The 56,012-nt window shown below is 71.0% G+C and carries 54 protein-coding genes and 1 pseudogene (2 of these 55 running past the window's edge); 31 read left to right on the forward strand and 24 right to left on the reverse strand.

Features of this window, described 5'->3' with window-relative positions; translation table 11 throughout:
- Window positions 1-1,492: the 5' portion of a PAS domain S-box protein gene (locus B9H04_RS01060; RefSeq protein WP_085682371.1), read on the reverse strand. The gene continues 1,100 nt to the left of window position 1, outside the view; only the first 1,492 of its 2,592 coding nucleotides appear in the window; it begins with the start codon at window positions 1,490-1,492; its stop codon lies beyond the left edge, outside the window.
- 218 nt (window positions 1,493-1,710) lie between these two features.
- Complete coding sequence (locus B9H04_RS01065) at window positions 1,711-2,376, reverse strand: O-methyltransferase (RefSeq protein ID WP_049929621.1); 666 nt, start codon at window positions 2,374-2,376, stop codon at window positions 1,711-1,713.
- A gap of 131 nt (window positions 2,377-2,507) precedes the next feature.
- On the opposite strand from B9H04_RS01065, the gene B9H04_RS01070 reads away from it, so the two are divergent.
- Entirely contained in the window at window positions 2,508-4,181 is a 1,674-nt protein-coding gene (locus B9H04_RS01070; RefSeq protein WP_049929622.1) for an acyl-CoA mutase large subunit family protein, read from the forward strand.
- Window positions 4,182-4,220: 39 nt separating this feature from the next.
- Here the strand turns inward: B9H04_RS01070 and B9H04_RS01075 are convergent, their stop codons facing one another.
- Window positions 4,221-5,024, reverse strand: coding sequence for a formate/nitrite transporter family protein (locus B9H04_RS01075; protein ID WP_049929623.1), 804 nt, complete (start codon window positions 5,022-5,024; stop codon window positions 4,221-4,223).
- Between the two features lie 112 nt (window positions 5,025-5,136).
- On the opposite strand from B9H04_RS01075, the gene mce reads away from it, so the two are divergent.
- Window positions 5,137-5,523, forward strand: coding sequence for a methylmalonyl-CoA epimerase (gene mce, locus B9H04_RS01080; protein ID WP_049929624.1), 387 nt, complete (start codon window positions 5,137-5,139; stop codon window positions 5,521-5,523).
- A gap of 31 nt (window positions 5,524-5,554) precedes the next feature.
- Here mce and B9H04_RS01085 read toward each other — a convergent pair whose 3' ends face one another.
- The gene (locus B9H04_RS01085) at window positions 5,555-7,705 is read right to left on the reverse strand and encodes a S9 family peptidase (protein WP_085682372.1); all 2,151 of its coding nucleotides are present in this window, start codon (window positions 7,703-7,705) and stop codon (window positions 5,555-5,557) included.
- 132 nt (window positions 7,706-7,837) lie between these two features.
- On the opposite strand from B9H04_RS01085, the gene B9H04_RS01090 reads away from it, so the two are divergent.
- The 9 genes from B9H04_RS01090 (at window position 7,838) to B9H04_RS01130 (ending at window position 15,562) form a co-directional block, all read left to right on the forward strand.
- The gene (locus B9H04_RS01090) at window positions 7,838-8,515 is read left to right on the forward strand and encodes a cyclase family protein (RefSeq protein ID WP_080508532.1); all 678 of its coding nucleotides are present in this window, start codon (window positions 7,838-7,840) and stop codon (window positions 8,513-8,515) included.
- A 101-nt stretch (window positions 8,516-8,616) separates the two neighbouring features.
- On the forward strand, window positions 8,617-8,898 hold the full coding sequence (locus B9H04_RS01095; protein WP_004595867.1) for a 50S ribosomal protein L44e: 282 nt from the start codon (window positions 8,617-8,619) through the stop codon (window positions 8,896-8,898).
- Window positions 8,899-8,900: 2 nt separating this feature from the next.
- Window positions 8,901-9,074, forward strand: coding sequence for a 30S ribosomal protein S27e (locus B9H04_RS01100; protein WP_004595868.1), 174 nt, complete (start codon window positions 8,901-8,903; stop codon window positions 9,072-9,074).
- A gap of 18 nt (window positions 9,075-9,092) precedes the next feature.
- Window positions 9,093-9,893, forward strand: coding sequence for a translation initiation factor IF-2 subunit alpha (locus B9H04_RS01105; protein ID WP_049929626.1), 801 nt, complete (start codon window positions 9,093-9,095; stop codon window positions 9,891-9,893).
- Window positions 9,894-9,945: 52 nt separating this feature from the next.
- Window positions 9,946-10,125: an RNA-protein complex protein Nop10 gene (locus B9H04_RS01110; RefSeq protein WP_049929627.1), complete on the forward strand. Its 180-nt coding sequence runs from the start codon at window positions 9,946-9,948 to the stop codon at window positions 10,123-10,125.
- 77 nt (window positions 10,126-10,202) lie between these two features.
- Window positions 10,203-10,955: a proteasome assembly chaperone family protein gene (locus tag B9H04_RS01115; RefSeq protein WP_049929628.1), complete on the forward strand. Its 753-nt coding sequence runs from the start codon at window positions 10,203-10,205 to the stop codon at window positions 10,953-10,955.
- 127 nt (window positions 10,956-11,082) lie between these two features.
- Window positions 11,083-12,249, forward strand: coding sequence for a thiolase domain-containing protein (locus B9H04_RS01120; protein ID WP_049929629.1), 1,167 nt, complete (start codon window positions 11,083-11,085; stop codon window positions 12,247-12,249).
- Window positions 12,246-12,710: a Zn-ribbon domain-containing OB-fold protein gene (locus B9H04_RS01125; RefSeq protein WP_049929630.1), complete on the forward strand. Its 465-nt coding sequence runs from the start codon at window positions 12,246-12,248 to the stop codon at window positions 12,708-12,710. Before B9H04_RS01120 ends, B9H04_RS01125 begins: the two co-directional genes overlap by 4 nt.
- Window positions 12,711-12,850: 140 nt before the next feature.
- Window positions 12,851-15,562, forward strand: a complete 2,712-nt coding sequence (locus tag B9H04_RS01130) for a hybrid sensor histidine kinase/response regulator (protein ID WP_049929631.1) — start codon at window positions 12,851-12,853, stop codon at window positions 15,560-15,562.
- A 41-nt stretch (window positions 15,563-15,603) separates the two neighbouring features.
- On the opposite strand, the gene B9H04_RS01135 is transcribed toward B9H04_RS01130, so the two are convergent.
- Complete coding sequence (locus tag B9H04_RS01135; RefSeq protein ID WP_049929632.1) at window positions 15,604-16,371, reverse strand: VOC family protein; 768 nt, start codon at window positions 16,369-16,371, stop codon at window positions 15,604-15,606.
- Window positions 16,372-16,820: 449 nt separating this feature from the next.
- Between B9H04_RS01135 and B9H04_RS01140 the strand changes: the two genes are divergently transcribed.
- The 3 genes from B9H04_RS01140 to B9H04_RS01150 all read left to right on the forward strand — a co-directional run bounded on the left by B9H04_RS01140 (window position 16,821) and on the right by B9H04_RS01150 (window position 20,704).
- Complete coding sequence (locus B9H04_RS01140) at window positions 16,821-18,599, forward strand: histidine kinase N-terminal 7TM domain-containing protein (protein ID WP_085682373.1); 1,779 nt, start codon at window positions 16,821-16,823, stop codon at window positions 18,597-18,599.
- A gap of 30 nt (window positions 18,600-18,629) precedes the next feature.
- Complete coding sequence (locus B9H04_RS01145) at window positions 18,630-19,070, forward strand: EamA family transporter (RefSeq protein WP_049929634.1); 441 nt, start codon at window positions 18,630-18,632, stop codon at window positions 19,068-19,070.
- Window positions 19,071-19,168: 98 nt separating this feature from the next.
- Complete coding sequence (locus B9H04_RS01150; protein WP_049929635.1) at window positions 19,169-20,704, forward strand: MATE family efflux transporter; 1,536 nt, start codon at window positions 19,169-19,171, stop codon at window positions 20,702-20,704.
- A gap of 49 nt (window positions 20,705-20,753) precedes the next feature.
- Here B9H04_RS01150 and B9H04_RS01155 read toward each other — a convergent pair whose 3' ends face one another.
- Entirely contained in the window at window positions 20,754-21,161 is a 408-nt protein-coding gene (locus B9H04_RS01155) for a DUF6069 family protein (RefSeq protein ID WP_139835019.1), read from the reverse strand.
- 295 nt (window positions 21,162-21,456) lie between these two features.
- Between B9H04_RS01155 and B9H04_RS01160 the strand changes: the two genes are divergently transcribed.
- Window positions 21,457-21,750, forward strand: coding sequence for a hypothetical protein (locus B9H04_RS01160; RefSeq protein WP_049929637.1), 294 nt, complete (start codon window positions 21,457-21,459; stop codon window positions 21,748-21,750).
- 140 nt (window positions 21,751-21,890) lie between these two features.
- Here the strand turns inward: B9H04_RS01160 and arcS are convergent, their stop codons facing one another.
- On the reverse strand, window positions 21,891-23,723 hold the full coding sequence (gene arcS / locus B9H04_RS01165; RefSeq protein ID WP_049929638.1) for an archaeosine synthase subunit alpha: 1,833 nt from the start codon (window positions 23,721-23,723) through the stop codon (window positions 21,891-21,893).
- Window positions 23,724-23,853: 130 nt separating this feature from the next.
- Here arcS and B9H04_RS01170 point away from each other — a divergent pair, with 130 nt between their 5' ends.
- The gene (locus B9H04_RS01170; RefSeq protein ID WP_049929639.1) at window positions 23,854-24,357 is read left to right on the forward strand and encodes a hypothetical protein; all 504 of its coding nucleotides are present in this window, start codon (window positions 23,854-23,856) and stop codon (window positions 24,355-24,357) included.
- A gap of 82 nt (window positions 24,358-24,439) precedes the next feature.
- The gene (locus B9H04_RS01175) at window positions 24,440-25,720 is read left to right on the forward strand and encodes an amidohydrolase (RefSeq protein ID WP_085682375.1); all 1,281 of its coding nucleotides are present in this window, start codon (window positions 24,440-24,442) and stop codon (window positions 25,718-25,720) included.
- A gap of 30 nt (window positions 25,721-25,750) precedes the next feature.
- Here B9H04_RS01175 and B9H04_RS01180 read toward each other — a convergent pair whose 3' ends face one another.
- Window positions 25,751-26,200 (reverse strand): Rieske (2Fe-2S) protein, encoded by a 450-nt coding sequence (locus tag B9H04_RS01180; RefSeq protein WP_049929641.1) that lies wholly within the window; start codon window positions 26,198-26,200, stop codon window positions 25,751-25,753.
- A 4-nt stretch (window positions 26,201-26,204) separates the two neighbouring features.
- Complete coding sequence (locus tag B9H04_RS01185; RefSeq protein WP_085682376.1) at window positions 26,205-27,575, reverse strand: geranylgeranyl reductase family protein; 1,371 nt, start codon at window positions 27,573-27,575, stop codon at window positions 26,205-26,207.
- A 146-nt stretch (window positions 27,576-27,721) separates the two neighbouring features.
- On the opposite strand from B9H04_RS01185, the gene fer reads away from it, so the two are divergent.
- Window positions 27,722-28,522, forward strand: a complete 801-nt coding sequence (gene fer / locus B9H04_RS19380) for a ferredoxin Fer (RefSeq protein ID WP_049929643.1) — start codon at window positions 27,722-27,724, stop codon at window positions 28,520-28,522.
- A 35-nt stretch (window positions 28,523-28,557) separates the two neighbouring features.
- Here fer and B9H04_RS01195 read toward each other — a convergent pair whose 3' ends face one another.
- From B9H04_RS01195 to B9H04_RS01215, 5 genes are all read right to left on the reverse strand, one after another.
- The gene (locus tag B9H04_RS01195; protein WP_085682377.1) at window positions 28,558-29,604 is read right to left on the reverse strand and encodes an ABC transporter permease; all 1,047 of its coding nucleotides are present in this window, start codon (window positions 29,602-29,604) and stop codon (window positions 28,558-28,560) included.
- Complete coding sequence (locus tag B9H04_RS01200) at window positions 29,597-30,913, reverse strand: ABC transporter permease (protein ID WP_049929645.1); 1,317 nt, start codon at window positions 30,911-30,913, stop codon at window positions 29,597-29,599. Before B9H04_RS01200 ends, B9H04_RS01195 begins: the two co-directional genes overlap by 8 nt.
- Window positions 30,910-32,520: an ABC transporter ATP-binding protein gene (locus tag B9H04_RS01205; RefSeq protein ID WP_049929646.1), complete on the reverse strand. Its 1,611-nt coding sequence runs from the start codon at window positions 32,518-32,520 to the stop codon at window positions 30,910-30,912. The genes B9H04_RS01200 and B9H04_RS01205 overlap by 4 nt, the downstream gene beginning before the upstream one ends.
- Window positions 32,521-32,680: 160 nt before the next feature.
- On the reverse strand, window positions 32,681-33,766 hold the full coding sequence (locus B9H04_RS01210) for a BMP family lipoprotein (protein ID WP_049929647.1): 1,086 nt from the start codon (window positions 33,764-33,766) through the stop codon (window positions 32,681-32,683).
- A 301-nt stretch (window positions 33,767-34,067) separates the two neighbouring features.
- On the reverse strand, window positions 34,068-35,606 hold the full coding sequence (locus tag B9H04_RS01215; protein WP_049929648.1) for a phosphohexomutase domain-containing protein: 1,539 nt from the start codon (window positions 35,604-35,606) through the stop codon (window positions 34,068-34,070).
- A gap of 115 nt (window positions 35,607-35,721) precedes the next feature.
- On the opposite strand from B9H04_RS01215, the gene B9H04_RS01220 reads away from it, so the two are divergent.
- Window positions 35,722-36,000, forward strand: a complete 279-nt coding sequence (locus B9H04_RS01220) for an acylphosphatase (RefSeq protein ID WP_049929649.1) — start codon at window positions 35,722-35,724, stop codon at window positions 35,998-36,000.
- 26 nt (window positions 36,001-36,026) lie between these two features.
- On the opposite strand, the gene B9H04_RS01225 is transcribed toward B9H04_RS01220, so the two are convergent.
- Complete coding sequence (locus B9H04_RS01225; RefSeq protein WP_049929650.1) at window positions 36,027-36,500, reverse strand: hypothetical protein; 474 nt, start codon at window positions 36,498-36,500, stop codon at window positions 36,027-36,029.
- 128 nt (window positions 36,501-36,628) lie between these two features.
- Between B9H04_RS01225 and B9H04_RS01230 the strand changes: the two genes are divergently transcribed.
- Window positions 36,629-37,531 carry a hypothetical protein gene (locus B9H04_RS01230; protein WP_085682378.1) on the forward strand — a complete coding sequence of 301 codons (903 nt, stop codon included), beginning with the start codon at window positions 36,629-36,631 and terminating at the stop codon, window positions 37,529-37,531.
- 424 nt (window positions 37,532-37,955) lie between these two features.
- On the opposite strand, the gene B9H04_RS01235 is transcribed toward B9H04_RS01230, so the two are convergent.
- Window positions 37,956-38,348 (reverse strand): winged helix-turn-helix transcriptional regulator, encoded by a 393-nt coding sequence (locus tag B9H04_RS01235; RefSeq protein WP_049929652.1) that lies wholly within the window; start codon window positions 38,346-38,348, stop codon window positions 37,956-37,958.
- A gap of 69 nt (window positions 38,349-38,417) precedes the next feature.
- On the opposite strand from B9H04_RS01235, the gene B9H04_RS01240 reads away from it, so the two are divergent.
- Window positions 38,418-38,867 (forward strand): DoxX family protein, encoded by a 450-nt coding sequence (locus B9H04_RS01240; protein ID WP_049929653.1) that lies wholly within the window; start codon window positions 38,418-38,420, stop codon window positions 38,865-38,867.
- Window positions 38,868-38,986: 119 nt separating this feature from the next.
- On the forward strand, window positions 38,987-39,469 hold the full coding sequence (locus tag B9H04_RS01245) for a VOC family protein (protein WP_049929654.1): 483 nt from the start codon (window positions 38,987-38,989) through the stop codon (window positions 39,467-39,469).
- Window positions 39,470-39,488: 19 nt separating this feature from the next.
- Here the strand turns inward: B9H04_RS01245 and B9H04_RS01250 are convergent, their stop codons facing one another.
- On the reverse strand, window positions 39,489-39,947 hold the full coding sequence (locus B9H04_RS01250) for an SRPBCC family protein (RefSeq protein WP_049929655.1): 459 nt from the start codon (window positions 39,945-39,947) through the stop codon (window positions 39,489-39,491).
- 345 nt (window positions 39,948-40,292) lie between these two features.
- Between B9H04_RS01250 and B9H04_RS19715 the strand changes: the two are divergent.
- The 4 genes and pseudogenes from B9H04_RS19715 to B9H04_RS01265 form a co-directional block, all read left to right on the forward strand.
- A pseudogene (locus tag B9H04_RS19715) lies at window positions 40,293-40,424 on the forward strand (CNNM domain-containing protein); the annotation flags it as partial.
- A gap of 162 nt (window positions 40,425-40,586) precedes the next feature.
- Window positions 40,587-41,618: an ABC transporter ATP-binding protein gene (locus tag B9H04_RS01255; RefSeq protein WP_085682379.1), complete on the forward strand. Its 1,032-nt coding sequence runs from the start codon at window positions 40,587-40,589 to the stop codon at window positions 41,616-41,618.
- The gene (locus B9H04_RS01260; RefSeq protein WP_049929657.1) at window positions 41,615-43,750 is read left to right on the forward strand and encodes an ABC transporter permease; all 2,136 of its coding nucleotides are present in this window, start codon (window positions 41,615-41,617) and stop codon (window positions 43,748-43,750) included. Before B9H04_RS01255 ends, B9H04_RS01260 begins: the two co-directional genes overlap by 4 nt.
- Window positions 43,743-44,789 (forward strand): ABC transporter permease, encoded by a 1,047-nt coding sequence (locus tag B9H04_RS01265; protein ID WP_049929658.1) that lies wholly within the window; start codon window positions 43,743-43,745, stop codon window positions 44,787-44,789. Before B9H04_RS01260 ends, B9H04_RS01265 begins: the two co-directional genes overlap by 8 nt.
- A gap of 53 nt (window positions 44,790-44,842) precedes the next feature.
- Here the strand turns inward: B9H04_RS01265 and B9H04_RS01270 are convergent, their stop codons facing one another.
- Both B9H04_RS01270 and B9H04_RS01275 read right to left on the reverse strand, forming a co-directional pair.
- Entirely contained in the window at window positions 44,843-45,502 is a 660-nt protein-coding gene (locus B9H04_RS01270; protein ID WP_049929659.1) for a trimeric intracellular cation channel family protein, read from the reverse strand.
- Window positions 45,499-46,320, reverse strand: coding sequence for a DUF2797 domain-containing protein (locus B9H04_RS01275; RefSeq protein WP_211216850.1), 822 nt, complete (start codon window positions 46,318-46,320; stop codon window positions 45,499-45,501). Before B9H04_RS01275 ends, B9H04_RS01270 begins: the two co-directional genes overlap by 4 nt.
- Before the next feature lie 97 nt (window positions 46,321-46,417).
- Between B9H04_RS01275 and B9H04_RS01280 the strand changes: the two genes are divergently transcribed.
- On the forward strand, window positions 46,418-46,867 hold the full coding sequence (locus B9H04_RS01280) for a hypothetical protein (RefSeq protein ID WP_049929660.1): 450 nt from the start codon (window positions 46,418-46,420) through the stop codon (window positions 46,865-46,867).
- A gap of 2 nt (window positions 46,868-46,869) precedes the next feature.
- Here the strand turns inward: B9H04_RS01280 and menD are convergent, their stop codons facing one another.
- Window positions 46,870-48,807 (reverse strand): 2-succinyl-5-enolpyruvyl-6-hydroxy-3-cyclohexene-1-carboxylic-acid synthase, encoded by a 1,938-nt coding sequence (gene menD / locus B9H04_RS01285; RefSeq protein WP_085682380.1) that lies wholly within the window; start codon window positions 48,805-48,807, stop codon window positions 46,870-46,872.
- Window positions 48,808-48,919: 112 nt separating this feature from the next.
- A complete protein-coding gene (locus B9H04_RS01290) occupies window positions 48,920-49,318 on the reverse strand; it encodes a DUF5830 family protein (protein WP_049929662.1) in 399 nt (132 codons plus the stop codon).
- A gap of 121 nt (window positions 49,319-49,439) precedes the next feature.
- On the opposite strand from B9H04_RS01290, the gene B9H04_RS01295 reads away from it, so the two are divergent.
- Both B9H04_RS01295 and B9H04_RS19385 read left to right on the forward strand, forming a co-directional pair.
- Window positions 49,440-49,805 carry a hypothetical protein gene (locus tag B9H04_RS01295; protein ID WP_049929663.1) on the forward strand — a complete coding sequence of 122 codons (366 nt, stop codon included), beginning with the start codon at window positions 49,440-49,442 and terminating at the stop codon, window positions 49,803-49,805.
- Window positions 49,806-49,859: 54 nt separating this feature from the next.
- A complete protein-coding gene (locus B9H04_RS19385) occupies window positions 49,860-49,991 on the forward strand; it encodes a hypothetical protein (protein WP_255509788.1) in 132 nt (43 codons plus the stop codon).
- A gap of 198 nt (window positions 49,992-50,189) precedes the next feature.
- Here B9H04_RS19385 and B9H04_RS01305 read toward each other — a convergent pair whose 3' ends face one another.
- On the reverse strand, window positions 50,190-50,873 hold the full coding sequence (locus B9H04_RS01305; protein WP_394296309.1) for a helix-turn-helix domain-containing protein: 684 nt from the start codon (window positions 50,871-50,873) through the stop codon (window positions 50,190-50,192).
- A 173-nt stretch (window positions 50,874-51,046) separates the two neighbouring features.
- On the opposite strand from B9H04_RS01305, the gene B9H04_RS01310 reads away from it, so the two are divergent.
- Entirely contained in the window at window positions 51,047-51,307 is a 261-nt protein-coding gene (locus B9H04_RS01310) for a hypothetical protein (protein ID WP_233127215.1), read from the forward strand.
- 594 nt (window positions 51,308-51,901) lie between these two features.
- Window positions 51,902-53,005, forward strand: coding sequence for a radical SAM protein (locus B9H04_RS01315; protein WP_085682381.1), 1,104 nt, complete (start codon window positions 51,902-51,904; stop codon window positions 53,003-53,005).
- A gap of 19 nt (window positions 53,006-53,024) precedes the next feature.
- On the opposite strand, the gene B9H04_RS01320 is transcribed toward B9H04_RS01315, so the two are convergent.
- Both B9H04_RS01320 and B9H04_RS01325 read right to left on the reverse strand, forming a co-directional pair.
- Entirely contained in the window at window positions 53,025-55,106 is a 2,082-nt protein-coding gene (locus B9H04_RS01320) for a S9 family peptidase (protein ID WP_049929666.1), read from the reverse strand.
- A gap of 167 nt (window positions 55,107-55,273) precedes the next feature.
- Window positions 55,274-56,012: the 3' portion of an MFS transporter gene (locus B9H04_RS01325; RefSeq protein WP_049929667.1), read on the reverse strand. 629 nt of this gene lie beyond the right edge of the window; only the last 739 of its 1,368 coding nucleotides appear in the window; its start codon lies beyond the right edge, outside the window — the gene reads right to left on this strand; it ends in the stop codon at window positions 55,274-55,276.

Here is a 56,012-nt window from a genome sequence, read left to right on the forward strand (position 1 = left end):
CCCGAGAGATGCCGAGGACGCCGTCGAGCTCGCCGTCGATGACCAGCCGGCTGAAGTCGTAGTCGACGATGGCGTCCGACTTCGTCGGCAAGTCGACTTCCGTCGTCCCGGTCAGCGAGTCGCGGTCACCCTCGACGAGCGCCCGCCACGGGTCCCCGTCGCTCGCCGCTCGAACACGCTCGACGAGGCGACTCGACTCGCCGGCGAGCCCCTCCGGAGCGGCGTCGTACACCTCGGCGAGGTGGTCGTTGACGAGGGCGAACCGGCCGTTCGCGTCGTATGTACAGACGGACTCGGGCAGCTCGTCGACGATCCGCCGGTACCGTTCGAGGTCGCGTTCGCGCTCCTTCTCGTCGGTGACGTCGATGTGGATCCCGACGGCCCGCCGGGGCTCGCCGTCGTCGGTCCACTCGACGACACGACCGCGGTCGCGGATCCACTTCCAGTCGCCGGACTCCGTCCGCATCCGGTAGTCCGACTGGTAGAGGTCCGACTCGCCGGCGAAGTGAGCCTCGATGGCGCTCCACGCGGCGTCGATGTCGTCGGGGTGAACCCGCTCTTCCCAAGTGCCGAGCTCGAACGCCAACTCGTCGCGCTCGTGCCCCAGTATCGCCGCCCACCGCTCGTCGAACCGGACCTCGTCCGTCCGGACGTTCCAGTCCCAGACGCCAATGTCGGCGCCTTCCACGGCCAGCTGAAGGCGCTCGGAGAGCTCGCGGAGCTCTCGCTCCCGCTCTCGCCGCTCGGTCACGTCGCGGAAGTACAGCGCCCGCCCGCCGGGGGCCGGGTACGCGTTCACCACGAGGTCCGCGCCGAGCCGGTCGACGTGGTATTCGAACCGCTTCCCCTCGCCGGTCTCGGCGACCTCGCGCAGCGCCGTCTCGGCGTCGGTGCCGACGATCTCCGGGAACAGGTCCCAGATCCCCTCGCCGAGCACCTCATCCGGGTCGCGCTCGATGAACTCGGCCGCCCGCCCGTTGAGGTACGTCAGCCTCCACTCGGCGTCGAGTTCGCAGAAGGCGTCGCTGGTGTGCTCCAAGTGCGTGGCGAGCCGACGGTCGTCCCGCGTCTCCGAGACGAGTTCGGTCACCGCGCCCGCGAGCCGCGCGTACTGGTCGGCGGGCTCGCTCCGCCTGACGTACTCGTCGACCCCGGCGGAGATCGCCTCACTGGCGACCGCTTCGGACCCCGATCCGGTGAACAGGACGAAGGGCACGTCGCCGTGTCTGTCACGGACCGTTTCGAGCAGGTCGACCCCGTCGGTCTCCGCCAGTTCGTAGCCGGACACCACGCAGTCGAACGTCGCCGCGGACAGTGCGTCGAGCGCCGCGTCGGCGTCGACCGCCGTTCGCACCTCGATCCGGTCGTCGCGCGACTCGAGCCGCGAGGCGGCCGCCTCTGCGAATCCCAGTCCCCCGTCGACGACGAGCACGCGGACCGGCGACGCCGCTTTCGCTCCGGCCGTCCCGTCGGCTCTGTTCGCTCCGCTCATCCGGACTGGTGTTTTCTATTCGACATGATAACCGTTTCGTTCGGTTTCACCGAATAACCGCCGAAACGGAGATACCGGGGCCAGCGGGGGGCAGCGCCGGCGCCGACGAGTACGCGAACCGGTGACGGCGCGTTCGCCCCGCCGTCCCGTCGGTCCCGTACGGTCCGCACACCCGGAGTAATATATGTAACTCGATATGATGACCGTTCCGTTCGATCTCATCGAACGACCGTCGAAACGGCGATTCCGGAGCCGACGGGGAGGATCGCCGTCTCCACCGCGTCGTCGGAGCGGACGGTCCCCACGTACTCGCCGATGCCGCGCGTCGCTCCGTCGACGGCGTCGTCCGGCAGCGGCTCGCCCGCCTCGAAGTGTGCGACGAGGGTCTCGAAGTCGATGGGCCCCCGGGCGATGTTGTCGGCGACGATCACGCCCCCGGACCGGACTTTCGGCAGGACGGTCCGGTAGGCGTCGGCGTACCGGCCCTTCTGGTGGTCGATGAGGACCACGTCGAAGGGCCCGTCGTAGCGGTCGACCGTCTCCATCGCGTCGCCGACCTCGAAGGTGACGCCGTCGGCGTAGCCGTGGTCGGCGGCGAACGCGACGCCGCGCTCGGCCTCGTCGGCGTCGAACTCGGTACAGACCACGCTCTCGGCGCCGCCGCGGAGGAACCACGTTGCCGAGTAGCCGAAGCCGGAGCCGAACTCGAAGACGCGGTCGGCGTCCGTCAGCCGCGCGAGCAGCCGGAGGACCGCCCCCGCCTCGGGACCGATGATCGGGAACCCCCACTCGTCGGCGAGGTCGGCCATCTCCGCTTGGACCGCGGTGTGGTCCGGCGCGGTCGCGGCGAGGAAGCGGCGCGCGGGGTCCGTGAGTACGTCCATGCGGCCGTGTCGAACGCGGGATACTTAAATCGCCCCCGCGAGGAGGGGGTGCCGTGGCGCTGCCGGTCGCGCGGCCCGCGCCCGCCCGTCCCTGAAAACTGTTAAGTCCCGTTCGGTCAACCGATTTAGTAATGTACGACCCTGAGGAACTCGCCGAGATCCGGGAGGGCAAGGAGTCGTGGGAGGCGGGCACCTACGGCGAGACGGTCGACCGGTTCGGCGAGCGCGAGGAGACGTTCACCACCGACACCGGCGGGCAGGAGGTCGATCCGCTGTACACGCCGGCGGACGTCGACCTGGACTACCGCGAGGACCTCGGTTACCCCGGAGAGGAGCCGTACACCCGCGGCGTCTACTCGACGATGCACCGCGGGCGGCTCTGGACGATGCGCCAGTACGCCGGGATGGGCACCGCGGCGGAGACGAACGAGCGGTTCCGCTACCTCATCGACGAGGGCTCGTCGGGGCTGTCGATGGCGTTCGACCTCCCGACGCAGATGGGGTACGACTCCGACGCCGCGATGGCCGAGGGGGAGGTCGGGCGCTCCGGCGTCGCCATCGACACCCTCGACGACTTCGAGACCGTCTTCGACTCGATCCCCCTCGACGAGGTGTCCACGTCGATGACGATCAACGCGCCCGCCGCGGTGCTGCTCGCGATGTACGTCGCGATGGGGGACAAGCAGGGCGTCCCGCGCGAGCAGCTCCGCGGGACGATCCAGAACGACATCATGAAGGAGTACATCGCGCGGAACCTCTACATCTACCCGCCGAAGGAGTCGATGCGGCTGATCACGGACATCTTCGAGTTCTGCGCGGCGGAGACCCCGAAGTTCAACACGATATCCATCTCGGGGTACCACATCCGCGAGGCGGGGTCGACCGCGGCCCAAGAGATCGCCTTCACCCTCGGCGACGGGATCGAGTACGTCGAGGCGGCCCTCGACGCCGGGCTCGACGTCGACGAGTTCGCCCCGCAGCTCTCCTTCTTCTTCAACGCCCACAACAACATCTTCGAGGAGGCCGCGAAGTTCCGCGCCGCCCGCCGGATGTGGGCGAAGATCATGGACGAGCGGTTCGGCGCGGAGAACCCCAAGTCGAAGCAGCTGAAGTTCCACACCCAGACCGGCGGCTCGACGCTCACCGCCCAGCAGATCGAGAACAACGTCGTCCGCGTCTCCTATCAGGCGCTGGCCGCGGTCCTCGGCGGCACCCAGAGCCTCCACACGAACGGGAAGGACGAGGCGCTCGCGCTGCCGACGGAGAAGTCCGTCCGCACCGCGCTCCGCACCCAGCAGATCCTCGCGCACGAGTCGGGCGCCGCCGACACGATCGACCCGCTCGCCGGCTCGTACTACGTCGAGGACCTCACCGACGGGATCGAGGAGGAGGCGTTCGAGATCCTCGAGGAGGTCGACCGACGCGGCGGCATGCTGGAGGCCGTCGAGAGCGGCTGGGTCCAGCGCCAGATCCAAGACGTGGCCTTCGAGCGCCAGCAGGAGATCGAGGAGGGCGAACGGATCATCGTCGGCGTCAACGAGTTCGAGGTCGACGAGGAGCCCGAGATGGACTTAGAAGAGGTCGACCCCGATCAGGAGCAGAACCAGCGGGACCGCCTGAAGGGGGTCAAGGACGAGCGCGACGACGACGCGGTCGACGAGGCGCTCGCCGGACTGCGCGAGGCCGCACAGGGGACGGAGAACGTGATGCCGCACGTCGTCGACGCCGTGAAGGCGTACGCGACGGTCCAGGAGATATCGGACGTGCTCCGCGACGAGTTCGGGGAGTACAAGCCGGGGCGGTGAGGTCGGGGACGATCCGCGGTCGCCCCTGTCCGGGCGTTTTCAGTCCGCGCCGCGGACGACGTGACCGTACTTCAGCAGCGCGACGAACACCGCGCCGCCGACGGCGTTCCCGACCGTCGCCAGCGCGAGGAACGCGACGTAGTCCATCGGGGTGATCGCCGAGGAGACGATCAGCCCGAACAGTACCTCGACGTTGCCCGCGATCGAGTGCGGGAGGTGGAGCAGACCGATCGTTCCGGTGACTATCAACACGAGGAGGATCCGAGCGGTCGTGTCCTGCGCCGCCGCGACGAGCCACGCCAGCAGCCCCATGAGCCACCCGGCGAAGACGCCGCCGACGAACAGCCACGGGAGGTCGTGGTCGACCAGCTTCAACGCGATCGTCTCGAAGGAAGTCGGGTCGACGACGCCGAGTTCCGGCATTAGCAGCGTCACGAGCAGCGTGAACAGCAGCCCGCCGACGATGTTCCCCGCGTACACCAGTCCCCAGAGCCGGCCGAGCTGGCGGACCGAGGCCTGCCGATCGATCACCGGGATGACCGCCAGCGTCGTGTGTTCGGTGAAGAGCTCCGAGCGCCCCAGTATCACGAACATGAAGCCGACGGAGTAGACTGACGCCAACAGGAGCTCCGTCGTCAGATCGCCGAAGGTCCCCGGAGAAAGCGTCAACACGACTGCCATCATCAGCGGTCCGAACCCGATGTCGAGCCCGGCGGACAGTCCCGAGAGGAGGAGCCCGGACCGTTCGCGGTTCATCTCGTGGAGCCCGCTTTTGAGCAGCGACCCGAGGATGTTCCGCGAGGTCATCTGCTCCGTCGAGCCGCCTGTCTCTGAGTCGCTCACGGCTGGGTGATGATACGGGGTACGGCAGGGACGCACCCAAACCTTGGGATAGGGGCAGGGCGACCGGGAACCGCGCGGTCATTATAAGTCGACGCCGCCGGAACTGAACCGTATGCGCTTCGACCACGTCGGCGTCGCGACCCGCGACGCGACCGACTTAGCCGACCTGTTCGGCGGCCTGCTCGACGCCCCGGTCGCCCACGAGGAGACGTTCGACGACATGCGGATCGTCTTTCTCGAACTCGACGGTGGTGGGTACTTCGAGCTGCTCGAACCGGACGCTGGCGGGACGATCGCGGAGTATCTCGACCGCGAGGGACCGGGAGTTCACCACGTCGCGCTCGCGGTCGACGACCTGCCGGCGGCGCTCGACCACGCGCGCGACCTCGGTATCGACCTCGTCGACGAGGAACCGCGCCCGGGGGCGTGGGGCCACGAGGTCGCGTTCTGCCACCCGCGGTCCACCGGCGGCGTCCTCGTCGAGTTCGTCGAACACTGAGAGCGGTTCCGCCGGAGGGAGCCGCCGCGATTCAGTCCGCCGCCTCGATCGCCGGGTCGTGCGTCTCGTACCAGCCGAGAATCTTCTCTAGCCGGTGGATCGCGCGGTCCGGGTCACCGATGTTGTGGTGCTCGTCGGGGTAGACGACCAGCTCCGCGTCGACCCCCTGCTTGCGGGCGGCGACGTACAGCTGCTCCGACTGGGAGGGCGGACACCGCCAGTCCTCGCCGCCGGCCATCACGAGCAGCGGGGTCTCGATGTTCCCGGCGTCCAACATTGCCGTCGACGACGCGTACGCCTCGGGGTCCTCCCACGGGAGCCCGAACTCCGCCTCCAGCCAGACGTGGGTGTCGTCCGTGCCGAACGCCGAACGGAGGTCGTAGATGCCGTGCTCCGGCGCCGCGGCGGTGAACAGGTCCGGCTCCTGCGTGACGAGGAACCCCTGCGCGATGCCGCCGTACGAGAAGCCGTGGCCGAACACGCGGTCCGGGTCGACCCACCCGCGGTCCGCGAGCGACTCGACGCCCGCCGCGATGTCGTCGACCTCTGCGGTGCCCCACTTTCCGCTCAGTTCCGCGGTGAACTCCCGGCCGCGGGAGGTACCGCCGCGGTAGTTCGGCCGGAACACGAGGTACCCTCGGCTCGTCAGGGCGGCGTGGCCGAAGCTGAACACCGGCTCGTCGTACGACATCGGGCCGCCGTGGATCGCCACCACCAGCGGGTGGTCGCCGTCGTCCGGATCCACGTCGGGGCCGTGGTAGAGCACGCCGTCGAGCGTCCAGCCGTCAGACTCCCACTCGACGCGGCGGGCCTCCGGCATCGGGAACTCGTCGGTCAGCGACTCGTTGACGCTCGTGCGGCGGCGAAGGGAGTCGGGTTCGGCGGCCGCGTCGAGGTCGGTGACGTCGACCGCGTACAGGTCGGTCCCGGACTCCGGCTCAGAAAGGACCGTCACCGCGGTCGCCCCGTAGTCGGCGACGTCGAACCCGACCATGGCCCGGTCGCGGCCCTGCGCCTCGAAGACGCGCTCCGCGCTGCCGTCGGTCTCGACACGGACCAACCGGGTGTGGCTCTCGTCGGCGATCCGGGTGTAGATCGACCCGTCGACCCACTCGACCCCGCCGCCGCGGGCGATCGTCCGGTCGAGAGCGGCAGTGACCGAGGTCGGGGCGTCGCGGTCGTCGGCATCCGGGTCGTCGCCCTCCCCCTCGGCGGCGTCAACGAGGTACACCTCCGCCGGCGCGGGCGGGTCGTCCGGGTCGCTCGCGGTCGTCGCGATCCGGTCGCCGTCCGGGTGCCACGCGGGCGCGCCGTGGGCGAGGTCGCCGCCCGTGAGCCGCTCCGCGTCGCCCCCGTCGGCCGACACCGCGTAGAGATCGCGGACGGTGGTGTCGTCGGGGCGGTCGAGCCGACAGGAGGTGAACGCGATCCGGTCGCCCGGCCCCCACGTCGGGTCCATGCCGGCGACGTCCTCGAACGCGCCGCCGCCGTACGCGTCGTCGAGCCGCCGGGGGTCAGTCTCGGGGTCGTCGAGGTCGACGACGAAGAGGTACCGCGTCACGTCGTCGGTCCACCCGGCGCCGTTCACCTTGTGCTGAAGGCGGGTCGTCTCGATCGGGCCGCCCTCCTCGCGGACCTGGTCGAGGTACTCGGACTCCTCGTCGGTCGGGTCGCGCGACTCGATCACCAGTCGGTCGCCGTCGGGCGACCAGTCGAACCCGGCGACGCCCTCGTCGCGCTCGGTCACCTGTCGCGCGTCGCCGCCGAGGGCGAGGTCGAAGATCCACACCTGCGGCTTGGGCCCGTCGTCGCCGCCGAGGTGGTCCTCGCCCTCACCGCCGGCCGATTCGTCGTCCGCGTCGTCCCCGCTCGCGTCGCCCGCGTCCTCATCGTCGCGGTCCCGCCAGCCGACCCGCTTCTCGGCGTCGCGATCGCGGGCGGCCACGAACGCGAGGCGGTCGCCGTCGGGTCCCCACGTCGGCGAGGCGGCGCCCGACGCGCTCGTCAGGCGGTGGGGCTCGCGGGAGCCGTCGGTCGGGACGACGAACAGCGAGGAGACCGCCTCGTCGGCGGCCTGGTCGTACTCGGTCGCGGTGAAGGCGACGCGGTCGCCCGCCGGTGAGACGGCGACCTCGCCGATCTGGGTCAGGTCGTAGTAGGCGTCGAGCGGCAGTTCCGACATGGAACCACCCAGCGGCGGGCGCAGGAAATACGTTCGGGCCGCGGAACCCCGCGGACGACGGCGGGCCGACCCCGTCGTGTCGGGGGCACTGACGGCGACCGACTTAACCGCGCCGCGGTCCGACCGCCGACCGTGTTCCGCGACCTCTCGCGACCGACCGAGACGGGGATGCCGACGTACCCGGGCGACCCCGACGTGACGCTCGCGCCCGACGCGACCCACGAGGCCGACGGGTACGCGACGAGCGAACTCCGGACCGGCACCCACGCGGGAACCCACGTCGACGCGCCTCGCCACACGCTCCCCGAGGGGGAGGCGATCGACGACCAGCCGGTCGGTCGGTTCGCCTTCGACGCGCGCCTCGTCGACCTTCGACCGCTGCAACCGCGAGCGGCGATTCCGCCCGAGGTGCTGCCCGAGCCGAGCGACCTCGACCCCGGCGTCGACCTCCTCGTCCTCCGCACCGGCTGGGCGTCTCACTGGGGGAGCGACCGGTACCGCGACCACCCGTACCTCACCGCGGCGGCCGTCGAGCGCTGTCGGGCCGCGGGCGTCGGGGTCGGCCTCGACACCTTCGGACCGGATCCGACGCCGGCGGCGAGCGGCGCGGCCGACGCGCGGTCGTCCGAACGGAACGAGCCGGACGGGACCCCCGCTCACGACGCGCTCTTGGGCGACTCGCTCCCGATCGTCGAGAACCTCCGCGCGCTCGACGGCCTCCCGTCGCGGTTTCGGCTGTACGCCTTCCCGCTCCGCCTTCGCGGCGCCGACGGGTCGCCGGTGCGCGCGGTGGCAGAGTGGGCGGACTGAGCGGCGCATCGAACGCTCGGTCAGGGGCGGCGCCTCGCCGGCGCCCCAGACCAAACCCGTTTTAAGCGTCGGCGACGAACCGCGTTTCAAGGTCGATATCCATGGAAATGCCACGCCGCTTCAACACGTACTGCCCCCACTGTGACTCCCACCACGAGCACGAGGTGGAGAAGGTTCGATCGGGTCGCGCGACCGGAATGAAACGCGACGCTCGGCAGCGACGCCGCGCGCTCGCGACCATCGGCAACGCCGGCGGGTACTCGAAGGTGCCCGGTGGCGACAAGCCGACGAAGAAGACCCACCTGAAGTACCGCTGCGGCGACTGCGGGAAGGCTCACATGCGCGAGGGATGGCGCGCCGGCCGTCTCACGTTCCAGGAGTAAGCATGGCGGGAGACTTCCACCGCGTCGCCTGCGGCGACTGCGAGAACGAACAGGTCGTCTTCGGCAAGGCCTCCTCCACGGTGTCGTGTGCGGTCTGCGGCACGACCCTCGCGACCCCGACCGGCGGTGAGGCCGAGCTTCACGGCGAGATCGTCGAAACCGTTGAGGCGCGGTAACCGCCTCGCATCTCCGTCATGAAGTACAGCGGCTGGCCCGAACCCGGCGAACTAGTGGTTGGCGAAGTCGACGAGATAGCCGACTTCGGCGTGTTCGTCGACCTCGACGAGTACGAGGACAAGCGCGGCCTCTGCCACATCAGCGAGGTCGCCTCCGGCTGGATCAAGAACGTCCGCGACCACGTCCGCGAGGGACAGACGGTCGTGGCGAAGGTGTTGGAGATCGACGAGTCGTCGAACCAGATCGACCTCTCGATCAAAGACGTCAACGAACACCAGCGCAAGGAGACGATCCAAGACTGGAAGAACGCCCAGAAGGCCGACAACTGGATGCTGATCGCGCTCGGCGAGGACGTCGACGACGACCGCTACACGACGGTCGCGAACGCCCTCCTCGCGGAGTACGAGAGCCTCTACGACGCCTTCGAGGCGGCCGCGATCAGCGGCGACGAGGCGCTCGACGACGTCGACGTCGACGGCGACACCGTCGACGCGATCGTCACGGCCGCCCGCAACAACGTCTCCGTCCCGTACGTCGACGTGACCGGGTACGTCGACCTCGAGTCCGCGGCCCCCGACGGCGTCGACGACGTGCGCGACGCCCTCGCGGCGGCTGAGGGGAACGGCGAGATCCCGGACGGTGTCGACCTCGACGTCGGCTACGTCGGCTCACCAGAGTACCGGATCAAGGTCCGCGCGCCGAACTACAAGACGGCGGAGTCGCAGCTCGAGGCCGCCGCCGAGCGCGCCCGCGAGTCGATCGAGGCCGCCGGCGGCGCCGGCGAGTTCCACCGCGAGCGCCGCGAAGACGACGAGTAGCGCCGATCGGCCGAGGACACGACCGTTTTCCCGTAACACGACCCTTCTATCCGTGAAATCAGATATCCGCGTCTGCGCGAACTGGGAGCGCGTCCACGACCGACCGGTGTACGCGCTCGGCGACCGCTGCCCGGAGTGCGACGGTCCCACCGAGAACAGCGCGCCGGCCCCGTTCGGGCCGGAGGACCCGTACGGCGAGTACCGGCGGCGGGCGCGACGACGGACGGAGTGACCCCTCGGTCGGTCGCGAGGACGGTACCGACGCGCGAATAGCCACGCTCTTGTGACCGCCGCCCGGACGGACGGGACATGGAGGACATCGAGATCGACGAGGTCGCGACGCCGGAGCTGGACGACCCGGTGTTGATCGAGGGGCTGCCGGGCGTCGGCCACGTGGGGAAGCTGGCGGCCGAACACATCTTAGAGGAGTTCGACGGGGAGTTGGTCCGCCGGGTGTACGCCACGGAGTTCCCCCCGCAGGTGAGCGTCGACGACGAGGGGGTCGCGGAGCTGACCTGCGCGGAGTTCCACGCCGTCGAGACGGACGGCGCCGACCTGCTCGTGCTGACCGGCGACCACCAAGCCGGGTCGAACGCGGGCCACTACCGGCTCACCTCGACGTTCCTCGACGTCGCCGCGGAGTTCGGCGCCGAGCGCGCGTTCGCCCTCGGGGGCGTCCCGACCGGCGAACTCGTCGAGGAGTACACCGTCCTCGGCGCGGTCTCCGACGGCGACCTCACCGCCGACCTGGAGGACGCGGGCGTCGAGTTCCGCGCGGACGAACCGGCCGGCGGCATCGTCGGCGTCTCCGGCCTCGTGCTGGGGCTCGGCGGTCGCCGCGGCTTCGACGCCACGTGCCTGATGGGCGAGACGAGCGGCTACCTCGTCGACCCGAAGAGCGCGCGGGCCGTGCTGGAGGTCCTCGAAGCCGTCCTCGATCTGCGCGTCGACTACGAGAGCCTCGAGGACCGCGCCGAGGAGATGGAGGAGGTCGTCGGCAAGATCCGCGAGATGCAGGAGGGGCCGGCGGTGCCGGACGACGACCTCCGGTACATCGGCTGAGCGCGGGCAGACCCTCGACGCAGTCCGGCAATTTTTCTCTTCCTCGCCCACGCGCTGCTCCGCCGTCCGCCGACCGGGACTCCCGCTTCCGGCAGAGCTAAACCGCATCCCCGATCATCGTTCGTGTATGTCTGAGGTACGCGTCGCCGGTGTCGGGCTCACACCCTTCGGCAGCCACCCTGAACGGACCGGCCGCGATCTGTTCGCGGAGGCCGCGCTCCGGGCGTTCGAGGACGCCGCAGTGGCTCGGTCCGACGTCGAGGAGCTGAACTACGGGAACTTCATGGGCTCGCTCGCCGAGCACCAGGGCCACCAAGCGCCGCTGATGGCCGAGGCCGCCGGGGTCCGCTGCCCGGCGACGCGCTACGAGTCGGCCTGCGCGTCGGCCGGGGTCGCGGTCCGCGAGGCGGTCCGGACGGTGGCGGCCGGCGACGTCGACGTGGTCCTCGCGGGCGGAATGGAACGGATGACGAACCTCCCGACCGACGAGGTGACGGAGGGGCTCGCCATCGCCGCCGACGACCTATTCGAGGTCCGGTCGGGCGTGACGTTCCCCGGCGCGTACGCGCTCATGGCGAACGCGTACTTCGACGCCTACGGCGGGACCCGCGAGGACCTCGCGCACGTCGCGTCGAAGAACCACGCCAACGCGGTGCCGAACGAGTACGCCCAGTACCGGAAGGAGGTGTCCGTCGACGAGGCGATGGACGCCCCGCCGGTCGCGGAGCCGCTCCACCTGTACGACGCCTGTCCGATCACCGACGGCGCGAGCGCGCTCGTGCTCGTCTCCGAGGAGTACGCGGCCGACCGCGACCTCGACGCGCCGGTCGCGGTGACGGGGACCGGACAGGGGACCGACCGGATGGCGCTCGGCGACCGCGACAGCCTCGCGCGGACGCCCGCCGCGGACGACGCGGCCGACGCGGCCTACGCCGACGCCGACATCGGTGCCGACGCGGTCGACGTCGCGGAGGTCCACGACTGCTTCACCATCGCCGAAGTGCTGGCGCTGGAGTCGCTCGGACTGTTCGAGCCGGGTGAGGGGATCGCGGCGGCCCGAGAGGGCGTCACGACCGCCGACGGCGACCTCCCGGTGAACCTCTCCGGCGGCCTGAAGGCGAAGGGCCACCCGGTCGGCGCGACCGGCGGCTCGCAGATCGCGGAGCTGACCCGCCTACTGCGGGGCGACCACCCCAACAGCGACCACGTTCCGGACGCCGAGGTCGGCGTCGCGCACAATGCGGGCGGGACCGTCGCGAGCGCGGTCGTCCACGTGCTGGAGGTGGCGGAATGAGCGACGACGGCGCGGACGCGGCGGACGCCTCGTCGCCGACGGACCGAGAGTACGCCGAGTGGCTCGACGCGCTCGCAGACGGGGACGGGTTCGCGGTCGTCTGCCCGGAGGGGCACGGTTCCCTTCCCCCGCGGCGGGTGTGTCCCGAGTGCGGCTCCCCCGAACTCTCGCGGGAGCCCCTCGACGAGACGGGGACCGTCGAGACGTACAGCGTCGTCCACGTCCCCTCGCCGCGCTTCGCCGACGACGCGCCGTACGCGACCGCGGTGGTCGACTTCGGCCCGACGCGGCTCACCGGCGTGGTCCGCGACGGCGACGCGGAGCGAGACGGAGACGACGCCGCCCCGGCGGTCGCGATCGGCGACGCGGTGACGGTCGATATCGGCGAGCGGGCCACCGACGGCGAGCGGCTGGTCGCCTTCCGTCCGGCCGCCGGTGAGACCCCGGCCGAAGACGAGTGAGCCGCGAGCGGCGGGCTGACGGACCGGTTCGGGAGCCCCGGGCGATCGCGGCCGGCGACCGCTGACCGCTCGGACGGAGCCGACCGCTCGACGCCTGCGGGGCAAAACCGTTATACCCGAATGGTAAGTAATCCGAGTGTATGACCGACCGCATCCCGGTCCTGCTCGTCGACGACGACCTGGACCTGCGTGCGGTCGTCGCGTCGTTCTTACGGGAGGAGCGAGACCGGATCGCGGTCGAGACGGCGCCCGACGCGGCCGCCGGACTCGAGACGCTGTCGGAGCGCGACGTGGAGTGTATCGTCTCCGACTACGAGTTGTCCGGTCGAGACGGCCTCGATCTCCTCGACGAGGTCCGTGAGCGCGACCCGGACCTTCCCTTCATCCTGTTCACCGGAGGGGGGAGCGAGGCGGTCGCGAGCGAGGCGATATCCGCGGGCGTCACCGACTACATGCGGAAGTCCGGCGACACGGAGCAGTGCGAGCGGCTGGCGGACCGGATCGTCGAGGCCGTCGAGCAGCGGCGGGCCGAGCGGGAGGCCGAGCAGGCCGTCGGACAGTTCCGCGCGGTCGCAAAAGGGGCGTCGGACGCGATCCTGTCGGTCGACACCGACGGCGTGATCCGGTTCGCGAACGCCGCCGTCGAGCCGATGTTCGGGTACGAACCGGCCGATCTGGAGGGTGAACCGCTCACGACGCTGATACCGGAACGACACCGCGACGACCACCTCGAGGCGGTCGATCGGTATCTCGCCGACGGCGAGCGGAGCGTCGACTGGTCAGACGTCCGGTTCAACGCGCTCCACCGCGACGGCCACGAGGTCCCCGTCTCCATCTCGTACGGTGAGTTCACCGCGGACGGCGAGCGGCGGTTCGTCGGCGTGGTCCGCGACGACAGCGAGCGCGAGCGACACCGGGCGTTCATCGAACACGCCGGCGACGTGGTCACGGTGCTGTCGAGCGACTGGCGATTCCGGTACCTGAGTCCGTCGTGCGAAAGCGTGATCGGCTACGCGCCGTCGGACCTCCTCGGCGAGCGGGCGCTGGAGTACATCCACCCGGAGGATCGAGATGCCGTGAGTGAGGCGCTCGGCGCGCTCGAGGGCGACGGGGACCCCCCGACCGCCGAGTACCGGTTCCGAACGACCGACGGCGGCTACCGCTGGCTCGAGTCCGTCGGCAGCGACCGGATCGAGACGGACGGCATCGAGGGGTACGTCGTCACCACGCGCGACATCTCCGAGCGGAAGGAGCGCGAGCGGACGCTCGCGAGCCTCCGGGAGTGGACGCGGGAGCTCAACTACACGCGAACCACCGACGAGGCGGCCGAGCTGGCGGTCGAGGCGGTCGACGACCTGATCGACGCCGGGTTGAGCGGGATCCACCTGCTCTCGGAGGACGGCGAGAGCCTCCAGCCGGCCGCGCTCGGCGACTCTGTGCCGATGCTGTTCGAGGAGCAGCCGTCGTACGACCGCGACGCGCCGGCAGGATCGCGCGCGGCGCTGGCGTGGGGCGCCTTCCGCGGCGAGGGGTCGGTCGTCATCGACGAGCTCTCGTCGTCCGATCGGTTGGATGAGCCCTCGCCGGCGGAGAGCCTCGTGTTGGGCCCGATCGGCGACCACGGGCTGTTCGTCGTCTCCTCCCCGGACCCGCACGAGTTCACCGACACCGACGTCCTCGTGGCGGAGATCCTCACCGACCACCTCGAAGCGGCGCTCGACCGGATCGAGCGCGAGAGCCGCGTCGAGCGGCTCCACGGCGCCACGCGGACGCTCGTCCGCGCGGAGTCGCGGGAAGCGATCGCCGAGCAGGCCGTCGCGGCCGCCACCGACGTCCTGGAGTTCTCGATCGTTACCGTCCGGCTCTACGACGAGGCGGCCGGCGGGCTGGTCCCGGTCGCCGTCTCCGACCGCGCGACGGAGGTGTTGCCCGAGCGGGAGACGTTCACGCCGGACGGCGGGAGCCTCAACTGGGCGGCGTTCGAGGCGGGCGAGCTCCGGAAGTTCGACGACATCCGGACGACCGACGCGCTCGACGTCGACACGCCGCTCCGGAGCCTGCTCATCGTTCCGATCGGCGAGTTCGGGACGATATCGATCGGCGAGACGGAGCCGGGCATGCTCGGCAGCGTCGACGAGTACCTCGCCGGAATCCTGGCGACCGCGGCCGAGACGGCGTTCCAGGCCGAGGCGCGCACCCGTCGCCTCGCGGATCGGACTGCGGAGTTGGAGCGGCAGAACGACCGACTAGAGGAGTTCGCCGGCGTCGTGTCACACGACCTCCGGAACCCGCTCGAAGTCGCGCGGGGCCGGACCGAACTCGCTCGCGAGGAGTGTGACAGCGAACACCTGGCGGCGGTCGAGCGCGCCCACGACCGGATGACCGCGCTGATCGACGACCTCCTCACGCTCGCGCGCGAGGGCGACCCCGTGACCGACGCCGAGCCGGTCGACATCGCACGGGTCGTCGGCGCCTGCTGGCGGACCGTCGACACCAGCGACGCGACGCTGCGCACCGAAGTCGAGGGGACGGTGGTCGCGGACGAGGGGCGACTCAAACAGCTGTTAGAGAACCTGATCCGGAACGCGATAGAACACGGCGGCGAGGACCTGACCGTCACGGTCGGATCGCTGCCGGACGGTTTCTACGTGGCCGACGACGGCCCGGGGATCGACCCGGACCTGCGCGGGACGGTGTTCGACGCCGGCTACTCCACATCGCAGTCGGGGACCGGATTCGGGTTGCGGATCGTCGAGCAGGTGGCCGACGCGCACGGCTGGTCGGTGCGGGCCGTCGAGAGCGAGGCCGGGGGGGCGCGCTTCGATATCACCGGGGTCGAGTCGGCAGACTGACGGCGACCGCGGAGGAGAAACGGAGTCGGACGGCGGCGGACTCAGTCCCGCGTGACCAGTTCGACCTCGTGGCCGTCCTGGTCCTTCGTGAACGCGTAGTTGTGGTCACAGGAGGCGGGGTCGCGGTAGTCAGGGGCCTCGCGGGTCATCAGCGCGTCCCACGCGTCGTCGAGGTCGTCGACGCGGACCGCGACGTGGCCCCACGCGTCGCCCATCGTGTACTCCCGGCCGTCGTAGTTGTAGGTGAGTTCGAGCTTCATCGCCTCCTCCGGCGCGTCCTCGGGCGCCACGAAGTAGTTCGAGAAGGTGTCGGCCTCCCAGCGGCCGGGGTACTCGGTGTACTCGAACTTGCGGGTCCAGTAGCCGAGCGCCTCGTCGGCGTCCTCGACGCGGACCATCGTGTGGTCGATGCTCCACTTCGCGCCGTGGTCGCGCTTGACGATCTCGATCTCGTGGCCGTCCGGGTCCTTCACGAACGCGTAGCGGTTCCCGCAGGACTCGGGGTCGCGGTAGTCGTCGACGCCCTCCGACATCAGCTGGTCGTACGACTCCTGGAGCGCGTCCTCGGGGACGCGAACCGCGATGTGACCCCACGCGTCGCCGAGCTCGTAGCTCCGGCCGTCGTGGTTGTACGTGAGTTCGAGGAGCGCGCCGTCCTCGTGAACGTCCTCGGGACCGAGGAAGACGTTGGTGAAGGTGTCGGCCTCCCAGCGGCCCTTCTCCTCGTAGTTCAGGTGGGTCTGGTACCAGTCGAGGCTCTCCTCTAAGTCCTCGACGCGGATCATCACGTGATCGAAGGTTCCGTCCATACGCGAGTTATCGGCCGCTCGTGTCAAAAGCGTACTGAACCCCGAAGGTGCCCGCGTCGTTCGACCGAGCCCGCTGATACCGCGAGCGCTCGCGTTTTGTTAACGCCTCACGGCGTGGGTAAGTGTAGATCGATACCCCACGACGCACGTCCGTCGCCGACCTGCGGCGGACGTCTCCATGGCAAACGAACCGATCAGGCCGTCGACGCCAGACGGCACGGCAGCGCAGTCTCGTCCGCGCGCAACCACCCCCGCCGCGGGGTCCCTCGGACGGGTCGCCGCGTTCGACGCGGGCGCGCTGTTCACCGCGCGTTCGTCGCCGGCGTCGCGCTCCTCGCGCTCGGCGGGTGAGGCGGCGCCCACCGGTAGGTTCGGCCGGGTGACGCCGGAATTTTCAATTAGGTGAACAGACCCGATGAGTTATAAATCCGATCTGTGTAAAAAACGGCATGGCCGCGTTGAGCCCGCTCTCCGTCGCTCTCCTCGTCGCCGTGACGGTCGGTCTGGCGGCGGCGATCCTCGCGTGGCGGGAGCGACCGGAGCCGGGCGCGACGTGGCTCGCGGTGTTGCTCGCCGGGCAGGTCTGGTGGGCGACGTTCCTCGTCTTCGAACTGGAGGCGACCACGCTGCCGGCGAAGGCGCTGTGGTACGACGTCCAGTGGGTCGGCGTCGTGGCCATCCCGGTCGGCTGGCTCTTCTTCGCGCTGGCGTACACCGGCTACGACCGCTACGTGACGCCGTTCTCCGTTGCGCTGGTGTCGGTCGTGCCCGTCGCCACCGTCGCGGTCGCCGCCGCGGACGACCCGGGGAACCTCCTCACGGTCGGTCGATTCGTGCGCGAGACCGCGGTCGGAACGTTCCTCGACGTCGTCCCCGGTCCGCTGTACTACGTCATCGCGGGGTACACCTACCTCCTCGGCGCCGTCGGTTCGGTCCCACTTATCCAGCTGATCCGCGACGACGCGCGCCCGTTCCGCGGGCAGAGCGCGGCGCTGCTCGTCGGGACCGCGGCGCCGTGGGCCGGGAGCGTCGCCTACCTCTCCGGCGCGATTCCGATCCCGGGGCTCGATCCGACCCCGCTGGTGTTCGTGGTCTCGGGGGTGGCATACCTCCTCGCGCTGTCGCGGTTCCGACTGCTGACGCTCGCGCCCGCGCCGCGCCGCCGCGCGCGCCAGCTCGTCTTCGAGCAGCTCCACGACCCCGTCTTCGTCGTCGGCACCGAGGGGCTCGTCGTCGACCTGAACGAAAGCGCGGCCGAGACGTTCGGCGTCGACCGGCGCGCGGCGATCGGCGAGCCCGCCGACGCGGTCGTCCCGAAGTACGAGACGGTCAGCGAGCCAGACGGCGCCGAGGGTGACGCGCCGCGAGCGGTCCCGATCGTCGGCCGCGACGGGCGGCGACCGTACGAGGCGACTGTCAGGGACGTGACCGACGACCACGACCGCACCACCGCCCGAGTGATACCCTTCCACGACGTCGGCGCGTACCTCGGCCAACAGCAGCGGCTCAACGTGCTCAACCGCGTGTTCCGTCACGACGTGCGGACGGAGACCAACCTCATTCAGGGGTACGCCGCGCGGCTCCGGACCGACCCGACGGACGAACGCGCGCTCTCGGTCATCGAGGAGAGCGCCGGGCGGATGCTCGAACGCAGCGAGCGCACCCGGACCGCCGGCGAGCTGTTCGCCCCGACCGAGGAGTCCGGGTCGGCGCCGCTGCCGGACGTGGTCGACGAGGCCGTCGCCGACGCGCGGGAGATCGATCCCGACGCGCGGATCGAGGTCGGAACGGTGCCGTCCGTCGCGGTGTCGGTGGTGCTGCGGGTCGTCTTGGAGAACCTCTGTTCGAACGCGGTCCGACACAACGACGCGGACGAGCCGTGGGCCCGGATCGACGCCCTCGTCGAGGACGGCTGGGTCGAGGTCACCGTCGCGGACGACGGTCCCGGCATCGACCCCGCGGAGTACGACGTGTTGGACCGCGGCACCGAGACGCCGCTGCGCCACGGGAGCGGGATCGGCCTGTGGATCGTCAAGTGGGGCGTCGACCACCTCGGCGGCCGGATATCGTTCGCGGAGCGCGAGCCGAGGGGGACGGCGGTGACGGTCTGCGTCCCGGTTCACGACCGGGGCGGTTCGGACGCCGACCGGGAAGGCGACGTTCCCGACGACTCGCGGTCGGCCGACGAGTCGGCCCCGCTGGGGCCGCCGCCGAACGCGGGTCGATAGGCACTTGCCTCCGGGCGGTGACCCCGTGGTATGGACGCTACGGCCACGACCTACCTCCCGTACGCGCTGCTCGCCATGGGTGCGTACGCGCTCGTCTCGCCGCTGATGCGCGTCGCCACGACCGGTCCGAACGCGATCCCGAGCGACGTCGCCGTCGTCGTCTCGAACACGCTGCTCGTCGCCATGGCGCTCGGCGTGATCGCGTACACCGGACAGGAGTTCACCGGCCACCTCGCCTCGCCGAAGCTGGCGCACGTGCTCGCCGCGGGCGTGTTCCTCGGTATCGGGATCCTCGCACTGTACCGTTCGCTCTCCGCGGGTCCGGTGAGCGTCGTGACGCCCATCTTCGCGATGTTCCTCGTCTTCTCGTCGGTGATCGGCTTCCTCTTCCTCGGCGAGTCGTTCACGGCTCGGAAGGGGCTCGGGATCGTCTTCGCCGCCGCGGCCGTCTACCTCGTCTCGGGCGCCTGATCGGGCGACGGCTCGGCCCGCGACCCCCGCTCGATCCGGAACCGCCTGCCGCGTGACGAAACTCCTTTAGCCGCCAGCGGAAAAGGCGGGCATCTGCCGTGTCTCGCCTTCCGAACTCCCTCCGCGAGCTGATCTCTCGGCTGCCGAACCCCTTCCGCGCGCTGATCCTCTACATCGGCTTCGCCCTCGCGAGGGCCGGGCTGATCGACCGTCACCGGGTGGTGCGGACCACCGACCTCGCGTGGCCCCGGATCGTCACCGGGATCGCCCGGATGTCGAAGAACGCGGTCGACGTCGCGATGGTCGGCGTCGCGGTCGGCACGAGCGCCGTCGCCGGCGTCGGCTTCGCGGGGCCCTACTGGGGGCTCGCGTTCGCGTTCGGCGGCGGCGTCGCCGGCGGCACGATCGCCTTGGTCTCCCAGCGGTACAGCGCCGAGGCGTTCGGCGAACTGGGGGACGCGGTGCGCTCCAGCGTCCTCCTCGCGGTGGCGATCACGCTGCCGGTCAGCGCGGCGTTCTGGCTGTTCGCCCCCGCGCTCATCGACGTGTTGAGCAGCAACGAGGCGGCGATCGCCTACGGCGCGGACTACCTCCGCGTCGTCGGCCTCGGCGTCCCGTTCGCCGCTCTCAACCTCGTCGGGAGCCGCATCCTCGTCGGCTGCGACGACGCCTACACCGCGATGCAGGTCCGGGCCGGCGGCGCGGTCGCGAACATCGCCCTCAGCGCGCTGTTCATCTTCGGGTTCGGCTGGGGCGTCGAGGGGGCCGCGGTCGGCACCGTCCTCTCGAACGTGCTCGCGGTCGGCGGCTTCACCGTCGGCCTCGTGCGCGGGAGCGCCCCCCTCATCGGCGAGTTCCCGGTCGCGATCGACCCGACCGGCTCGTACCTGAACCCCGGCATGCTCCGCGACCTCGTCGAGATCGGCGTCCCGGTCGGGGCGCGCAACCTCGTGTGGACGGCCGCCGAGTTCCCGATGCTCGCCATCCTCGACGTGTTCGGGGAAAACACCGTGGCCGCGTTCGTCATCGCCCGCCGCATCTGGGGGATCATGAACACGCCCGGCTGGGGGTTCGGCCTCGCCTCCTCCAGCCTCGTCGGGCAGGAGCTCGGCGTCGAGCGCCCGGACGAAGCGGAGGCGTACGCCCGCGACATCATCCGCTTCTCGGTGGCGACGTACGCCGTCTCCGCGGTGCTGATCGCCGTCTTCGCCACCGACATCGTCTCGCTGTTCGCCGAGTCGCCCGACAGCCCGGAGATACCGATCGCCGTCAACCTCGTGTACGCGGCCTGCGCCGCGGTGATCTTCCAAGGCGTCTCCGGCGGGGCGGCCGGCCCCCTCGACGCCGCCGGCGACACGAAGATCCCCTTCGCGAGCCAGTTCCTCGGGATGTTCTGCGTGTCGATCCCGCTCGCGTACGTCGGCGCACACGACGCGACACCCGCGATCGACCTCCCGCTCGTCGGCCTCACGGTCCCCGAGGTGGCGCTCCCGGCGATCGGGCTGTGGGGACTCTACTTCGCGTTCATGGCCGAGACGACGATCCCCGCCGCGATCAACTACCTCCGGTTCCGGTCGGGGAAGTGGAAGAAGATTAGCGAGGCGTACCGACCCGAGGCGACCGCCGACGACTGAGGAGTGCGGGTTCGGCCGGCCTCGCGAAGGTGTAAACTCCGGAAGCTGGCTAACGCCCGAACGGAGTGTTCGGGAGCGCGATCATCGCGGTGATCGCCGGCGGGACGTGAAGCGCCATCAGCGCGACGGCCTCGCTCGTCGTCACGCCCTCGACGGCGACGAGCAGGCCGACATCGGGGACGAACGACAAGACGAGCGCGGCGACGGCGACGCGGACGAACGTCCGGTCCGGCGTCGCGGAGAAACGCGTGAGCGCCCCGTAGATAACGGCCGCACCGATCGTTCCCAACAGCGTCCAGACGACGATCGGGGGGTACCGGAAGACCTCCGTCGACGCCACGAGACCCCCGGTCAACGCGATCCACCCGAGAGCGAGATTGACGGCGACCCCGATCAGGAACGTCCCGGCCCCGCGGACGGCGAGCGTCCGAGCGGCTATCGGATTCCGTGCGGTCATGCCGACCTCCCGTCCGGGGACGGCCCGACGCGCGACGGGGTGTCGGCTCCGAGCGGCGAGTCTGTCGGGCGCTGCTTCGCGGTCGCAGCGACGGCGGTTCCACAACATCGGTCCGCCGCCTCAGCGTCTCTCATCATAGGTCGTATACAGGCGCCCTACGGATAAACATAGTGTTGTAAATAGTCCACAATATATACGGAGGAAGTTGCTGGAAATGAGCATCTGAAGAAAACTGACGGGGTGGTATTGCGTGTTAGGGGCAATAGTTATCCGGCGGCGAGACGTACTACCGTGTATGAAAGGCTGTGAGAAAGGCCGTCTATTCGGGTCCGCAATGATACTCGTCCAAGGGGTCGTCACCGCGCTCTTCCCGCGGGCGAGCGTCAGGCTCAGCAAAAAGATGATCGGGAAGAACTTCGACAACGCGTCGGAACTCGAAGCGAAGCCGGCGTACCTCCGGCAGCTCCGTGCGATCGGCGTCGGTATGATCGCCGCGGGCGGGACGGGGTTGCTCCTCGAAGACTCCGAGGAATTGGAAACCGAACTGTCCGAACTCGGCGGCGCGGAGGGATCCGAGGCCGACGAGTGAAGCGCTCGCAACGCCGATAGTTCGGGGAACTTCTCGCGGAGCGCTCCCGAGTCGTAGCGGGCCGACATCGAAACGGGCTCCGGGTCCGGCGCGACAACTGAAGGCGATCGTCCGCCGAGGAGTTCACCGGAGCCGTCCAGTTACTTCTCCTCTCCGTGCCGCACCTCGACGGCGACGCCGCGGGTCGATCCCGCCATTTCTGGGCCAGACATCGCCGCGCGGCCGACCGCGAACGCCTTCGGCCCCTCGATGACGACCTCGTCGCCGACCCGAATATCGTCGTCCGCGTCGACGACGCCCGGCGCGAGCACGGAGCCACGCGGGACGAACTGATCGATCTCCACCCGCTTCGTCGGCGCGTCGCTCTCGACCCAGCGGCGCGCGCCGGCGAGGGTGAACGAGAGCGTGCCGTACTGCGGGACCATCGTCGCGAGCTGTTCGCCCGGCTCGCCCTCGCGGCCGGCGTCGGGCTCGTCGCCCCACACCTGGAGCTTGGGGTAGCGGCCGGTGGTGCGGACGTCGGCCTCGCCGCCGTATCGGTCGCCTCCGCCGCTCGCGCCGAGACCGCCGAACAGGTCGTCGCCCGCGCCGTCGCCGAGCAGGTAATCGGCGATAGCGCGAACCGTGTTGTGCTCGCGCTCCCGCTTGCTGTACGCCGGCTCGCCCTGGAGGGCGGCGTTCAGTTCGCCGAGCGACTCGTCGGTCGTCGGGTGGTCGACGCAGGTGTACTCGAAGTCGGCGTCGATCGCGGGGTCGCTCTCCACGCGCTCGCAGATCTCGCGGTACCCGTCCTCGGGGACGTGCGCGACGACGCGCGAGTAGTCGTTGCGTTCGAGATACCGCCGGAGGACCTCCGCGACGAACTCGATCTCGTCTTCGCTCCAGTCGCCCGTGACGACCGAGTCGTAGTGTTGAGCGGGGTAGGTCGTCTCGAGCTCCTGCGGCACCACGCCGATAGGGGAGGTAATCGAGACGGTGTGGCCGCGCCACTTGATCGCGTCGTGGAACTGGCGGTGACTCTGGGAGTCGCTGTACGGCTTCGTCGCCGAGCAGGGGACCAACACGAGCGGCTGGTCGGTGAACCGGTTCCGGTAGCGGCTCGTGACGCGGTCGGCGAACCGACGGATCTCGACGCGGTCGAGCGTCTCCGCCGACGCCGCCGTCACCTCCGCGTCGCGCATGAGCGGCGTCCGCTCCTCCAAGTACCCCCACTGGTCGTCGAACTCGCGGAACGCGGCCGTGAGCCACCCCTCGTGGCGGGCCTGCGCCTCGATGTAATCGCGCAGGCGGCCGCTCCGGATCCGCTCGCGGACCCGCCGAAGCTCGGCCCGCAGCGCGTTGGCGTTGTGGTCGGCGCAGTCGTCCCGGGTGAACTCGCTTCGGGGTTTCGCGCAGGCCGGGCAGGCGCAGGGGAGCTCCTCCAAGTCTTCGAGGAAGTGTTCCGCGTCGGCGGTGAGGTACATCCCCTGCGTCCCCTTCGTCCGGGCGCGCGTCGCGTCGACGAGGTCGGCGCCGGCGTACGCGAGGAGCGCGACGTTCCGCGGGGTCGCGACGCCGGAGAGGCCGAGCGCGGCGTCCGGCGGCAGCGCCGACTTCGCGCGGAGGATCGCGTCCCGGAACGCCTCGCCGTGGCCGACGAACCCCTGCGCGTCCGAGAGCAGGTACGCGTCGGCGCCGAGGTCGCGGGCGCTCCGACTGTCGACGACCGCGGCCGAGGGGAACGCGACGCCAGGGTGGTCGACCGCGAACGACTCGCGCACCTCGTCGCGGGTCCCCGCGGGGAACGCCCTGTGGGGAAGCACCGTCAGCGCGGTCTCGTCGCCGTCTGGGACCTCGCGGTCACCGGCCCAAAGACTTCCGGCGTCGTCGAGGAACGGGTCCGCCAGCGCCGGCGTGGACATGGGCTCGGCGAGGCGGACCTCCCCGAGCCGGGCGGCGCCGTCGCGCTCGTGGACCTCGAAGTAGTCGGTCATACCACCTCTCGCGGGGGGACCGTCAATTCTCTTGTGTTCCGGAGCCGCCGGGCTCCGAGTGGTTCGGCCGCCGACCTCGATCGAGTCCGGGCGGCGCAACTGTTAGGCGGGGCGCGGGCGTGGGATCGGTATGGACCCGACCGGCCCGTGGGACCGCGACCGCGTCGACGAGTTCCTCGCCGCCGCGTCCGTCCCGGTCCGCCTCGGCTGCCGTACCCCGGGCGACCGTCCGTGGATCGTCTCGCTGTGGTTCGCGTGGGACCCGGACGGGGGGAGCGCCGACGGTGGAGACGACGGCGACGGCGCGGCGCGGCCGCCCGGCGCGATCCGCTGTGCGACGAGCGCGAACGCCGATCTGGTCGAGTTCGTCGACCACGACGACAGCGTCTCTTTCGACGTGTCGACGAACGACCCGCCGTACAAGGGGGTCCGCGGCCGCGGCCGAGCGACGGTCCGACCCGACGATGGGAAGCGGCTCCTGCGGTCGCTCCTGACGAAGTACCTCGGCGGCACGGACAACCCGACCGCCGACCGGCTCCTGCGATCCGAGCGCGAGGAGGTCGAGATCCGGATCGAACCGGAGCGGATCCACGCGTGGGACTACTCTGAGCGGATGGGGACGGCCGAGGAGTGAGCCGCCCGCGGTCGGCTCCGATGCGGTCCCCGTCGCTCTCCGGCAGCCGACGTTTTAACCTGTCCCCGGGCCACCCACGGGTATGAGCGTTCTCGAAGACGACGAGTACCGCGCGTTCCGCCGCGACCTCCACCGCCACCCCGAGCCCGCGTGGCGCGAGTTCTACACCACCGCCCGCATCGTCGAGGCCCTCCGCGAGCGGGACCTGACGGAGCTCCACGTCGGCCCGGACGCGCTGGCGACCGACGAGCGACTGAACGTCCCCGGCGACGAGGAGCTTGCGGAGTGGGAGGAGCAGGCGCGCGAGGCGGGCGCTGACCCGGATATCCTCGACCGGCTCTCGGGCGGCTACACCGGCTGCGTCGCGGTCGTCGAGCGCGGCGACGGCCCCGTGATCGGCCTGCGAGTCGACATCGACGCGCTACCGATCACGGAGTCTGAGTCGGCCGAGCACGTCCCGACCGCCGAGGGGTTCCGCTCCGAGCACGAGGGGTTCATGCACGCCTGCGGCCACGACGCCCACGCGACGATGGGGCTCGGCGCGCTCGACGCCGTCCTCGACTCCGACTTCTCCGGCACGCTCAAGGTGTTCTTCCAGCCGGGCGAGGAGCAGGTCGCCGGCGGGAAGCCGATGGCCGAGTCGGGCCACCTCGACGACGTCGACTACCTCTACGCGGTCCACGTCGGCCTCGATCACCCGTCCGGCGAGGTCGTCTGCGGCGTCGAGGGATTCCTCGCGGTGCGGCACTTCCTCGCGGAGTTCTCCGGCGAGCCCGCGCACGCCGGCGCGCGCCCCGAGCAGGGTCGGAACTCGGTTCAGGCGATGGCGGCGGCGGTCCAGAACCTCTACGCCATCCCGCGGCACGCCGACGGCCCCACGCGCGTGAACGCTGGGCTCGTCGGCGGCGGCACCGCGACGAACATCATCCCCGAGGAGTCGCACATCGAGGGCGAGCTCCGCGGACAGACGACGGAGCTCGCCGAGTACATGTCCGACCACGCCGACCGCATCCTCGACTCCGCCGCGGCGATGCACGACTGCGAGGTCGAGGTGTCGACGCTCGGCGCGGCGCCCAGCGCGACGAGCGACGACGCGCTCGCCGCCCTCGTCCGGGAGTCCGCGGGCGACGTCGAGGGCGTCACGAACGTCGTCGCCAGCGACGACCTCGGCGGCTCCGAGGACGCTACGTACCTGATGAACCGCGTCCAAGATCAGGGCGGGCTCGCCTGCTACCTCGGCGTCGGCACCGACCACCCGGGCGGGCACCACACCACCGACTTCGACGTGGTCGAGGACGACCTGTCGCTCGGCATCGACGTGATCGCCGGCGCGATCCGGCGAGTCGCGGAGGCGCAGCCGTAGACGTCGCCGGTCCGCCGAATCTCGCCCCGTTCAGAAGGTGAGGTGCGAGCTCGACGACGGCCCCGCGCCGTCGTCGTCGTCCTCGTCCGGCAACCCCTCGCGGAGGTAGCTGAGGTCGTCGTCGGTCAGGAACACCGCGCCGTCGCGGACGGTCACGTCCACCGATCGGAGCGTCGTGCCCGCCGCCTCGCCGTTGTCGCAGCCGCCGTCGCACGCGTCGAACGCCGAACCGTGCTTCGGGCAGACGACGGAGCCGCCGCGGGTGACGGCGCCCACCGCCTCGCGGTGAAGCCGCTGGTCCTCGTGGGTACAGCGGTTGATCCACGCGCGCACCGGCGGGTCCTCGTCGTCGCGCTCATCCGACTCGTCCGCGCACGGCACGAGGAACACCTCGCGGTCCTCGTCGCCCTCACGAGCCGTGAACGCCCACGAGCCCTGCTCGCGCACCGTCTCGACGGTAGTGAGCCGGTAGCCGCTCACGGCCTCAGTACTTCGCGTCGGCGCCGGTCGTCTCGTAGACGCGGTCCATGATGTCGTCGCGCTGGCGGGTCCAGTTCGCCATCGCGGCGGGGCTCGTCGGGTACTCCTCGTAGTGGCCGATCAGCTCGTCCGCCAGCGACTTCGTCTGGTAGAAGTTCCGGATCGTCCCCCAGTAGCCGAACGACTTGACCGCGGCCTTCAGCTTCAGCCCGAAGGACATCGAGGTCGACCCCTCGTACAGCGCCTCCGCGAGCTTCTCGCCCGGCAGCGACGCGAGCAGCCCCATGAGGTTGTCCACGTCGACCGAAGTCGCGAGGACGTTGTACACGTCGAGGCCGGCGTACCGGCCGCCGAAGTGGTCCATCACGCGGGTGTTGTACCGCCAGAGGTTCTCCTCGCTCACGTCGTCGTCCGAGACGGCCTTCACGGCCTGCTCGCCGGCGTACTTGCCAGCGTACGCCGCGCCGGCGATTCCCCCTCCGGTCGTCGGGTTCACGTGACCCGCCGCGTCGCCGACCGCCATGTACCCCGGCGCGACCGCCGAGTCGTAGGGGCGTCGGGTGGGCAGGGCGGCGCCCAGTTTGTCGCGGACCTCCGCGCCCTCGAACTCGGGGCGGTCGCGGAGGTCTTTCTTCAGCGACTCGACGAGCTTCATCGGCTCCTCCGTCATCTGGAAGCCGAGGCCGGCGTTGATCTCCGTCGCGGTCCGCGGGAAGTACCAGAGGTAGCCCGCCGCGCGGTCGGTCGCCTTGAACACCAGCGCGTCGTCCCACTCGACCGGCTCCGGCACGTCGACGATCTCGCGGTACGCCGAGCAGAACTGCGAGTACCGGACGTTCGTGTCGAAGGTCGTCCCCTCGAAGTCCGCCTTGTCCTGGAGCAGCGAGAGCGACCCGGCACCGTCGATCACGACGTCCGCCTCGTACGTCTGCGGGTCGCCCTTCCGCACCGCGTGGATACCGGTGACGCGCCCGCTCTCGTCCTGTCTCACGTCGTTGATGACGGTGTCGTAGTGGAAGTCGACGCCCGCGTCCTCGGCCCCGGAGATGAGCTGGCGGCCGTACTCCCAGCGATCGATGACGGCGAGCTCGCCGGGGACGGGGATCTCTAGGACCGTGTCCTCCGGCGGGATCTCGAAGCGACCGTGGTCGACGCCGGTGTTCGTGAACGCGGGTTCGAGTCGGTCCTTCGGGATCGCTTCGGGGAAGGCGTCGGCGCCCTTCAGGGCGTCGCCACAGGCGATGGGGCCGGCCTCCTCGGCGTCCTTCCGCTCCACGATGACGACGTCGAGCCCCTCGTTCGCGATCGTCGCGGCGGCGTAGCAGCCGGCGGTCCCGGCCCCCGCCACGACGACGTCGTACTCGTCGATATCCATTACCGGACCGTGTCGTGCGCCGGGCAAAACTCTTTGCTCCCGTTTCGGTCGGCCGCGCGCCGACGAATTTCGCGATGGCCGGGGCGCGTCCAGAGCCTAACTGTTCAGGCTCGTCGTTTAACGGCCTCGAAACGAACGATACGGACATGGGGCAACTCGAACGGGTCGACGCCGACCGGCTCCGGGCGTGGCTCTCGGAGGTCCGGTCGGCGGAGGCGACCGCGGCGCTGATGACCGCCGTCGCGTACGACCGAGGTATCGGCACGGCCGAACTCGCTTCGTGGTACGACCGCTCCGAGGAGTGGGTCGAGGAGACGATCGCGGCCCTCGACTCCCCGGGGCTCGTCTCGACGGTCGCCCGGCTCGAAGGGGTCGACATCGGGGCGGTCGCCGCGGAGTCGAACCTCGCGCCCGCGACGGTCCGCGATTGGTTCGACGACCTCGGCGACGAGCCGGTCGGCGAGGCGGCCGACGTGGTTCGGCGGTACGCGGAGGGGTCGGTCGAACCGGTCCGCACCGGCTCGCCGTCCACCGTCTATCACCTCGACCGCGACGCGCTGACCGAGCACGGCTGGTCGCTGGACGATGAGGACCTCTTCGAGAAGGCCGCGGACGCCGACCTCGACCTCCCGGAGTACGGCCGCTTCCTCGTCGAGCCCGGCGAGTCGATCCTGGAAGCGGCGGAGCGCGGCGGCCGGTCGTGGCCGTACGCCTGCCGCGGCGGCGCCTGCTCCAACTGCGCCGTGGTCGTGGTGAAGGGCGACGTGGCGATGCCGGGGCAGTCGATCCTCTCCGACGAGCAGATCCGCGGGGCGAACGCCCGCCTCTCCTGCGTCGGCGTCCCGATCACCGACGAGGTCAAGATCGTCACGGGGATCGGCGACACCGAGGCGTTCGCCGACCTGCGACTGCCCTCGCCGACCGAGGAGACCGAGGCGTCGGACTGACCGTCCGGACCCGGGAGGTCGTCAGCGGGCGCGAGCTACTCCTCGGTCTCGTAGTGTTCGCCCGCGGCCTCGGGGATCTGCGTCCGGCCGACCAGCGTGAGGACGACGATCACGACGACGTACGGGATGGTCTGGACCAGCGTGTCCGGGATCGCGTACCCGAGCTGCTGGAGCCGGATCTGTATCGCGTCGAGGCCGGCGAACAGCGCGCCCGCGCCGAGCGTCCCGAGCGGATTGTAGTTGCCGAACAGGTACGCGACGATGGCGATGAACCCCTTGCCCTGGACCATCGTCTCGCCGGAGCCGACGAACTGCCCGATGGACAGCGCCAGCGCCGAGCCGCCCACTCCGGAGAGGACGCCCGAGAGCAGCACCCCGGCGTAGCGCACCTGCGAGACGGAGACGCCGACCGTGTCGAGCGCCTTCGGGTTCTCGCCCGCCGCGCGGAGGTGTTTGCCGAACGCGGTCTTGTTCAACAGCCACCACGAGCCGGCGGTCGCGAAAACCACCATCGTCGCCGAGTACTGCCAGCCGACGCTCACGCCGAGGTTCGGCGTGTTGACGCCGCCGAAGAACACGGTCGACAGGAACGGCGCGAGTCCCAACGCGATGAGCCAGACGGCCAGCCCGGCGATGATCTGGTCGGCCTTGAACTCGATACAGACCACCGCGAACACCGCCGACAGGAACGTCGACGCCGCGATGCCGGCGAGGAACGCGATCGCGAGCGCCGGGACGCCGAGGACGGCGTTGCCCACGCCGACGACCGACGCGGCGTACACCGACACGAACGCCGAGATGATGAGGAGTCCCTCTAGGCCAATGTTGATGACGCCGGACTTCTCGGCGAAGATGCCGCCGAGTCCGGCGAGCACGATGGGCGCCGCGAGCCGCGCCGTCGACGTGGCGGTACTCGTCGAGAAGACGATACCCGCGAGGTCGCCCGCCACGGAGTCGGGGAACGCGAGCCCGGACACGCCGAGCAGCGCGAGCATTCCGACCGTGCCGGCGATAAGCGAACGGACGTACCCCGACTCGCTCGCGCCTTCGAGGAGCGACGCCGGCGAGAGCGGGTTACGCATCGGCTTCACCCCCGTCGCCGCCGGCGGAGGCATCTGACTCCGCCGACGCCGCGCCGCCCGGGCCGCCCGCGGTCCCCCCGACGCCGGTGTATCGACCGATCATCCGGAAGAACTCCGGCATCGCGACGAACAGGATGATGAGCCCGCGCAGCACGGCGACGAGCTCCGTGGGAACGTCGGTCCGGAAGCCAATCTCCAAGGCGCCGCCCTTCAGGACCCCGAAGAGGAACGCCGCCGGCAGCACGCCGATCGGGTTGTTCCCGGCCAGGATCGAGACGGTGATCCCGTCGAAGCCGAGGTCCGGGATCGAGGCCATCCACCGCCCCTCGGACATCAGCACCCACACCGCGCCGCCGATACCGCCGAGCGCGCCGGACAACGTCATCGCCCGCACGGTCGTGAGCTTCGCGTTCACACCGCCGTACTCGGCCGCGGCCGCCTGGACGCCACTCGTCCGGAGGTCGTACCCGAGCGACGTGTGCTCGACGAAGTAGTAGAGCGCGCCGATGAAGGCGATGCCCCCTGCCAGCGCGAGCAGCGCGAAGTCGGTGGACGGGGGGAACAGCACCGACGGGAACTGCGCATATTCTGGGACGTAGCGGGTGGCGACCACCGAGGAGCCCTCGGCGCGGAACACCTCCAACACGAGCACGTACGCGACGTTCGCGGCGACGAAGTTGAGCATGATCGTCGTGATCACCTCGTTGGCGTCGGCGTACGCCTTGAGCGCGCCGGGTATCGCGCCCCAGAGTCCGCCGCCGACCGCGCCCGCCGCGGTCCCGACGACGATCAGCACGGCACCGGCGACCGGGCCGGCCGGGAGCAGGGGCGCGAGCGCGAGGACCGAGAGGGCGGTCGAGAGCGCCCCGACGACGAGCTGCCCCTGCGTGCCGATGTTGAACAGGCCGGCGCGGAAGGCGACGGCGACGGAGAGCCCGGTGAAGATCAGGAGCGTCGTCTCCGAGAGCGTCAGACCGAACGAGAGGTTGAACGGCGTCCACGCGGGGTTGAACAGCCCGGGGTCGCCGACGGCGAACGGGTACCCGAGCGCGCCGTTGAACAGCACGACGTACACCTCGATCGGGTCGTAACAGAAGCCGATCCCGGTGAGCGGCATCGTCCACGCCGCGGTCGAACACTGTGCGATCCGGCCGGAGACGAGCACGAGCGCGAAGCCGACGACGATCGAGAGGAGGATCGCGGCGACGCTGATGACGAGCCGCTCGGCGACGCTCCGGTCGACGAACGGGGCGACCACGCGGGCGAGGAGGGACTCCGTACGGTCCCCGTCGGGCGCCGAATCGCTCACGCGTCCACCCCCTCGTCGTCGGCCGCCCCGCCGTCGACCTCGTCCGGCGCGCCGCCGGCGTCGTGGATCGCCGCCCGTTCGACCGAGTCGTCGTCGAGCGACTCGCCCGCCATCAGCAGCCCGATCTCCTCTTCGGTCACGGTCGCGGGGTCGACGACTCCGGTGAACTCTCCTTCGTGAATCACCGCGAGCCGGTCGGAGAGCCCCTGTACCTCGTCGAGCTTCGAGGAGACGAGCAGGACCGCCTTCCCCTCGGCGCGCAGTTCGAGCAGCCGGTCGTGGAGGAACTCCGTGGAGCCGATGTCGACGCCGCGGGTGGGGTGGGCGGCGACGACCAGCTCAGGGTCGCGCTCGAACTCCCGCCCGACGATGAACTTCTGCTGGTTCCCTCCCGACAGCGACTCGGCCTCCGCGTCGGCGTCCGGCGGCCGGACGTCGTACTGCTCGATGACGGACTCGGCGTGGTCCTGCGCCGCGCCCCAGTCGAGCCTTCCGCCGCGCGCGAACGGCGGGTCGTGTTGGCTCCCCAGGACCCCGTTTTCGGTGAGGTCGTATGACATCACCAGGCCGCGCTCCTGTCGGTCTTCGGGGATGAACGCCATCCCACGGTCGATCCGGTCGCGGCGGGTCTGCCCGACCATCGACTCGCCGCGGTAGCGGATCTCCCCGGACGCCGTCTCGCGCAGACCCGTGATCGCCTCGGCGAGCTGTGACTGTCCGTTGCCGTCGACGCCCGCGATCCCCAGGATCTCCCCGCCCCGGAGCTCGAAGGACAGGTCCGAGACCGCCTCGACGCCCCGGTCGTCCTCGACGCACAGGTCGGTCACCTCCAGCACGCGCTCGCCCGTCTCTCGGGGCGACGTGGCGGGGTCCATCAGCACCTCCCGGCCGACCATCAGCTCCGCGAGCTCCTCGCGCGTCACGTCGGCCGCGGCGACGGTGCCCACGTTGACCCCGTCGCGGAGGACGGTGATGTCGTCGGCCGCCGACAGCGCCTCGCCGAGCTTGTGCGAGATGAAGATGATCGTCTTCCCCTGTTCGGTGAGCTCTTCGAAGACGCCGTACAGCTCCTCGACCTCCTGCGGCGTCAGCACCGCGGTCGGCTCGTCCATGATGAGCACCTCGGCGCCGCGGTACAACGCCTTCAGGATCTCGACGCGCTGCTGCTCTCCGACCGAGATGTCCGCGATCGTCGCGTCCGGGTCCACGTCGAAGCCGTACCGCTCGCTCAGTTCGACGACGGCCTCCCGCGCCGCCTCCCTGTCGACGCGGAGTCCGCCCCAAGTCGTCGGCTCGTTGCCTAAGACGACGTTCTCCCACACCGTCATCGGGTCGACGAGCATGAAGTGTTGGTGGATCATGCCGACGCCCGCGTCGATCGCGTCCCGCGGCGAGTCGAACGACCGCGGCTCGCCGTCGAGCCGGACGGTCCCCTCGGTCGGCCGGTAGAGACCGTACAGGACGTTCATCAGCGTGGTCTTGCCGGCCCCGTTCTCGCCGAGGAGGGCGTGGACGCTCCCGCGCTCCACCGCGAGATCGACGTCGTCGTTCGCGACGACCCCGGGGAATCGCTTCGTGATACCGTCCAAGTGGACCGCCGGGTTCATTCACCCGTAACTCCGCGCCGGAGCCTAAAAGCGCCCGGATTCCGAGCTACTGCGCCCGGTCCTGTTCGTCGTCCGACCGGAACGAGGGACACTCCGTCGCCCGACCGGAAGCAAAAAAATTCCGCCGGCGGGGTTCGGTTCCGAGTCGGCGGCGCCGCGTTCAGTTGCTCGTCGTCTCCGGGACCTCGATGTTCCCGGCGATGATCTCGTCGCGCGCGTCGGCCACGGCGGTCGCGATCTCGTCTGGGACCTGGTCGCCGATCTCCTGCCCGTAGACGCACTCGACGCCGTTGGACTCCAAGCCGAGCGCGGTGGTCGACCCGCCCTGGTGATTGTCGTCGATGGCGTTCGAGATCGACTCGTACACCGCGGTGTCGACGCGTTTCACCATCGACGCCAGGATGACGTCCGAGAACGACTCGTTGGAGACCGACTGGTCCTGGTCGACGCCGAAGGCGAACCGCCCCTCCTCCTGTGCGGCTTGGAACACGCCGACGCCCGTCGCGCCCGAGGCGTGGTAGACGACGTCCGCGCCGCTCTGGTACATCGACAGCGCCGCCTCCTGCCCGCCGGTGGGGTCGGCGTAGCTGCCGACGTAGCTCGTGGTGACGTCGACGTCGTCGGTCGCGTAGTCGACGCCGGCCTCGAACCCGGCCTGGAACCGGCGGATGACGGGGCTGTCGACGCCGCCGACGAACCCGACGGTCGTCGAGTCCGGGTCCGTCTCGCCGGCGCCGGCCGAGAACTCGGTCTCGGTCAGGCGGCCGGCGAGCACGCCCATCAGGAACGAGCCCTCGTGCTCGCGGAACAGGTAGTTCGCGACGTTCGGTTCGTCGACGACGGTGTCGACGATCATGAAGTCCTGGTCGGGGTACTCGGGCGCGGTCTGCGAGAGCGAGTCGCCCTGATTGAACCCGATCGTACAGACCAGGTCGTAGGCCGGGTCGGTCGAGCCGGCGTACTGCTGCTGGAACTGCTCGAACTCGCCGGCGCCGTCGGGCTCCGACTCGTCGTACGCGATGCCGAACTCCTCTTCCGCCTGGAAGATCCCCTGCTGGGCCGCGTCGTTGAACGAGTTGTCCCCCAGTCCGCCGTCGGAATAAACGATGCCGATCCGCGCCGGCACGTCGCCGTCGCCCCCGTCGCCCCCGTCACCGCTCGGGCCGCCGCTACACCCGGCGAGGCCGACGAGGCCCGCTGCGCTTGCCGCCTTGATGAACCGCCGCCGATCGAAGTCGGATGCCATCTCACTCGTACCCCCGTCGGAACGCGGCATAAATTCGTCGTTCTCGCGGTGTCGAGGTGGCACGTTCGTGGAGAGAAGCGGCCCGATTCCGGGGTATCAGTCGCCCGATCGCCGCCGTCTGATCCACGAACCCGAATCTCTCACGGTTCCGAACGGGGTGACGCGGGGTCGCCGACGCGTCCGCGACGGGGCGTCGGCGGTCGGACCGGCCGGCCCTACGCGTCCGCGACGGGGCGTCGGCGGTCGGACCGGCCGGCCCTACGCGTCCGCGACGGGGCGTCGGCGGTCGGACCGGCCGGCCCTACGCGTCCGCGACCGCGTCCTCGACCACGGCTTCGACCTCGGCGACGAGGGCGTCGACGTCGTCGCTCTCGGCGTACACGCGGACGTACGGCTCGGTGCCGGAGGGCCGAACCAGCGTCCACGAGGCGTCGTCGAACTCCAGGCGGACGCCGTGGTCGGTGTCCACCGCGGCGTCGGGGAACGCGTCCGGCAACGCCGTCGCCAACCGGTCCATCGCCGGCTCCTTCGCGTCGTCGGGACAGGCCACGCTCACCTTTCGGTACGGGCGCTCGGTCACCGGGCCGCGGAGCGCGTTGAGCCCCTCGTCGGCGACGAGGCGCGCGAGCACCGCCGCGGAGGTCACGCCGTCGATCCAGCCGCCGAACGCGACGTGGATGTGCTTCCACGGTTCGGCCGCGAAGACGACGCGCGTGTCAGCGCCCACCTCTCCCGCGGCGCCCGCCTCGCCGACCGTGCCGGCCTCGCCGAGGGCGCCGGCCGCGCTGGCGTCCTCCCGGACCGCGGCGATCCCCTCGTGGAGCGCGCCGAGCCGGACGCGCTCGACGCGCCCGCCGGCGTCGCGGACGCGTTCGTCGATCCGACCGGAGGCGTTCGGCGTCGTCACGACGACGGGGTCAGCGGCGTCGCTCGCGCGGGTGTACCGCTCCGCGAGCACCGCGAGCACCGTGTCCTCGTGGACGACCTCGCCGTCCGCGTCGACGATCACGATCCGGTCGGCGTCGCCGTCGTGACCGATACCGAAGGCGTACCCCTCGGTCTCGTCCGCGTCGCCGTCGCCTCCCGCTCCCCTCCCGTCGTCGGCCGGCCGTCCGGGGTCCTCGACGCCCTCGTTGGCGTCGGCGACGAACGCGCGCAGGTCGGCGAGCGTCTCCGGGGTCGGCTTGCTCCCGCGGCCGGGGAAGTGCCCGTCGACGTTCCCGTTGAGCGTGACCACGTCGGCGCCGAGTTCGCGGAGGACGGTCGGCGTCGCGGGCGCGCTCATCCCGTTTCCGCAGTCGACCGCGACCCGGAGCCCGTCGAGGGGCGCGCCGAACCCCGCGGCGTACTCGCGGACGGCGGCGAGGTAGTCGCCGAGCGGGTCGGTTCGAGTCGGCTCGGTCCACTCGTCCCACGGAGCGACCGGCTCCTCGTCGACGACCCGCGACTCGACGGCGCGCTCAGCGTCGCGGTCGAACTCCGTCCCGTCGCGGAACAGCTTGATCCCGTTGTCCGTCGGCGGATTGTGGGACGCGGTGAGCATCACGCCGTAGCGCCCCCGCGAGGCGTACGCGAGCGCCGGGGTCGGGAGCTGCCCGGCGCGGCGGACGGCGACGCCGCCGGCGGAGAGACCGGCCTCCATCGCGGCCGCGAGCGCCGGGCCGGTCACCCGCCCGTCGCGGGCGAGGACGACCGTCGGCTCGGGCGTCGACGCGGCGGTCGAATCGTCGGTACGCGATCGGATCTCGGCGCCCACGGCCCGCCCGACGGCGAGCGCGAGCGACGGGGTGACGCGGTCCTCGACGCCGCCGCGGATCCCGGCGGTTCCGAACAGGTCCATGTCGCCCACGTCGGCGCGCGGGAGTTAGTAGGCGTCGGTTGCGGGCGCGGGTCGGTCGGCGGCCGGTCGGTCGCGGGCGGGTCGTTTAACAGGCAGCGCGCCGCACCACCGACCGATGACCGACCGCGTTCGAGCGCACGTGTTCGTCTCGGGCCGCGTCCAAGGCGTCTACTACCGGGCGAGCACCCGCGACGCCGCCCGCGAGAAGGGCGTCGACGGCTGGGTGCGGAACCTCGACGACGGCCGGGTCGAGGCCGTCTTCGAGGGTCCGGAGGGAGCCGTTCGCGACATGGTGGCGTGGTGTGAGACCGGGAGCCGGGCCGCCGAGGTCGGCGACGTGGACGCCGAGTACGGCGCGCCGGAGGGGGAAGACGGGTTCGAGGTCAGGCGGTGAGCGGGCGTCGGCGCCGCCCGACCGTCTCAGTCGTCGCGCGCCAGCGCGGCGGCGTCGCCGGGGGGCTCCCGGACGCCGAGCTCCTCTAACGCGCGCAACACCAGGATCGCCTCGACCACGTCGCGCTCCTCTGTGTAGGGATCGTCGACCGCGTCGAGCGTCGCCTCGGCCTCGGATGCCAGTCGCGTCTCCAGTTCCGTCTGGTCCGTCTCGGCCTTCGTCGCCGACAGCAGCGCCTCGTGGTCCTCGCGGAGGTCGAGGGAGACGTGCGCCGCGTTACACCGCGAGAGCGGGTGCGCGTCCATCTCGACGGCGAGGTCGCTCACGAGGTCCCAGTCGTCGGCGCAGAAGCGGAGCGTCACGGTGCCGACCACGTCGCGCCACGCGATCGGCTCGCCGTTCTCCATGAGCCGGAGCGCCCGCGGCGGCACGGCGATCCGGGTGTGGGTGTCGTCCCGGCCGCACAGGCAACAGGGAGTGTTCTTCAGTCCGGCGTACACGGCGTCACGTACGCGCCGGAGAATGGTGTGCGTTTCGGCGGCGAAGCACTTTCCGCCCGCGCCGGGAGCGCTGTCGCCGAATCGAGGTCACACAAAACACATACGCCGTCGGAGGATCGGAACAGGTGATGAATCGCCCGTCACCCGAACTCCTCGCGGCCCTCTGCCTGTTCGTCGTCGGAGTCGGGGTCGTCACCGGCGCTGTCGCGGGCGCGACGGACCCGGCCCCGGTTACGTACTCGGTGGATCGAACGGACAGCGAAGTCCACCGCTACGCGGACCTCTCCGGGGCGGCGCGGGACGTCGTCGACGCCGGCTCTGATCGCGGTGAAGCCTCCGTCAAGGCTGCCGGCGATCGCGACGAGGTCGCCGTCGACGACCTCCCGTCCGAGTTCCGGTCGGGGGCTTGGAACTTCGTCAGGGACGGCGGCGAACTGGCGTGTTTCTTCCCGACGGACGACGCCGACTCCGGAGACGTCAGCGTCGCGTTCGCCGACTGCGAGGGGTTCGCCTTCGAATACGAGGACCTCTCCGAACGGGGACAGCGCTTCTTCACGGTGGCGGCGGACTCCGACGACGGCAGCGTCTCGATCTCGAAACCGGTTCCCTCGGGATTGGACGTCGCTCCGGGAGACACCGGGATCGACATCGAGGAGGCTCCCGAGGAGGGAGGCCTGTACTACGTGTTCGCGGACGAGCGCGTCTACGAGTTCACGCTCTACGGACCGGGTCCGCTCGGCGGGTTCGGCGCGCTCATCTACGCCGCCTTCGTGATCGCTCTCGGCCTCGCCCTCATCGCCGGCAGCGCCTACGGCTATCGGGTCGCGGCGGTCCACGCGCCGGCGGCCGCGGCGGTCGGTGCGAGCGTGTACCTCGTGCCGCCGCTCGTGGAGGCCGCCGGGCTGCTCAGGTGGTCGATACGACTCGACGGGTACACCCCATGGGGGGTCCCGCTCGTGATCGCTCTCGCGGTGGGCGGGGTAGCGTACATCATCCCGGACCTGTACGCGTTCGCGCGAAAGTACGTGTGAGAGCGACGCAGCGGCTGCGCGACGCGGCGGCACGATTTACAGACCGATGAGCCTGCCAGCGCCGCTCATCGATTTGTGAGGCGGTGGCGCGTGCCTCCGAGCGTCCAACGGACGCGAGGAGCACGCGCGAGGGAGTCGGCGGGCCGGAGCGAAGCGGAGGCCGGCCGACGAGGCTGGGGAGGTGTGAGGCTGCGGTGCTGTACGGGGCGGGACTCAAAGGGGCAGTCGCGAGGGCGGCGCAGGCGACGCAAGCACCGCAGGGAGCGAGCAGCGCGAGCGACCGAGGAGCGCAGCGAGCGTGCGCCGCCCTCGCGGCTGGGGCTTTGGAGGCCTTCATCGACGATTCGCTGTTGGTAGTTTATAAACAAACAGCCTGGGAACGGATGTCTGTTTATAAACGAAATCCACTCCTGCTAACGCACGCTTACGCGTCGCACTCGGCGAGCCACTCCTGGGCCCACTCGTCGATCTCCTCGAAGACGGGGGCGAGCGACTCGCCTTTCGCGGTCAGGCTGTAGTACGTCGCCACCGGCGCGTCCTCCTCTAACCGGCGGTCGACGAAGCCCGTCTCTTGGAGGTCGTCGAGCACGCGCGAGAGCGTCCGGGCGTTCGCGTCGGTCTCGCGCTTGAGCTCGTTGAACCGCGCCTCGCCGTTCAACAGCTCGTGGAGGACGACGAGCCGCCACTGCGAGCCGATCTGTTCGATGGAGTCGATGACGGGGCATGGGGTCTCGGGCGCCGTCACCTCGCCAGCCGCTTCAGCCCCCGAATCCGCCGTCTCCGCCGACTCCGCCGCGGAAAGGTCCTGTGATGACATCGGTGTTACCTACTAACTCTATTGTCCGGGAAGCGATAAATAGGTTACGTCCGTATAGCAGGTTACACGATGTTAGCTGAAACCGCGACGTTACCGCTCCAGTTCGACACACCCCTCGCGGGCGAACTCTTCCTGCTCGGCCGGATCCTGTTCGGCGCGACGCTCGCGTTCATGGGGCTCAACCACTTCACCGACCTCGAGACGATGGCCGGCTACGCCGAGTTCAAGGGCCTCCCCGCGCCGCAGTTCTCGGTGATCGCCTCGGGCGCCGTCCTCGTCCTCGGCGGACTCGCCGTCGCCGCGGGCGCGTTCCCGGTCCTCGCCGGGGGCTCGCTCGCGTTCTTCCTCCTCGTCTCCGCCGTGACGATGCACGACTTCTGGTCGGTGGACGACCCCGAAGAGCGGCAGAACGAGATGACGAGCTTCCTAAAGAACGTCTACGGCGCCGGCGCCGCGCTGGCGTTGCTCGCCGTCGGCGGGGCCGCGTGGCCGTACGCGGTCGGCGTCGGGCTGTTCTGAGCGCCGTTCGAACCGACTGACCGAACTGACCCCCAACCGAATCGTCCGGCGACTGGCGTATCCGCGTTTCGGACCCCCAGTACGACTAACTACTCTCCCGACGACCGATCACGCGGACCATGACCGACGCGCCGCCGACGACGGGACTCCACCACGTCACGAACATCTGTACCGACATCGAGGAGACCGCGGCGTTCTACGAGGACGTGCTCGGCTGGCACACGGTCAAGCGGACGCAGAACTACGACGACCCCGGGACGCCGCACTACTACTTCTCGTCGACTCCGGAGGGCGAGCCGGGCACCAACGTCACCTACTTCGAGTACCCGAACTCGCAGGGGACGCCCGGCCCGGGCGCGAGCCACCACTTCGCGTTCGGCGTCAAGGACGAGGCGACGCTCCGCGAGTGGAGGGAACACCTCGAGGCCCACGACGTCCGCGTCTCCGAGGTGAAAGACCGGACCTACTTCAAGAGCGTCTACTTCACCGACCCCGACGGGCTCGTCTTCGAACTCGCGACGCGAGGGCCGGGAGTCACCCGCGACGAGGACGAGCCCGGCGGCGAGGTCATCGACCCCTTCGAAGCGGGTTACGAGAACTGAGGCACGGGCGCCGCCCGGATCACCCTCCCTCGACGAGCGCCGCGAACTTGTCGAGCGCGCGTCGGCAGACGGGGACGTACGGGGCCGCGACGAGCGGGACTTCGATCACCGCTCGACACCGACCCGGATCCTCCGGATAGCGGTCGACCCGGTGGCCCGTGGCCGGAACCCCGGCGACCCGCCAGTCCCAGCGGAGGCGCGTCGCGGCCGTCACCCGGAACGGAACCCAAGCGTCCGCGACCCGGACCCGTCCGGTCGTCCCGCTCTCGACGTACCGATCGGTGCTCTCCACGCCCCCCACGGACGGGCTCCAGTCGGGCCACCGTCGCGTGTCGCGGAGCGCCGTCGCGGTCCGCTCAGGCGGGGCATCGATGTCGCGGCCGACCGCGAGCGTCGTCCCCTCTCGGACCACCGCGGTTTCGCTGTCGCGATCGGAATCTCCCAACACGTCGCGTCCTCCGGCGGCGGCGTCCCTCATCGCTGTGATCCTCCGCTCAGATCCGAACGCACATCCGATACCTGGGGCATAAAACAGAGGCAATACGCAATTCGTCCACTTTTTGCGCTATCGTGGCACAAGACCATATTAATACCTTATATGGTATGAGGACTCATTATCTCTTTCCACGAAGGGTTAATACAGAGGTCCGGGGTATTGGGAGTCAATATGGCAAGCGATCGCGACACCATGAAAGACGTCTCGCATACAGCACCGAACGACACCTCCGCGGACGCGGTCTGGGAACGAGGGCGAGGACCGGTCGAGGAAGAGGAGGAAGAGTAGCGCGAGTCGACCGTTTTCTCTCGTCGGGCCGGCCCGTCCCGGCCTTCGTCGCCGATCCGACTCGTCGAGCGCGTCCTCTCGCCGCTCAGTACGCTGTTCGACGGGATCACCCGTCGGATGAACGCGTACATCAGCGGCGACGGGAACGTCGAGAAACCTTACACGGAGTGACGGACTACCGGACGGAGCGATCGGCTACCGAACGGAGTCGGGGGCTCGGCCGACCGTCATTTGTCGCGCTCGCTCGCCCTCCGGTGTCCTCGCCGTCGCCGCGTTCTCGGGGCCGATAACCGCGGGCGTGGCTTTAACCCACGCGCCGGCGGAGGCGCAGGCATGATCGAGGTGTCGGGGCTGCGGAAGACCTACGGTGACTTCGCGGCCGTCGTCGACAGCGACTTCTCCGTCGACGACGGCGAGGGGTTCGGGATCGTCGGCCCGAACGGGGCCGGCAAGACGACGACGCTGAAGGTGATCGCCGGTCTCGTCGAACCGACCGACGGCGAGGTGACCGTCGCCGGGTTCGACGCCTCGGACCCCGAGATGCGTCGCCACCTCGGGTTCCTGCCCGAGGATTCGCCGCTGTACGAGGAGATGACCGCGCGGTCGTACCTCCGCTTCTTCGCCGACCTCTACGACGTACCCCGGGAAGTCGCCGACGAGCGGATCGAGGCCGCGCTCGACCGGCTGGAACTCGACCACCGGGAGCGTCGCCTCGGCGACGTCTCGAAGGGAATGAAACGCAAGGTCGCAATCGCGCGCTCGCTGGTCAACGACCCGGACGTGCTGGTGTACGACGAGCCCGCGTCCGGGCTCGACCCGGTGACGACCAACTCCGTGCTGGCGTTCACCCGCGAACTCCGCGAGACGGGGAAGACCGTCGTCTTCTCCGCGCACAACCTCTACCACGTCGAGTCGGTCTGCGACCGCGTCGTGGTGATGAACGAGGGGCGGATCGTCGCCCGCGGGAGCGTCGACGGGATCCGCGAGCGACACGGCGAGACGACCTACCGCGTGTTCACTGACGTCGAGCCGACCGCGACGCCGCCCCTCGACGACCTCGACGCGACGCCCGAGGAGGTCGGCGACCGGTACCGCACGGCGGTCCCGAGCATGGACGCGGTCGCGGCCGTCCGCGAGGCTGCCGCCGACGCCGGCGGCGAGGTCGTCGACATCCGGAGCCGCGAGCCGAGCTTGGAGGACGTGTTCCTCGACATCGTCGGCCGGCCGATGCCCGGCCGCTACACCGGCGACGGGCTCGACGACGGCGAGGTCGACGGGCAAGAGCCTGACGGGCCGGAAAACGACCGATCGACCGACGGAGCAGAGCGGGAGACGGCGGCGACCGCGACGGAGGCCACCGAGTGACCGACCGGCTGCGTCGCCTCGGTCGACGGCTCGCCGTCGCCGGCCGCCGAGTGCTTCGCGTCGCCAAGTGGGAGTCGGCGCGGGCGTCCGGCGGCGTCGACCGCCGGACGCTCGCCGCGGGCGTCGCCCTGCTTCTCGTCGCCGGCGGCGTCGTCGGGGTCGGCGTGGCCACCGGCGTCGCCGGCCTCGACGTCGACCAAGACGTGTACCGGGTCGGCGTCGACGCCGGCTCGCCGTACGCGGAGGCGATCGAGGAGGAAGCGTCGCTGCGACCGGTCCCGGCCGAGACCGCGTCGCTCGGCGACTCCGCCGACGCGGTGGTGGTGACCGTGGTGCGGCCCGGTTCCGTCGACGACGGGGCGATCGATCCGCCGGACGTCGACTCGGTCGTCGTCCGCGCGACCGACACGCGGAAGGGCGAGGCGGCCGCCGCGTCGGTTCGCGAGGCGGTCGAGGCGCACAACGAGCGGCTGCTGCGCGCCGAGCCGAACCGGACCGCGGCGTTCCCGGTCACCGTTACGCTCCGGTACGTCGGCAGGACGACCGGGTTCGACGACGGCGCGACGCTCGGCGGGAGCGACGGCAGTCGGACGGGCGATCCGGGCGGCGGCAGCGCGAGCGACGGGGACGACGGCGGCACCGCGGCCGACGGCGGAACGGAGGGCGACGGCACGGAGACGAGCGGTTCCGGGTCGGACGCGGACTCCGCCGGCGACTCCGGTGGGGCCGACTCGGGCGACGGTTCCTCCGGAGACGCGTCGACCGACGGGGAGTCCGGCGGCGGGTCCGCTCCCGACTCGGGAGCGGGCGGAACCGCCGACCCGGGCTCTGGTGGCGGCAAGACGGGATCGGACGGGGAGGGCGGCTTCGCGATCCCGTCGATCGGCGGCGGGGCGTTCGGCGCGGACACGACCGGTTCGCCCGCCTCGATCACGCCGCCGTTCCCGTTCACCTCGCTGCTCTTGGCGTTCGCCTTCCTCGTACCGATGAACTTCCTGATACAGGCGTACGGCTCCTCTATCCTCGACGAGCGGACGAACCGTCGCGGAGAACCACTGCTCGTCACGCCGCTCGCGCCGGCGGAGATCGTCGCGGGCAAGACGCTTCCGTACGCGGCGGCCGCCGCGGTCGTCACGACCCTCATCGCGCTCGTGATCGGCGGCGGACCGCTCTCCGTGGTGGCGGTGGCGCCCGTCGCGGCGACGTTCCTCGGGGCCACCTTCGTCGGCGCGATGTTCGCGCGGTCGTTCAAGGAACTCACCTTCGTCACGGTTGGCGTGAGCGTCCTCCTGACGACCTACGCGTTCGTCCCGGCCATCTTCACGAACGTGACGCCCGTCGCGCTCGTCTCGCCACTGACCCTCGTTGTCTTCGACCTTCAGGGCGAGGCGGTGTCGGCGGGCCAAGTTCTCTTTTCGACCGCGCCGATGGCGGTCGGGGCGACTCTGCTTTTCGGCCTCGGGCTCGGCGTCTACCGCGAGGAGGACATGTTCTCCCAGAAGCCCGTGACGCGGAAATTCCTCGACGCGCTCGCGGTCCGGCTCTCGGCGGTGCGGACCGGCGGCGGACCCGGCGGCGTCGGGGGCGCGCTCTTCGACCGCGAGCGGCTCCGCGCGCTCGGTTCGGTCGCGTTCCTCACCGCCTGTACGATTCCCTTCGTGTTCGTCGCGGAGCTTCTGGCCGTCGCGGTGCTGTTCGCGCTGCCAGTCACCGTGTCGATCCCGGTGTTGCTCGTGACGATCGCGTTCATCGAGGAGGTCGCGAAGAGCGTCGCCCTGTACGCCGGGTTCGAGCGCGGCGTCTTCGAGCGGAGCGACCGCGTCGCGCTCGCGGTCGGCGTCGCGTCCGGGACCGGCTTCTTCCTCGCGGAGAAGGCCACGGCGGTCGTCCAAGCGGTCGGGCTCACCGAGCTCTTCCTCGGCCGCGCCGCGTTCGCCGACGTGGCCGGGCTCTCCGGGCTGCCGCCGATCGCGCTCGTGGCGCTGTTCTTCGCCCCGCTCGTCCTCCACGTGACCGCGACGAGCGCGGCCAGCCTCGGCGCGAGGAGGGGCCGGACCGCCTACGCCCTGACGCTGACGCTGGCCACGCTGGGGCACGCCGCGTACAACGTCGGGGTGGTGAGCCTTGGATAGCCGCGTGACGATCGCCGGCCGGGAGCTCGCGGGGCTCCGCGCCGAGAAGACGATCCTGTTGGCGATCGGGATCCAGCTGTTCATCGCCGCGTTCTCGTCGTTCCTCGTCGTCGGGCTCGTCTCGATGTACGACCCGGGCGCGCTCGACGGCGCGCAGATCGAAGTCGCGGCCGCGGGCGACGCGGTCGACGACCTAGAGCGCGCCGCGAGCGAGGTCCCCGGCGCCTCGGTCACGCCCTACGACGACGCTGACGCCGCGCGAAGCGCCTTCGAGCGGAACGCGGCCGACGCGGTGGTGGTCGCAACTCGCACGGAGTCGGGGCGGGTGTCCGCCGCCGTCACCGCCCCGGACGCCACCGTTGAGACGACCGTGATCGTGGTACAGCTGCGCGAGCTGCTGCGAACCTACGAGCTGAACGAGCGTGAGCGCCGCGCCTCGTACCTGGAGGAGTCGCCGCTGCCCCTGCCCGACCGGAGCGACACTAGCCCGTACTTCACCTTCACTTACACCGTGTTGATCCCGCTCTTAGTCTTCCTCCCGGTGTTCATCTCGGGCTCGCTCGTCGTCGACTCGATCACCGAGGAGTTGGATCAAGGGACCATGGAGCTGCTCCGGGTCGCGCCCGTGACGCTCGCCGAGATCGTCGACGGGAAGGCGGCCGCGGCGATCGGGATCGCCCCCGCGCAGGCGCTGCTGTGGCTCCTGCTGTTGGAGGCGAACGGCACCGCGGTCGCGAACGTCGGCCCGATCTTGGCGCTGATGACCGCGCTGACGACGCTGGTCGTCGCCGTCGCGGTGGGCATCGCGGCGGTCGCGCCCGACCGGCGGGCGGCGCAGCTGCTCTACTCGGTCGCGGTCCTCGTGCTGTTCGGCGGCGCGACGGCGATGGCGGGCGGCCCCGCGAACGCGGTCGCCAGATTGGCGATCGATAGCGCGGGCGCGACGACGGGCGTCCTCGTGGTTGCGTACGCCGCCATCGCCGCGGCGGCGTACCTCGGCGTCCGCCGCGTCGTCTCGGTCGACGGGCTCGGACGCTGAGGGGGCGGATCGCTTCGGGCTCGGCCCGTTGTGCGGCCCGCCCCCCGAATCGATCAGTCGGCGAAGCGATCGCCGAACCGCTTCGCTGTCGGGAGCCGCCAGCCGCGGGCGACGGCGACGAGTCGGAGGCCGACCGTCACCGCCGCGCACGCCGCAGCGGCCAGTCCCGCGGGCCCGCCGAGCGTGCCGACGGCCCAGTACGTCGCGCCGCCCAACACGGCGCAGCTCGCGTAGAAGTCTTCGAAGAGGATGAACGGCGAGCGGTCGAGGAGGATGTCGGCGAGCGCGCCGCCGCCGACGGCGTTTATCGTCGCGACGGCGACGACGCCGAACGCGGACACCCCGGCGTCCGTCGCGACGATGGCGCCGGCGGTGGCGAACGCGGCGAGCCCGACCGCGTCCGCGACGACCGTCACCGGGTGCTCGTCGGGCGAGGCGAGCCACGCGCTCAGCCCGACGGCGAGGGCGACGCCGATCAGCCCTAGGAGTATCTCCGTCGGCGAGCGCAGCGCGAGGGGGACGCGCGCGACGAGGAGGTCGCGGGTGACGCCGCCGGCGAACGCCATCGCCAGCCCGACGACGGCGACGCCGAAGAGGTCGAACTCCTCGCGGACCGCCTTGCTCGCGCCGACCAGCGCGAACGCGACGAGCCCGACCGTGTTCATCACCGCGAACGGGTCGCCGAAGAGGACCGCGAGAGCGCCGCCCGTCATCCGCCGAACGCCCCGAGGCTGGACTGGAGTTCGCGCTCCGGGACGGCGTCGGTCAGCTCGTAGCCGACGAGGTCGCGCGCGTCGACGGCGTACGTGGAGCCGCCGCGGTCGAGTACGATCACCCGCCCCTTCCAGCCGCGGACGGTCCCCGCCGCCATCGTCTCGGCGACGGGCCGGTCGTCGAGGCCGAGCCCGTAGTCGAAGTCGAACCGCGCTATCGGATTGAACCGGTCGAGGAGCGCCTCCCACGCCGCCTCGTCGACCGCGCGCCCGAACCCGTCTAGCTTCGTCGGGACGCGGACGCGGTCGACGAGGTCGTCCCCAGCGGCCAGTTCCGCCTCGACCTCGCGCGCGATCCGGCCGTTCGGGAACGTCCGGATGTGGGCCGCGCGGTCCGCGCCCTGCTCCCGGAGGCGGGTCCCGAGCCGCCACTCGCGGGTGACGCCGACCTTCAGTACGTCCGGCGCGAACGCCGCGAGGTACATCGCGTGCGTCTCGTGGCAGTCCATCTCGTCTTTCAGACACGTCCCGGTACACCGGGCACACACCCAGACCCCCGAGTGGTCGTCGCAGTACGGTGCGTCCGCGGCGTCGCAGGCGACGTGGTCGCCATCGTGGACCGTTCCCGCGCAGCGGCGCTCGCCGAGCCCGAACGCGAGTTCGGTGCCCGGGCTCGCGTCCACGTACTCGACGCTCCCGCCGCTCGCGACGTAGAGTCCGCCGCCGATCGGGCCGCTCGTCTCGACCGTCTGAGCGCCGTCCGCCCCCGGCTCGGCCGAGTCGCGCGCGATGTCCGTCTCGTAGCCGACGACCTGCACGCCGAGCGGTACGCGAAGCCGAGGCTTATGAGCTTCGTCGGGCCCGATACCCCCTCGAATCGGATTTTATAAGTGAACTCGGCGTCGCCTCTCGGGCATGCGCACGGCAGCCCTCCCCCCCGTCGTCGCCGCGGTCGTCGCGCTCGCGGTCAGTGGCATCAGGCGCCTCGCGCCGATACTGCTCGAGTCGTCGGTCTCGCTGCCGTCGACCGAGGCGCTCTCGACGTACCTCCTGAGCGCCCGGTTCACGGCGTTTTTGCTGGTGTACGGGCTCCTGTTCGGCGTCGCTTTCCTCGCGGGACTGCGCGACGCGGACGCCTCCGCGGCGTCGACCGCGCTGGCGACGGGCGCGAGCGCGACCGCCGCGTTCCTGCTCGGCTCGGCCGCCGTCCTCTGGTACCTCGGTCCGGAGCGCGGCCCGGTCGCCACCGCCGTCTTCGCCCTCGGCGCGAGCCTCGGCGTCGGGATCCAGTTCGCGGTCGTCGCGTACGCCGGGGTCGCGCTCGGCGAGAGCCGCGGCGACGGGCCGATCTCGACGCGCCCCTGACCCTACTCGTCCGCCTCGCCCGCCGCGCCGCCGTGGACCGCGGCGTCGACCGCGGCCGCCAAGCGCTCGCGCGTCCGGTGGCTGGCCGCCGCGTCCGTGTCGACCTCGATCAGGTGCGAGCCCGTCGCCTCGTGGGCCCGGCTGACGGCGGCGGCGAGGTCCTCACCGACGACATCCGCGCGCTCCGCAGGGGTGTCGCCGCGGTCGGCGTGCGCGTCGGGCCGGGCATCGATCCGGACGTGTTCGAGGCCGTGGAGCTCCGCAAGCGACCCGAAGTCGAGCCCGTGCGGCGTCTTGAACGACTCGGTGAACGGCGGCTCGAACTCCTCGATCGGGAGCTTGTGAAAGATGCCGCCGCCGTCGTTGTTGACCGCGACGACCGTGACGTCGACGTCGCACCGGTCGACCGCGAGCAGCCCGTTCGAGTCGTGGTAGAGGGCGAGGTCGCCGACGACGAGCGTGAGGTCGTCGGTCGTCCCGCTCCCCGCGCCGAGCGCGCTGGAGACGATCCCGTCGATGCCGGAGACGCCGCGGTTACCGAGCGCGGTGACGTTCGCGGTCGTCGGCCCGACGAACCGGTCGAGGTCGCGGACGGGCATCGAGTTGGAGACGAACAGCGTCGCCGGATCGGGGAGCGCCCCGGCGACCGCGCGGAGCGCGTCCCCTTCGTGGAACCCGGCGTCACCCTCGTCGGCAGCGGGCTCCGCGTCTTCCTCGCCGCCCCCCTCGCCGTCAAGCGCGTCGGCCTCGCGGGCGTGAACCGCTTCCGCGACCCGGTCGGCCTCCTCCCACTGCGCGCGCCAGCCTTGGTCTCCGCTCCCGCCGCCGACGAGCCGCGAGAGTCGGGCGCAGAGCCGGCTCGGCTCGGCGACGACGAGGTCGGTCGCGGCGAACTCGGCCTCGCGCCAGCGGCCGGCGGGGTCGACCTGGTACTGGTCGGCGCCGGTCGCGGCGAGGTACTTCCGGAGCCGCTTGGAGGTCGGCGAGGCACCCAACCGAAGGACGAGGTCGGGGTCGGCCCACGCGTCGCCCGCCGCGGCGGCGTCGCCCGCGTCGCTTCCGCCGTCCGCGAGGTCGGCCGAGAGGTACGCGTCGTAGGCGCCGATCACGGGCGCGACGCGCGTGTGACCGCCGTACCGGAGTCCGGAAAGTGGGTCGGCCAGCACGGGGAACCCGGTGGCGTGCGCGAGCGCCGTGACCGACTCCGGGTCGATCCCCGGCGGGTCGGCGGGGCCGGCGACGATCAGGCCGCGGTCCGCCTCCCCGAGCGCGGTCGCGAGCGCCCGGAGTTTGTCGTCGCCCGGTTCGGGGGCCCCGTGAGTCACGTCGACGTAGGGGCCGTCGCGCCCGCGCTCGGCCGCCTCCGGCAGGTCGTCGGGCACGTCGCCCGGGACCGGCGTCGGCTCCAGCGGCTTCTTAAACGGGACGTTGAGGTGGACCGGGCCCGGGTCGGCCCCTTCTGCCGTCGCGACGGCGCGGGCGACCGTCGTGCGCAGCGACCGGAGGACCCGATCGTTTGCGGCCGGCTCCGGGAGGTCTTTATAAAATCGAACCCCGTCGCCGTACAGCTTCTCTTGATCCGCGGTCTGGTTCGCGCCGGAGTCGCGCAGTTCGGGCGGCCGGTCGGCGGTGAGCGCGAGCAGCGGGACGCGGGCCTCGCTCGCCTCCATCACGGCCGGGTGGTAGTTGGCGGCGGCGGTGCCGGAGGTACAGATCAGCGGCGTCACGCGGCCGGTCCGACGGGCGCGCCCGAGCGCGAAGTACGCGGCGGAGCGCTCGTCGAGCTGCGAGAACACGCGGAGATCCTCGTGGCCCGCGGCGGCGACGGTCAGCGGCGTCGAGCGGCTGCCCGGCGAGGCGACGACGGCGTCGACGCCCGCGGCGACGAGCTCGTCGACGAGCGCGTTCGCCCACAGGGCGTTCCGGTTCGGCGCGGTCATTGCCGTCGCTTCGGGCGCGGACGTAAATACTCCGGCGAGTTCGGTCGACGCTCGGGCGGCGGGAGAGCGCGGTGGACGCTCGACCGGCCGGAGGCCGCTCTCGGCGCCGCCCTCACGCCGCGTCCGACGCCGACTCCGACTCTCGGCCCGTAACCTTGCGGACGCACGAGGAGCCGAACGGGCCGAGTTCGCCCGCGTCAAGTTCGACGAAGTGGCCCGTCGAGACCGAGGCGCCGCAGCGCCGACACTCGAAGTCGCCCTCGCGCGCGACGACCTGGCGCTCGTACTCGACGTAGGCGCCGCCGGTGTTGACCCGGAGCCGAGCGCCCTCGCGGTCGATGACGCCGCGCTTCTCCGCGGCGTCGAGGATGTCGCGGGTGAGCGCCGGGCTCGTCGTGATCGTCTCGATCCGGTCGACCGCCGCGGCGAGGTCGAGCTCCTCGCGTTCGAGGTGCGCCAGCAGCTCGACGCCGAGCTCCAGCTTCTCGTCGCGGGTCGACGGCCCCGTCACGGCCGCCGAGACGGCGCGATCCCTATTAAGTCGGCCGGACGCCGGTCGGTCTCCGTCCGCAAAGCGCGCGCCGGCCCCAGCGGATCGGCACATTCACGTTCGCCGCCCGACAGTTTCGCCCGTGGTTCGATCCCGCGATCGGTCTCGGCGTCGCCTCGCCTACCGCCGGCGCCCCAACGAGTTCTACTGGCTGTGGATCGCGGCGACGGCGACGTACGGCGTCGGCGACATCGTGTCGACCGTCGCCTTCCTCCGGTACGTCCCGACGATCGAGGAGGCGAACCCGGTCGTGCGGTTCGCCCTGGAGTCGTTCGGGCTCTCCGGGCTCGTCGCGCTGAAGATCGCCGTCTACCTCGTGATGCTCTGGATCAGCGTCGAGGGCGCGCGCGAGGGCGACGGGCTCCTCTACTACTTCCCGCCGGTGCTGCTCACGCTCACGGGGACGTACCTCACCGCGAGCAACGTGCGCCTGCTGTGGCTCGCCTGAGGGGCTGACCGCTCGCGTCCGGAGGCGGAATCCGGTCTCGGCGCGGCGCTGCTGGTGTGTGTCTGGTTCGTGCTGGTCCACGACCTGCTCGCGCTCGGAACCGTCGCGGCGACCGAGCCGCCGGACGCCGCGCTGTCGGCGCTGGTGCTGTCGAATCCGGTGAGTCCTTCCGGGTGTTCGTGTTGAGCGGGCTCGGGGCGACCGACGGCGGCGGGTTCACCGTCGCCCTCGCCGGGAGCGGGCTCTCGACGGTCACACTGGCGGCGTCGCTCGTCGCGTGGTGCGTGGTCCAAGCCGCCGTCGCGGGGCAGTTGGTCCGTCGCCGTCGGCTCTGGCGCGAGGCGAGACCGGGCGCGGCGACCGGTCGGACTTTTTCGATCGCCGCTACTGGATCCGCTCGATACCGTCCTCCTCCGGCGATTCGAAGTCGAGGGGGCGGCGCGGGAGGTCGTCGACGAACTCCCGGACGATCGTGCGCTCGACGCGCTGGAGCACCTCGCTACACGTGGACTTCGCGATGCCGACATGGTCAGCCACCTCGGTGAGCGTCGTCTCTCGGGGCACGTCGTAGTAGCCGCGGTCGACCGCCTCGAAGAGGACCTCGCGCTGGCGCTCCGTGAGCGACCCGCCGGGGTTGATCCGCTGTTGGACGTACTCGACCTCGAACGCCGCGCCCACGTCGCGGAGGGCGTCGCCGAACTCCGCGACGCGCTCGTGATTACCCGTCACGTCGACGCGCGCGACGCCGTCGCGGATCTCGACCGGCATCTCGATGGGGACGCCCGCCCGGCGGGCGACCGTCTGTAGCAGGGGGACGAGCGCCTCGACCTGAACGGTGACCATCCCGTCGTCCGCGGCCATCACCGACGAGTGGGTGATCGTCTCGTGGTCGTCGATCGCGTCGAGGATCGGGTCCGTTTCGTCCGCGGTGATCCGGACCAGCGCGAACCCCGCGCCGTCGTCCGGCGTCGCGGTCAACACCTGGAACCGCGCCTCGGGGAACTCACGCGAGACCTCGCCGACCCACGGACCGTCCGGGATCGTCACGCGGAGACGTGCCTGTGCCATGCCGGAGGCTTCGACGCCGGCGTGGAAGTAGCTTCGGCTCCGCGGTCGGCGTCGGAACATGTTCGGCGGAACGGACCCAGAGATCGGGTCCGTACCACCGGATATGAGTTCCGAGCCCGACGAGTCGGCGGCGGTGGAGGGCTCGACGCGCGGGACCTCGCGCCGCCGCAACCTTGCGCGAGACGCTCGAACGCGCCGAGCCGCTCGGCGGTCATGACGTGTTGGTCCAGTACAACGACCGAACGCCGCAGTCCCTCTTCCCGCGGCTCGACGACCGCTGGTACGCCTACGCCGCGGTCGGGACCGACGCGCCCACCGCGGTCGTCACGGCGATCTGGTCGGGCGAGGGCGAGTGGACCGTTTCGGACGAGCGAGCGGGGGAGGGCGATCAGACCGACGCGAGGGAGCGGTCCGGCGAAGGCGACGCGACCTGAGTTACTTCGAATCCGCCAGTACGCGTGAGAGTGACATAACCGTCCAAATCGCGGCACAGGCGATCCAGACCCCGGGGCTCGTGAGCAGGGTTATCGCTCGCTCAGTCGAGTACAGTACGAACAACCATGGCGGTATTCCAACGACGAATGATACAAATCCCGACAGCGACGGCTCGCATGGCTCGCTCGTTCGCTCCACTCACTGCGGTGCGTACGTCGTCAGGCTTCGCCCTCGCGGCAGCGTGGCGCGACGCGCCACTGGCAGCAGGCGGCGAAGCCGCCGGCGACTGCCCGTTTGAGTCCCACCCGACCGCACAGCGCCGCAGCCTCACGCCTCCCCAGCCTCGTCGCCCTCCCTTCGGTCGGCCGACTCCCTCGCGCGTGCTCCTCGCGGCCGCCTGCGGCGGCCGCGCGCAGGCACGCGCCGACCACTCTGTCATCTATAATCGATTGTCGGGGTCGCTCACGTGTATTTAAATCCCGCATCGCAGTTGTCGATCCGACGCGTCTCTCCCGCCGTCGCTCGCCGTTACGTCCGGTGAACACGTTCGGGAACGACCCCAAACGGGTCCGGGTCGTAGCCGGACGTGAGCGATGTTCGACGACCTCGACACGGACCGGCGGCCGCTGGTCCTCGTTTGGGAGGTCACGCAGGCCTGCGGGCTCGCGTGCCGCCACTGCCGGGCTAACGCGCGGCCGCAGCGACACCCCGACGAGCTGACGACCGCTGAGGGGAAGCGGCTGCTGGCGGACGCCGCCGCGTTCGGCGACGGACAGCTGGTCGTCCTCTCCGGGGGCGACCCGCTCGCGCGCGACGACCTCACGGAGCTGGTCGCGCACGGCGACGACCTCGGCCTCCGGATGACGATCACGCCGAGCGGAACCCGGTCGCTCACGCCCGAGCGCGTCAGCGACCTCGGCGACGCGGGGATCGCCCGCATGGCGCTCAGCCTCGACGGGTCGACCCGCGAGCGCCACGACGCGTTCCGCGGCGAGGAGAGCTTCGCGGACACCGTCGCGGCCGCGCGCGCCGCCCGCGACGCCGGGATCCCGCTCCAAATCAACACTACCGTCTGCGCGGACACGGTCGAGGACCTCCCCGCGATCCGCGACCGCGTCCGCGACCTCGGCGCCGTCCTCTGGAGCGTCTTCTTCCTCGTTCCGGTGGGTCGCGGCCGCGTCCTCGACCCGGTCTCCCCCGAGCGCGCCGAGGCGGCGATGGCGTGGCTCCACGAGGTGTCGGAGGAGGAGCGGTGCGGCGTCAAGACCACTGAGGCCCCGTTCTACCGACGTGTCGGGATCCAGCGCGCCGAGGCCGGCAGCGCCGACGCGGAGGCCGACCGACGGGGCGGGGTCACGGCCGGGCGCGGCTTCGGGTTCGTCGGCCACACCGGTGAGGTGTACCCGTCCGGGTTCCTGCCCGAGTCGGCGGGGCACGTCCGCGAGCGGTCGGCCGTCGACGTCTACCGGAACGCCGACCTCTTCGAGTCGCTCCGCGACCCGGACGGCTTCTCGGGGAAGTGCGGCGCCTGCGAGTTCCGCCACGTCTGCGGCGGGAGTCGGTCGCGAGCCTACGCCGTCACGGGCGATCCGACCGACAGCGACCCGCTCTGCCCGTACGTCCCGGACGGCTACGACGGACCGCTGCCCGAGCGCCAGCGAGGGGCCGACGGGGAGCGGTCCGAATCCGCCGACTGATCCCGGCGTCGCCGGCGACTCACTCCGGCCGTTCGCCGACGAGGAGGTCGAGGTCGGCGACGCTGCCGGCCGGGTCGAAGTCGAACGCCGCGCCGTAGAACGCGAGTTCGGCGGCGTGCGCCCGGGCGACGTTGTCGGCGTCGCGGAACCCGTGGCGCTCCTCCGGGAACTCCACGTACGCGTACGGCGTCTCGTTCGCGACGAGGGCGTCGATCATCGCCTCGGCCTGCGCGGGCGGGACCACCTCGTCCTCGCCGCCCTGTAACAGCAGCAGTGGCGCGGTGATCCCCTCGGCGTGCGCGACCGGCGACCGCGCCTCGTAGACGTCGTCGGCCTCGGGGAGCGGGCCGACGAGCCCGTCGAGGTAGCGCGACTCGAACTTGTGGGTCTCCGCCGCCAGCGCGCGGAGGTCGGCGACGCCGTAGTAGCTCGCGCCCGCGTCGAACGTGTCGTGGAACGCGAGCGCGGCGAGTACCGCGAACCCGCCCGCGCTCCCGCCCGAGATCGCCAGCCGGTCCGGGTCGGCGAACCCCTCGTCGGCGGCGTACCGGGCGGCGTTGACGCAGTCGAGGACGTCGCGGACGCCCCACTCCCCCTTCAGCGACTCGCGGAAGGCGCGGCCGTACCCCGTCGACCCCCGGTAGTTCACTGTGAGCACCCCGACGCCGCGGGTCGTCCAGAACTGGACCGTCGACGACAGCGACGCCTCGGACCGACTCGTCGGCCCGCCGTGGACCCTGACGAGGAGCGGCGGCGCCGCGTCGGCCGGCGCTTCGACGTCGGGGTTGTGGGGCGGGTAGTAGTGGCCGTACGCGGTCGCGTCGTCGGCGCCGACCGCGTCGCCGGTCGGGAAGGCGATCGACTCCGGCTCCGAGACGTACGCAGCGTCGAGCGCGTCCTCCGTCGACTCGCGGAGCCGAGTTGCTCCGGTCCCCGCCGACCCCGGTCGCCACGCGACGACCGCGCTCGGCGCGTCCGTCCGGTGACCGGCGAAGACGACACGGTCGCCGTCGGACCGGACCGAGGCCGGACGGAAGGAGCTGTACGGGAGGCCCGGGTCGACGAGGTCGCCCGTCTCCGGATCGAGCAGGCGCAGGCTCGGGTCGCCGCCCTCGGTGACCAGCGTGGCGATCCGCCCGTCGCCGAGGAACGCGAACGTCGACACGCCGAGGGTCCACATCGGCACGCCGAACGCCGCCGGCATCTCGCGGAGGACCTCCGCGTCCGATGTCGTCGGGAGCGCGACGCCGGCTCCGCGCTCCCCCTCCTCGGTCCCGGACGCGACCGGGAACCGATAGAGGTTCCACCAGCCGGTGGGGTCGGCCGCCGCGTGGAGGACGCCGTCGGGCGACCACTTCGGCGAGACGACCGACTCGTCGGCGCCGCCCGCGACGACGCGCTCGTCGCGGATGTCGCCCGTCTCGTTGACCGCGCCGACGACGAGTTCGGTCCCATCCCACGGCATGTTCGGGTGATCCCACCGCAGGTACGCGATCCGGTCCCCGCCCGGGGCCGGCCGCGGCGCCGCGTAGAAGTCGTGCCCGTCCGCGACGACGACCGGGTCCGAGATGCCGGTCTCCGGAGCCGGGTCGGGTGACAGCGGGAAGCGGACCAGCTCGTTCTGGGGCTCCTCGTCGGTGCCGGGTCCGACGTGACGCTCGCGGACGGCATAGACCGTCTCCCCGTCCGGAGCGAGCCGCATGTCGGCGTAACGGTGGGCCATCGGCTCCGGCGGCTCCGGCGTGACCGGGGTCGGTTCCGCGTCGCCCCCGGCAGCGCTCCCGTCCGCGGGCAGTCGGTAGAGCCGCTGGTCGTCCATGCTCGCCGCGAGCACCGTCCCGTCCGCGACGAGCACGTCGCCGCCCCCGTACTGGTGGACGAGCGTGCGCACGTCGAGTTCCTCCGACGTCACTTCTGTCGGATCGGCGCCGCGGTCGTCGACCGGGGCGCGACAGACGACGCCGCGACCGCCCTCGGACGGGCGGCGTTCGATCCAGTAGACGTGGTCTCCGTCGGTCTCGACGGACGCGAACGACCTGACGTCGGCGGCGACGTCCTCCGGGGCGACCGGCGACGGCCACTCGCCGTACGGTGTCGGCATGGGATCGACGAGCGTCGCCGCTCCAATAAACCTACGCGAGCCGGTCACCCGAGCCACCGGGCGGGGTCCGGCGCCGGGGTCTGTGGTCGCCCGCGCCGGGGTCGATGGCCGCCCGCGCCGGGGTCGATGGCCGCCCGCGCCCGGTTCCCGATCCGGGGCGTCTCGCTTCACGCGTACGCCTCGAACTCCTTGCCGAACGCGAGGAAGTAGCCGGTGCCAACGAGCCCGACGACGGCCGCGACGGTGAACGCGACCTGGGGGCTGACGAAGTCCCACAGGTACCCCCCGACCGCCGCGCTCGGGATCACGACCGTGTTCCGGAGGAGGTAGTACGTCCCGGTGACGCGGCCGCCGGCCCCCTGCTCCGCCGGGCCGACGATGAGCGCCTTGTGCGACGGCAGGCCCGCGAACCGCAGCCCCGAGAACGCGAAAACGGCGATCATCACGGCCGACAGTGGCAGCGCCGACCCCGCGAGGGCCGGCGCGTAGATCAGTACGACCGGGAAGAGGGCGTACACCGCGAACCCGACAGCGACGACCGGCTTGAGGCCGATGCGCTCCGCGAGCCGCGAAGCGGGGACCATGATCAACAGCGCGACGAGCATCTCGACGCCGAGGAGGTAGCCGAAGAACGCCTGCGGCGAGAGGTCCACGTCGTACGCGAACCCGCCCAGCGCGACGGTCGCGTCGAGGCCGACTTGGAAGAACTGCGTGACGACGAGGACGAAGAACACGTACACCATCCCGTTCGCGAACCGGACGAGCGTGTCGCCGACGAGCAGCGGCCGGAGCGGCGCCGGCATCTCCCGCAGGTCGCGCCGGACCCGGTCGAGCCCCGCGAACGAGTCGCCGAAGGAGTCGCCGCTCGCGTCGTAGAGGACGTGCTGGACGAGCGTGCCGAGGACG

This window comes from Halorubrum ezzemoulense DSM 17463, assembly GCF_002114285.1.
GTDB lineage: Archaea > Halobacteriota > Halobacteria > Halobacteriales > Haloferacaceae > Halorubrum > Halorubrum ezzemoulense.

Coding starts and splice junctions, on each gene's coding strand:
- B9H04_RS01065 (WP_049929621.1), bottom strand. CDS start 2,376: ATGGACGTACTCACGGACCCCGCGCGCCGCTTCCTCGCCGCGACCGCG.
- B9H04_RS01070 (WP_049929622.1), top strand. CDS start 2,508: ATGTACGACCCTGAGGAACTCGCCGAGATCCGGGAGGGCAAGGAGTCG.
- mce (WP_049929624.1), top strand. CDS start 5,137: ATGCGCTTCGACCACGTCGGCGTCGCGACCCGCGACGCGACCGACTTA.
- B9H04_RS01085 (WP_085682372.1), bottom strand. CDS start 7,705: ATGTCGGAACTGCCGCTCGACGCCTACTACGACCTGACCCAGATCGGC.
- B9H04_RS01095 (WP_004595867.1), top strand. CDS start 8,617: ATGGAAATGCCACGCCGCTTCAACACGTACTGCCCCCACTGTGACTCC.
- B9H04_RS01100 (WP_004595868.1), top strand. CDS start 8,901: ATGGCGGGAGACTTCCACCGCGTCGCCTGCGGCGACTGCGAGAACGAA.
- B9H04_RS01105 (WP_049929626.1), top strand. CDS start 9,093: ATGAAGTACAGCGGCTGGCCCGAACCCGGCGAACTAGTGGTTGGCGAA.
- B9H04_RS01115 (WP_049929628.1), top strand. CDS start 10,203: ATGGAGGACATCGAGATCGACGAGGTCGCGACGCCGGAGCTGGACGAC.
- B9H04_RS01120 (WP_049929629.1), top strand. CDS start 11,083: ATGTCTGAGGTACGCGTCGCCGGTGTCGGGCTCACACCCTTCGGCAGC.
- B9H04_RS01125 (WP_049929630.1), top strand. CDS start 12,246: ATGAGCGACGACGGCGCGGACGCGGCGGACGCCTCGTCGCCGACGGAC.
- B9H04_RS01130 (WP_049929631.1), top strand. CDS start 12,851: ATGACCGACCGCATCCCGGTCCTGCTCGTCGACGACGACCTGGACCTG.
- B9H04_RS01135 (WP_049929632.1), bottom strand. CDS start 16,371: ATGGACGGAACCTTCGATCACGTGATGATCCGCGTCGAGGACTTAGAG.
- B9H04_RS01140 (WP_085682373.1), top strand. CDS start 16,821: ATGGCCGCGTTGAGCCCGCTCTCCGTCGCTCTCCTCGTCGCCGTGACG.
- B9H04_RS01145 (WP_049929634.1), top strand. CDS start 18,630: ATGGACGCTACGGCCACGACCTACCTCCCGTACGCGCTGCTCGCCATG.
- B9H04_RS01155 (WP_139835019.1), bottom strand. CDS start 21,161: ATGACCGCACGGAATCCGATAGCCGCTCGGACGCTCGCCGTCCGCGGG.
- B9H04_RS01160 (WP_049929637.1), top strand. CDS start 21,457: ATGAAAGGCTGTGAGAAAGGCCGTCTATTCGGGTCCGCAATGATACTC.
- arcS (WP_049929638.1), bottom strand. CDS start 23,723: ATGACCGACTACTTCGAGGTCCACGAGCGCGACGGCGCCGCCCGGCTC.
- B9H04_RS01170 (WP_049929639.1), top strand. CDS start 23,854: ATGGACCCGACCGGCCCGTGGGACCGCGACCGCGTCGACGAGTTCCTC.
- B9H04_RS01175 (WP_085682375.1), top strand. CDS start 24,440: ATGAGCGTTCTCGAAGACGACGAGTACCGCGCGTTCCGCCGCGACCTC.
- B9H04_RS01185 (WP_085682376.1), bottom strand. CDS start 27,575: ATGGATATCGACGAGTACGACGTCGTCGTGGCGGGGGCCGGGACCGCC.
- fer (WP_049929643.1), top strand. CDS start 27,722: ATGGGGCAACTCGAACGGGTCGACGCCGACCGGCTCCGGGCGTGGCTC.
- B9H04_RS01195 (WP_085682377.1), bottom strand. CDS start 29,604: ATGCGTAACCCGCTCTCGCCGGCGTCGCTCCTCGAAGGCGCGAGCGAG.
- B9H04_RS01205 (WP_049929646.1), bottom strand. CDS start 32,520: ATGAACCCGGCGGTCCACTTGGACGGTATCACGAAGCGATTCCCCGGG.
- B9H04_RS01210 (WP_049929647.1), bottom strand. CDS start 33,766: ATGGCATCCGACTTCGATCGGCGGCGGTTCATCAAGGCGGCAAGCGCA.
- B9H04_RS01215 (WP_049929648.1), bottom strand. CDS start 35,606: ATGGACCTGTTCGGAACCGCCGGGATCCGCGGCGGCGTCGAGGACCGC.
- B9H04_RS01220 (WP_049929649.1), top strand. CDS start 35,722: ATGACCGACCGCGTTCGAGCGCACGTGTTCGTCTCGGGCCGCGTCCAA.
- B9H04_RS01230 (WP_085682378.1), top strand. CDS start 36,629: ATGAATCGCCCGTCACCCGAACTCCTCGCGGCCCTCTGCCTGTTCGTC.
- B9H04_RS01235 (WP_049929652.1), bottom strand. CDS start 38,348: ATGTCATCACAGGACCTTTCCGCGGCGGAGTCGGCGGAGACGGCGGAT.
- B9H04_RS01240 (WP_049929653.1), top strand. CDS start 38,418: ATGTTAGCTGAAACCGCGACGTTACCGCTCCAGTTCGACACACCCCTC.
- B9H04_RS01245 (WP_049929654.1), top strand. CDS start 38,987: ATGACCGACGCGCCGCCGACGACGGGACTCCACCACGTCACGAACATC.
- B9H04_RS01250 (WP_049929655.1), bottom strand. CDS start 39,947: ATGAGGGACGCCGCCGCCGGAGGACGCGACGTGTTGGGAGATTCCGAT.
- B9H04_RS01255 (WP_085682379.1), top strand. CDS start 40,587: ATGATCGAGGTGTCGGGGCTGCGGAAGACCTACGGTGACTTCGCGGCC.
- B9H04_RS01270 (WP_049929659.1), bottom strand. CDS start 45,502: ATGACGGGCGGCGCTCTCGCGGTCCTCTTCGGCGACCCGTTCGCGGTG.
- B9H04_RS01280 (WP_049929660.1), top strand. CDS start 46,418: ATGCGCACGGCAGCCCTCCCCCCCGTCGTCGCCGCGGTCGTCGCGCTC.
- menD (WP_085682380.1), bottom strand. CDS start 48,807: ATGACCGCGCCGAACCGGAACGCCCTGTGGGCGAACGCGCTCGTCGAC.
- B9H04_RS01305 (WP_394296309.1), bottom strand. CDS start 50,873: ATGGCACAGGCACGTCTCCGCGTGACGATCCCGGACGGTCCGTGGGTC.
- B9H04_RS01315 (WP_085682381.1), top strand. CDS start 51,902: ATGTTCGACGACCTCGACACGGACCGGCGGCCGCTGGTCCTCGTTTGG.
- B9H04_RS01320 (WP_049929666.1), bottom strand. CDS start 55,106: ATGCCGACACCGTACGGCGAGTGGCCGTCGCCGGTCGCCCCGGAGGAC.